The sequence below is a fragment of the Ruegeria sp. F5 genome, assembly GCF_056533845.1.
This window is the reverse complement of record NZ_JBQFOU010000003.1, coordinates 57,672-112,320: the sequence shown is the minus strand read 5'-3', so window position 1 is coordinate 112,320 and position 54,649 is coordinate 57,672. Positions and strand designations below refer to the sequence as shown.

Genomic DNA, 54,649 nt, shown 5'->3' with positions numbered 1-54,649 from the left:
GATCACGGTGCTGAACAAGGTCGATGCGCTGGATGACGAGGAGCGCGACCTCGCCAAAGCTGAGCTGGAACAGGCTAGCGGCGGCCCCGTCATGACCATGTCCGGCGTCGCTCATCTGGGCGTGACCGAGGTACTGCGCGCCCTGCGGGCTCAGATCGACGAAAACCGTCTAAGGCAAAAGCCCACCGAGGAGGCGCAGTCTTGGCAACCCTGACCTCCGCGAAACGTCTGGTTGTCAAGATCGGGTCCGCCCTTTTGGTGGACCGCGACGCCGGTTTTTTGCGGTCGGATTGGTTGCATTCTCTGGCGCAGGACGTAGCCTGGCTGAGGGGGCAGGGAACGGATGTCATTCTGGTCTCGTCCGGTTCAATTGCGCTGGGGCGCGGGGTTCTGGACCTTCCAATGGCGAACCTGCCCTTGGAACAGTCGCAGGCCGCCGCCGCCGTGGGCCAAATCCGTCTGGCCCGCGCCTACGAAGAGGCGCTGACCCCGCACGAGATCAAGACGGCTCAGGTGCTGGTAACGCTCGAAGACAGCGCGGATCGCCGCCGCTATCTGAACTCGCGGTCAACGCTTGAGACGTTGCTGAGTCTGGGCGTTGTGCCCATCGTGAATGAGAACGATACCGTCGCAACGGACGAGATTCGCTATGGCGACAATGACCGTCTGGCTGCTCAGATCGCGGTTACGGTCGGCGCGGATCAACTCATTCTGCTGTCAGACGTGGACGGGTTCTATTCCGGCAATCCCAACGAGGATGCCAACGCCACGCGGTATGAGGTGATCGACGAAATCACGCCCGAGATTGAGGCGATGGCCGGCGATGCCGGGTCGGGCCTGTCCAAAGGCGGCATGAAAACCAAGCTGCTGGCTGCCAAGATGGCAACTGCTGCAGGATGCACTATGGCGATTACTGAAGGGTCGCCCTTGAACCCGCTGAAAATGCTTGAAAATGGCGCGAACTGTACGTGGTTCACGGCAAAGCTTGACCCGCACGCAGCCCGCAAGCGCTGGATTTCCGCCATGAAGCCGCGCGGTGAGATTACCGTCGATGATGGCGCGGCACGGGCCCTTGCCAATGGCAAAAGCCTGTTGCCTGCCGGAATCACCGAAGTGACCGGGGATTTCGGGCGCGGCGATCCCGTTTCCGTCGTCGACTTAAGTGCCCGCCGGCTGGCACAAGGGCTAAGCCGCTATACTGCGCAAGAGGCGGACGCGATCAAAGGGCGCAAGTCGTCCGAGATTGAGGCGACGCTGGGCTATCCCGGTCGCGCCGCGCTGATACACCGGGATGATCTGGCCCTGTAACCTGAAATTTGGACTGTACCGACCTGAAAGGCTTGTAAAATGAAGGATATCGACAACATCCCCGCCCTGATGGCCGATATTGGACAGCGCGCCAAACAGGCCTCGGCCGATCTAGCCTTTGCCTCGGCAGAACGCAAACACGCCGCCGTGATTGCGGCGGCCGAGGCGGTCTGGAAGAACCGGGCTCAGATCATCGAAGCCAACCAGAAGGATCTGGAGTTTGGCCGCAAAAAGGGTCTGAGCCCTGCCATGATGGATCGCCTGATGCTGAACGAGGACCGTGTGCAAGGCATGGTTGACGGGCTGCGCACCGTCGCCGATCAGGCCGATCCTGTGGGTGAGGTTCTGACCGAATGGGATATGGCCTCGGGCCTGAACATCCAGCGAGTTCGCACGCCTTTGGGCGTGATCGGCGTGATCTATGAAAGCCGCCCGAACGTGACAGCGGATGCCGGGGCCCTGTGCCTGAAATCCGGCAATGCGGTGATCCTGCGGGGCGGGTCCGAGAGTTTTCATTCCTCGACCGCCATTCACGCCTGTCTGGTCGAAGGCCTGAAAGCCGCGAACCTGCCCGAGGATGCGATCCAGTTGATCCCGACCCGCGACCGCGCGGCGGTTCAGGAACTGCTGACGATGACAGATTACGTCGATGTGATCGTCCCGCGCGGCGGCAAAGGATTGGTTGGTCTGGTCCAGCGCGAGGCGCGAGTGCCGGTCTTTGCCCATCTCGAAGGCATCGTTCACATCTATATCGACAAAGCCGCCGACCCGCAGAAAACGCTGGATGTGGTGCTGAACGCCAAGACCCGCCGTACGGGGATTTGCGGCGCAGCCGAGTGCCTGCTGATCCATAAGGACGTGGCTGAAACACTTGGGCGCGATGTCGTTGCGGCGTTGCTTGCTGCAGGTGTCGAAGTGCATGCCGAGGGTTCGGTGGCTGTGGATGGAACGGTCGCGGCAACGGCTGACGATTGGGGCAAAGAATTTCTCGACAGCATCATCGCGGCTAAACCCGTTGCCGATATCGACGCCGCCATCGCGCATATCCGGCAGCACGGGTCCAACCACACCGATTGCATCATGACCGAGGATGCCGCCGCCGCCGCCCGGTTCTTTGAACGGCTCGACAGCGCCATCCTGATGCACAACGCCTCGACCCAGTTTGCCGATGGCGGAGAGTTTGGCATGGGCGCCGAGATTGGTATCGCCACCGGCAAGATGCATGCGCGCGGGCCGGTTGGGGCTGCTCAGCTGACCAGCTTCAAATACCTGGTGCGCGGGAACGGAACGACCCGCGCCTAGAACCGTAAAGCCACGCGGGTTGAGGCTGTTTCGACCGCAACCCGCCGCCCCATGGCCGAGGCGGTTTCGGGCAAAAGGGCAAATTGCACCTGCGCGGGCGTGACCTTGTTTGCAAAGCGCCCGGTTGGGATGCTTTTCCAAAGGTCCGGATCGATATTCAGCTTGTCGGCGGTGCCCGTCACAAGCCAGTTCTCGCCCTGTGACGCAATCTCGACCTCACCCCCAAAGGGCATGGCGCTATCGCAGCACATCAGCGCCAGAAAGGCCAGCTTCACCTGATTGCGCGGCACCGGCCCGGTCAGGTTCCAGTTGACCCGAACGCGACCTGACTGCGCGACGTCCCTGAGCAATTCGGCCACATCGGCCCGGCCCAATGGCTGATCGCTGGCCGACCCGAATGCCACGCGGAAAAACCGTATCCGTGCGCCTGCGCTGCCGACGCTGCCCGAGATTAACTCCATCTCGGGGCCCTGAACGGCACCGACCATGTCCAGCAACTCCAACCCGTTGGTGATCGCCCCGATCGGGCTGATCAGATCGTGGCAGATCCGAGAGCCGATCAACTCGGCCAGGTTGACGTCTGATGTGCCCATGCATACCTCCTGAGCGTACCTGCCACCGGACCGGAGCCCCGCATGACAGACCTGAATGCCATTCTTGCACCGGGCATGTTTGTCCGCCACCCGGATTTCCCCGATTGGGGTGTCGGACAGGTTCAGTCCAACATCGCAGGCAAGATCACCGTGAATTTCCGTGAGCAGGGGAAAGTGGTGATCGACGGAACGCGCATCGCCCTGATGCCGGTCTTTGATCCGTGAAACTGGTTTAGGAAAGGTTAACTGAGATCACCAGAGGTCATCCTGTTGCCTTTGGCCGAATATGTGCGATATCAGCCGCGTGTGACTTAAAGGACTGATATGCCTGACGCTGGCCCTTCATTTACCATCCGCCTTGCCGAAACCGAGGACGACCTGCTTGCCGCACAGCGCCTACGCTATGACGTGTTCGTGCGCGAACTGGGCGGCGGGGGTGAGATGGTTGATCATGAAGCGGGGCTGGAACGCGACCGGTTCGATCCGTTCTTTGACCACATGCTTGCGATTGACGACGCGACTGGCGAAGTTGTGGGCGTTTACAGGCTGTTGCCGGGCGAACGTGCCGCAGAACTGGGGCAGTTTTATTCCGAAGACGAATACGATCTGTCCGTGCTGAAAGAAAGCCGGCGAAAGCTGCTGGAACTTGGCCGGTCCTGCCTGCATCCCGACTATCGCGGCGGCACGGCAATGTACCATCTTTGGAACGGTCTGGCCGCCTATGTGACCGAACGGGAGATCGAGGTTCTGTTCGGCGTCGCCAGCTTTCACGGCATCGATGTGCAGGCTCTGGCGCAGCCGCTTTCGATGCTGCACCACAATCACCTCGCGCCGCCGGATCTGAGGGTTCGGGCACAGCCCGAGGTCTTTCAGTCGATGGATCTGGTCGCGCCCGATGCGCTGGACCGGCGCGCGGCGATGGTGCAGGTGCCAGCGCTGATCAAAGCCTATCTGCGACTGGGCGGTTTCGTGGGCGAGGGAGCCTTTATCGACCACGCGTTCAACACCACCGATGTCTGCCTGATCCTCGATACGGCGCGCATTAATGACCGGCAGCGGCGTATTTATGGCGGAGCATAGATCTGTGAGTGACGCCTCGTGGCACAGCGATGACGCACCCGACCCGATTGAGCTGGGCCTTGTCGGCTGGCTGCTGGTCTTACTCCGGGGTCTGCCATTGGCGATTTTGGTGTTCGGCGGGCTGTTCATCCTTCTGGCCCTGCGCCTGATCGAGCGTCCGATTTACGGGGTGCGCCGCCCGATCACGCCTTACGTCGCCCAGTTTGTCTGCCGCAACGCATTCCGGATTCTCGGGATGGGGTTCCGCACGTCAGGCGAATTGATGAACGAGCGCGGCGCGGTGGTGGCGAACCATTCCTCGTGGCTGGACATCTTCGCACTGAATTCCCGTAAACGGGTGTTTTTCGTGTCCAAGGTCGAGGTTGCCAAATGGCCCGGCATCGGCTGGCTGGCGCGCGCGACCGGCACCGTTTTCATCGAACGGAACCCGAAAAAGGCGCGAGAGCAGACACTTCTGTTTCAGGAGCGTCTGACCGCGGGGCACAAGCTGCTGTTTTTCCCCGAAGGCACATCGACCGACGGACTGCGCATTTTACCATTTAAAACAACGCTTTTCGCGGCATTCTTCACCGAGGAACTGCGAGACTTCATGTATGTGCAGCCCGTCTCGGTCATCTATCACGCGCCGAAAGGGGAACCGGACCGGTTCTATGGCTGGTGGGGAGATATGGATTTCGCGCCGCATCTGCTCAAGTCTCTGGGTGCGCGCAGGCAGGGCTCGGTCGAGTTGATCTATCACAGCCCCGCCAAGGTCAGCGATTTCGCAAACCGCAAGGCGCTGGCCGCGCATTGCGAAGAGGCCGTGCGTCACGCGCATGCGCTGGCACGGCTAGAGTAATCCGACTGGAAATTCACTTTTCAGGTGATTTTTCACTTGTCGGGTGAACTCAGCTACCGTATACGCGCGCCATTCAAACCCGCAGGCGGGGTTTGGGCTTTGTAGGGGAGACATCCTTATCTGGCCCGCCGGTTGGAGCATCCGCTTCTTTCACCCCCGCCGAGGCGTAAACCGGAAAAGGAAAGTAAAGCATGGCTCTTCCCGAGTTCACCATGCGTCAGCTGCTGGAAGCTGGCGTTCACTTTGGTCACCAGACACAGCGTTGGAATCCCCGCATGGGCCCGTTCATCTACGGCTCGCGCAATGGCATCCACATCATGGACCTGACCCAGACCGTTCCGATGCTGGACCAGGCTCTGCAGGCCGTTCGTGACACCGTCGCAAAAGGCGGCCGCGTTCTGTTCGTTGGTACCAAGCGTCAGGCTGCTGGCCCGATCGCTGAAGCCGCCGAAAAATCGGCTCAGTACTACATGAACCATCGCTGGCTGGGCGGCACCCTGACCAACTGGAAAACCGTTTCCCAGTCGATCAACCGTCTGAACCAGATCGACGAAGCGATGGAATCGGGCGCCGAAGGCCTGACCAAGAAAGAGCGTCTGGGCATGGAGCGTGACCAGGCCAAGCTGCAGGCTTCGCTGGGCGGTATCCGCGAGATGGGCGGCGTTCCGGATCTGCTGTTCGTCATCGACGTCAAGAAGGAAGCACTGGCCATTGCCGAAGCCAACAAGCTGGGTATCCCGGTTGTGGCTGTTGTCGATACCAACTGTTCGCCCGACGGCGTTGACTACATCATCCCCGGCAACGACGACGCAGCGCGCGCAATCGCTCTGTATTGCGACCTGGCCGCACGTGCCGCTCTGGACGGTATGACCGCTCAGATGGGTGCAGCCGGCGTTGACCTGGGTGCGTTCGAAGAAGCTCCGGTTGAAGAAGCCGTTGCAGAAGAAGCCCCCGCCGAAGCAGAAACACCTGCCGAAGCGTAAGCTGCCCGTCACGTAAATGACATATGGGGCAGGGTATGACCTGCCCCAAATCCGTTTGAATTGAGGAGAGCCAAGAGATGGCAATCACAGCAGCAATGGTGAAAGAACTGCGCGACCAGACCGGCGCAGGCATGATGGACGCAAAAAAAGCGCTGACCGAAACCGGCGGCAACATGGACGAGGCCGTTGACTGGCTGCGCACCAAAGGTCTGGCCAAAGCGGCCAAGAAATCGGGCCGTACCGCAGCCGAAGGTCTGGTTGCTGTTCACGTCAACGGCGGCAACGGTGTTGCTGTCGAAGTGAACTCAGAAACCGACTTCGTTGCGAAAAACGCCGAGTTCCAGGAAATGGTCGGCAAGATCGCATACGCAGCCGAAGGCGTCGACAGTGTCGAGGCTCTGCTGGCGGCCGATCTGGGCGGAAAGAACGTTGCTGACACCCTGACCGACAAGATCGCCACCATTGGCGAGAACATGTCGGTGCGCCGCATGGCGAAACTGTCGGGCGACACTGTTGTATCCTACGTCCACAACGCGGCCACCAACGGCATGGGCAAAATTGGCGTTCTGGTTGCTCTATCGGGCGGTGACGAAGCCATTGGCAAGCAGGTTGCGATGCACATCGCGGCTGTGAACCCGGCGGCTCTGTCCGAGGCCGACATGGACCCGGCGGTTGTCGAGAAGGAAAAGCAGGTTCAGATGGACATCGCCCGCGAATCCGGTAAGCCGGAGCAGGTGATCGAGAAGATGATCGTCGGCCGTATGAAGAAATTCGTCGCGGAATCGACCCTGCTGAACCAGCAGTTCGTTGTAAACCCTGACCTGACCGTTGAAGCAGCGGCCAAGGAAGCAGGTGCAACCATCACCGGCTTCATCCGTCTGGAAGTTGGCGAAGGCATCGTGGTCGAAAAAGAAGACTTCGCCGCCGAAGTTGCCAAGGCCGCACAGGGCTAAGTGATTTCCCCGGACCTTGGGAACAGGGTCCGGGAATACGCAAAGATCGGTCACGCATTGCGTGGCCGAATTTTTTGTTTGGGCACAAAAAAAGACGCCGAAGCGCCCGCAAATCCTCAGGTTGGTGAATGAGGGGCCCCGCATGATGGGGATGGTCGAGGCCCCTCAAAAATTCCGACAAAGGTACGCGGACGAATAGACGCCCCTGTGCCAGACCGACCGGAGAGCTTTGGTATTGCAAAGATCCGACCAAATGTTCCCTGGCTAAAGCCACCACTCACGGAACATTAACAGTCTGCAACTTTGCTGTCAGAACGAAAAGTCATGATTTCCTTACCCTAGGTAAAGTAAGGTCATATGACGCTAGAAGAGGCTAAGCCTCCATCACGAACATTTGATTCTGCAAGGACGCCTTCAACACGGCCTGCGCGGTGGTTTCGACCGACAAAGCCTCGCGCGCCAGCCTCAGGTGCTTTTCCACGGTCGCCGAGGTTAGCCCCATCAGCAGCGCAATGTCCTGCGTGGTCTTGCCGTCACCCACCCATTGCAACGCCTCGCGCTGACGCTTCGTCAGGGCACGGTTCGGCGCGTTGTAGGGCAGGGTCAGGATTTTCAGGTGCGCCATGTTGTTCATCAACAGGATGTCGTCGCCATGCTCGTCCCAGACCGCATCCAGCTGGTCCTGCGTCATGTCGCCGTAATGTGCCATCGAGATCGCACCCTTGGACCGCATCGACACCGAGGTGAAGCTGATCGTGAAGCCCACGGTCGCGCCCTTTGCCCGGTTGAACTCATAGACTCGCCGTTCCTCGGCAGTCATGGTTCCGCTGGACATTGCCTCGTTGATCAGGCGCCAGCTTGCAGCACCTTCATTCTGCAGCGCCCATTTCAACATCGGCGCGTTGAAATACAGGCCCGACCGCAGAAACCCGTCCAGATATTCCTGACAATGGTTGGTCAGGATCACGAAATCCTCGGGGTCGCCAAGCGAGGTTTCGGTGCGGTATTGCGTATAGCCATAAAGCAAACGGTCAAACCCGTATTGCGCCATCTGGCGGCAATGCGCATCCCAAAGCTCTTCCAGAGTCTTTGTGTAGCTTAGAAAATTGAGATACTCGGACAGGTTCATCCCGCACTCTCCGTTCCCAAATGCGCCGCCAGCGCATCGAGCGCCAAAACGTAACTTTGCGCGCCGAAGCCGCAAATCTGACCCAACGCGACCGAGGCGATGTAGGATTTGTGCCGAAACGCCTCCCGCGCGTGGATGTTGGACAAATGAACTTCAACCATCGGAAGCGCGACCGAGGCAATCGCATCCATCAGCGCGATGGAGGTGTGGGTGTATGCCCCGGCGTTCAGAACCAGCCCGTCCTGCACACCACGTGCGCCGTGGATCGCATCGATCAGCGCCCCTTCGTGATTGGACTGGAAATGCGAAACCTCCAGCCCGACGGACGCGCCGTGGTTGGTGCATAAATCCTCGACCATCTGCAAGGTGGTACTGCCGTAAACCTCGGGCTGTCGCGTACCCAACAGATTGAGGTTCGGACCGTTCAAAACCAGTATTTTATGCATTATTCCATTGTCCCCATGTGGAATTCCTGACACGAACGGTTGGGGATGTCCACCGGGGTTTGCCCTTATGAGGCGAGTTCGCAACACCCCCCGGAGAGGCCGGGATACGCGCGGGGCTGACCCATTCAGCCCTCGTCAATGGCCACCACAACTTTGCCGAGAACGGACCGCCCGGACAAAAGCGCCAAAGCCTCGGCTGCGCGGCTAAGGGGGAACCGCTCGCTGATGCGCGGTCTGATACGGCCCGTTCCGTATAAGTCAAACAATTCGCTGATGTTTTCCGCATGGCCCTTGGGATCACGGAACACTGACGCGCCCCAGAAAACACCCACGATCTGGCAGCCTTTCAACAGCGCGAGATTGAGTGGGATGCTCGGAATCCCAGCCGGAAAGCCGACCACCAGATAGCGCCCTTTCCAAGCCATGCTGCGCAACGCCGGTTCAGCATACGCACCGCCCACCGCATCATACACGACATCAACGCCATCCCCTTTGGCCAGCGTCTTGATTTCCTTGGAAAAAGCTTTTTGGGCGTCCTTGGTCATTTCCTTGGAATAAACAATGGTCTCATCCGCTCCGATCTGGCGGCAGAATTCCGCCTTTTCCGCGGATGACACCGCCGCAATCACCCTTGCGCCCATCGCTTTGCCCAGTTCGATGGCAGCGCTTCCAACCCCGCCCGCAGCGCCCAGAATCAGCAGGGTCTCACCCGGTTGGATCGCGGCCCGGTCCTTCAGGGCGTGGTAGGACGTGCCGTAGGTGAAAATGAAACACGCGGCATCGTCATAGGGCATGGTTTCGGGCACCTTGATCGCTGACGCCGCTTTGAAGTTCAGATGCGTGGCGAACCCGCCAAAAGCGGTCAGGGCAAGGACCCTGTCGCCGACCGCAAAGCCGGTGACACCTTCGCCGATTGCCAGAACCTGGCCCGCAATCTCGCCACCCGGCGCAAAGGGGCGGGGTGGTTTCATCTGATACAGGTCCTGAATGATCAGGGTATCCGGAAAGTTCACGCCCGCTGCCTTGACGCCGACCAACAACTCCCCTTTGCCCGGCTGTGGATCAGGCAGGGTGGTGAGTTCCAGTGTCTCGGGCCCGCCCGGTGCGACGCTGAGTAATGCTTGCATGTTGATCCTGTTGCCCCTGTTATTCCCTGAAAGGGAAATTTCGGGGCAAGATCGCGCTGAGTCAACACAGGGACCCGCCGCCGCGTCGAACCCAACAGAGGAGCAGACAATGACGCCAGAAACGCTGTTTTCGCTGCACGGCAAGACCGCTTTGGTCACCGGCGGGGCCACGGGAATCGGACGCATGGCGGCAGAAGCGCTGGTTATGGCTGGTGCGCGCGTTCTGATCGCGTCGCGCAAGGGGGATGCCTGCGCCGCCGTTGCCGCCGAGTTGAATGCGATGGATGCCCCCGGCAATGCCGAGGGATTTGCCGGGGATTTGAGCAGCGAGGCGGGTATCGAGGCGCTGGCCTTGGAAATCAACACGCGCACGGACCGCCTTGATATTCTTATGAATAACGCCGGTGTCTCATGGGGCGCGCCGATCGGTCAGTTTCCGTATGACGCGTGGGATAAGGTCATGTCCGTCAACGTCGCGGGCATTTTTGAGCTGACACAGCGGCTGCTTCCCCTTTTGATGGCCTCGGCGACCGAGGATGACCCGGCCCGCGTGGTCAATGTCGGCTCGGTCATGGGCGAGGTGCCGATGGGGGACGGGGCCTACAGCTATTCGGCCTCGAAAGCCGCTGTACTGCATCTGACCAAGATCATGGCGAAAGAGCTTTCCCCGTATCACGTCACCGTCAACGCGCTGGCACCCGGCCCGTTTGTTTCGCGCATGACGGCGTTTGCCACGGAAGACGAAGGCACGCGCGCCAAGGTCGGAAAGTCGGTTCCGTTGGGACGCGTTGGCCGGGATGAGGACATCGCCGGGTGCATGCTGTTCCTGTGCGGCCGCGGCGGCAGTTACGTGACCGGCGCGGTGATACCGGTTTCCGGTGGCATCAATGTCGTGACGGCGGGCAATATCTTTGCCGAAGCTTTATGAGCGCCGTGATGAGCGACACCCCCGCCTTGGACCTAACCGCAGTCGATGCCTATCTGAGCGCCCATCTGGACGGCTACAAGGGCCCTTTGCAGGCCACCAAATTCGCAATCGGCCAGTCCAATCCGACCTTCGAACTTCGCACGCCCGATAAATCCTACGTCCTGCGCCGCAAGCCGCCGGGCGTTCTGCTGAAATCAGCCCACGCGGTCGAGCGGGAATTCCGGGTACAGCGCGCGTTGGCGGGCAGCCCCGTGCCGGTGCCCGAGATGCTGGTCCTGTGCGAGGACGAAACCGTCATCGGTTCGGCCTTTTACGTGATGGAACGTCTGGAGGGCCGGGTTTTTCTGGAACCGACCATGCAAGGCGAAAGCAATGAGACCCGAACTGCCGTCTTTGACGAGATGAACCGGGTTCTGGCCGCGTTGCATATGGTGGATATCGACGCGGTCGGGCTGGCAGATTACGGCCCGACGGGCAGCTATTTCGAACGCCAGATCTCGCGCTGGACCAAACAGTATCGTGCGTCGGAAACCTCAGTGATCGAGGATATGGATGCGCTGATCTCTGCGCTGGAAAGCTCGATCCCCGCTGATGACGGGCAGAGAACTCTGGTTCACGGAGATTATCGGATCGACAACCTGATGTTCGCCCCGGACGGAACCAATTGCATCGGCGTGCTGGATTGGGAATTGTCCACCATCGGCCACCCCTACGCCGATCTGGCCGCCGTCATCATGCAGTGGCAGCTACCGCCGGGGAAAGAGGGGCGGGGCCTTGCCGGAATTGATCGCAACGCTCTGGGGCTGCCCTGCGATCAGGCCTTTGTCGCCCAGTATTGCCAGCGGCGCGGCCTGTCCGGGATCGATAATTTCGGCTTCTATCTGGCCTTCAACTTCTTCCGCATGGCCGGGATTCTGCAGGGCGTCTACAAACGGGCATTGGACGGAAACGCATCCGACCCGAAACGGGCGCAGGCCTTTGGGGCCTATGTTCCGGTGTTTGCCCGGCACGGTCTGGCTGCGTTGAGCAGTTGATGATCACGCCTTAGCCGGGGTGGACAGTTCAAGTTCCAGATTTGCCAGGCTGTTTTTGCCAAAGAACATCTCGGACCCCAGGAACATGCTGGGCACGCCAAACACACCGCGTTTAACGGCGGCTTTGGATTGCTCTTTCAATTTCGGTTTGGTGTCCGCGCTGGCAATAGCCTCGCGTATTTTGCGAACCGGAAGGCCGTGCTCGTGCAGGATATCTGTCAACACGCCAATTTCCTCGACCTTCTGACCATGCACCCAGATCGCATCAAAGATCGCGTCTATATAATTGGTTTCCCATGATTTCCCGATTGCAAACAACGCACCCCGCATTGCGAATTTCGTGTTCATCGGAAAATGAGGACTCATGTGAAAGCTGATCCCGCGCCGCCGGGCAAACCGGTGCAGATCATGCGTCAGGTACGAGGTCTTTTTGCGGTTTTCTGAAAACGCCTCGAACGGGTTTTGGTTGTGGGTCGCTTTGAAAACGATGGGCAGAAGGACCGGAACGTAGTTGATTTCGACCTTGTGCCGCGCGGCCAAATCGGGCAGCGCCTTATACGCAAGAAACGCATTGGGGCTGCAAAAATCGTAAACAAAATCTATGCTTTGCGCCATGTTGTTCCTCCGCGCCGGGTGTCAGGTTATGTTTGGGAACTGGAAAACTGCGAATCTGTACCACAGGCAGTCTAACAGTCCGAAGACAGTTTCAGCGATAACAATGATTTTCTTGAGAAATATCTGCAAATGCGGTCAGATCGCGTGGGCAAGCGACTAAGATCGGGACAGGGGCAGTAAATGTCGGGCAATGACGTAAAACTCGATCCGGCGCGGCTGGATCGCATCCGCCCGTGGATGGAGCGCTATGTCGAGCAGCGCAAATACGCAGGCAGTTCCTTTTTGCTGAAACAACACGGGTCCGAGGTGTTTTTTCACGCTCGCGGTCAGCGCGGCATTGAAAACGATCTGCCGTTCGAGCGGGATACATTGGCGCGCATCTACTCGATGACCAAACCCGTAACCGCCGTGGCCCTGATGATGCTGGTCGAGCGCGGGCTTTTTACGCTGGACGCTCCGGTCTCGGACTTCATCCCTGAATTCAAAGGCGTGCATGCGCTGATCCCCGGTGCCGAAACGCTGGACCAGACCGAGGATGCAACCCCGCCAACCCTGCACCAGATGCTGACCCATACCAGTGGCCTCAGCTATCCGTTCAACCCCGGCATTCTGCCGGCCGCGATGGATGAACAGGACCTGTTATTCAAGCCGGATCAAGGGCTTCTGGGCGACAGAGTACGCGACCTAGCGAAGCTACCGCTGGCCTTTCAGCCGGGCCGCCGCTGGGAATACTCGGTCAGCATGGACGTTCTGGGCTACGTCATCGAGCTCACCTCGGGCCAGACGCTGGATCAGTATTTCCGCGAACACATCTTTGACCCGCTGGGGATGCACGACACTGCCTTCCGGGTGCCAAACGGGGCAGGGGACCAGTTTGCGTCGCTCTACACCCCGCTGTCCGGCGACGCGATGGCGTTGAGTTCCGCCAATCTGGGCTCGGAAACCCTGCGTCTGGTGGATCAACCCGGCGATTCACCCTTTGAACGCACCACGACATTCTCCGGTGGCGGGGGATTGATCAGCACGATCGGCGATTTTACCAAATTTGCGGAAATGCTGCGGAACCGGGGCATGGGCAACGGTCATCGGCTGCTTGGCCCGAAGATCGTGGACTTCATGATGCGCAACCACTTGCCGGGCGACATTGCCTCCATGGGACCAAGCAGTTTTGCTGAACAGCCGATGGAGGGTGTGGGCTTTGGCATCGGCGGCTCGGTGCTGCTGGACCCGGGCAGGGCTCGGGTCCCCGGCTCGGTCGGGGATTTCAGCTGGGGTGGCATGGCCTCGACCTTTTTCTGGATCGACTGGGAAAACGATCTGACGGCGGTGTTTTTCACCCAGTTGTCACCCTCAAGCTCATACCCGTCGCGGGCCGAGCTAAAGGCGCTGGTTCAGGCTGCATTGGTTGAATGATCCGACAAAGGCAGTTACCCGTTTGAAAACCCCATCGGAGACCGAACCATGACCGAAGCCGAGCGCATTCTGCTTGATCTTTTGAACGTCGAACGGCTGGAGGTCGACCTGTTTCGCGGCACCGGTTCCGGCGGTGAAACACCGATGCGGATTTTCGGCGGTCACGTAATCGCACAGGCGCTGGCCGCGGCCTACAGAACGGTGGATGACCGGCTGTGCCATTCGCTGCACGCCTATTTCATTCGGCCCGGAGACCCGAGTATTCCTGTTGTTTATCAGGTGGATAGGGCGCGGGATGGAGGTTCTTTCACCACACGGCGCGTGGTCGCGATCCAGCACGGCAAGCAGATCCTGAACATGTCGGCCTCGTTCCATATTCAGGACGAAGGATGGTCCCATCAGCATCCGATGCCCGACCTGAACCCGCCGGAAACCTATCCGTCCATAACCGAGTTGCGGAACCGCTACCTGGAACGGGTTCCCGAGCAAATGCGCGAGGAATTGATGCGTGAGCGCCCGATAGAGGTGCGAGAGGTCGATCATCTGGACCTTTACCATCCCGCGGTCTCCGATGATCGGAACCAGATCTGGTTCCGCATGGGTGCAGCGGCCTCGGCAGATGCCAAAACGCAACATCTGCTTCTGGCCTATGCCTCTGACAAGAGTCTGATGAGTTCGGGCATGCGCCCTCATGGGCTAAGCTGGTATACGGGCGAGGTGAACGGCGTCAGTCTCGACCACGCCATGTGGTTTCATTCACCCGTGCAATTCGACCAGTGGCATCTATACGCGATGGATTCGCCATGGGCGGGGCAGGGACGGAACTTTAACCGAGGGTCGATCTATTCGGAAAACGGTGATCTGGTTGCGTCGGTCGCTCAGGAAGGATTGATGCGACGGGCTCAGAAGCGGTCTTAGGTTTTTCCTGTAAACTGCTGATTTAGTTTCTGCATTCCTGCGATCCAGCGGTCATAATCCCCGGTTTTCAGCCTCATGTAGTTCAGAACCTCCGGGTGCGGCAGCACCAGAAATTGCTCGGCGCGGATGGCCTCAACGCAAGCTTCCGCGACGTCCTCAGGCTCCAGCATCCCGTCGATTGCCGCCACCGAATTCTCATGCCCGCGCGTCATTTCGGACCGCACAGCTTGCGGGCACAGAACCGAAACGCGCAGGCCCTGAGGGCCATATGTCAAAGCCAGCCACTCAGCCAATCCAACGGCGGCATGTTTGGTCACGGCATACGGTGCCGCACCGGGCTGGTTCAGCAATCCGGCCGCCGAGGCCGTCGTCAGAAGATACCCACCGCCGCGCGCGACCATCCGGGGCACCAGATGCCGCGCGGTCCAAATGTGGGACATAACGTTGATGTTCCAGATACGAGCCCAGTCGTCGTCGGGAACTTCCAGACCGCCCAAGGTCAGGATTCCGGCATTTGCGCAGAACAGATCAATCGGGGCGATGCGTTCTTCGACCTGATCGATCAAAGCTAAGATGTCGGCCTCGGACGACACATCACAGCGAATGGCGTGTCCGCCGATGGCCTTGGCGGTTAGCCGGGCACCGTCGTCTTCAATATCGGAGCAAACCACCACGCCACCTTCGCGCGCAAACCCCTGCGCAAGGCCTTTTCCGATTCCTCGGGCAGCGCCGGTGACGACAACGGTCTTTCCATGCAATTCCATTTTTTCTTCCGACAACAGGCTTTTTGGGGCATGGTACGGTGTTGGATGCGGGATTACAGAGTTATTATTTTAACATAATTACTATTATACGATTATTGGACCGCCTAAGGGGCACATTCTAAACTGGGTTGCAATTTACCCTCTATCCAACTGCCAACAAACACAAACCACGTGATTTCAACCCCTGCCCGCAGTTCTCACCCCAGCGCGTAGCCTGCGCCGCGTACCGTGCGCACCGGATCCTCGCCGCCATGTTGCGTCAGCGCTTTGCGCAGCCGACCGATATGGACATCCACGGTTCGCGTATCCACATAGATGTCGCGGCCCCAGACGCGGTCCAGCAGTTGCTCACGGCTCCAGACGCGCCCCGGCTTTTCCATGAAGGTACTCAGCAGCCGAAATTCCGTGGGTCCGAGTTTCAGCGGTTTGCTGTCGCGGCTGACCTTGTGGGTCTCGGAATCCAGAACGATATCGGCAAACTCCAGCCGCAGCCCGACTGTCGCCGGGCGAACGCGGCGCAATTGAGTGCGGACGCGCGCCATCAGTTCGATGACCGAATACGGTTTGACCACATAATCGTCAGCGCCGGTCTCAAGCCCCCGCACCTTGTCGACCTCTTCCGACCGCGCGGACAGCATGATGATCGGGATCGACCGCGTGTCCGGGCGGGTTTTCAGCCGGCGACACACTTCGATGCCACTGAGGTTGGGCATCATCCAGTCAAGCACGATGATGTCCGGGCTGTCTTCGTCCACCAGCAGCAGCGCTTCGTCGCCGTTGGCGGCTTTGGACACGCGGAAGCCTTCAGCTTCCAGGTTATAGGCCAACACCTCGCGCTGCGCGTGCTCATCCTCGACAACCAAGACAGTCGGCTGATCTGCGGACATGGTCTGCGTCTCCTAGACAGTTTGCGACGTGTTGTCGGCTTTGGGTCTGGCCTCGGTCGGACGCTCGCCGGTGACCAGATAGACCACCTGCTCGGCAATTGCGGTCACGTGATCGCCCATGCGTTCGATGTTCTTGGCGATGAAATGCAGGTGCATGCAGGCCGAAATATTGCGCGGATCTTCGGCCATGAAGGTCAGGAACTCGCGGAACAGACCGTTATACATCTGATCGACTTCCAGATCGCGCTCGATCACGTCGGCTGCCAGTTCGGCATCGCGTTGGATGTAGGCATCCAGGGCGTCGCGCAGCATCACCTCGACCTCGCGGGCCATTCGGCGCAAGGCGGCGGCGCTGCCGTTGATTTCGCCTGCATTGATCAAAACGGCCGTGCGCTTGGCGATATTCTTAGAATAATCACCGATCCGTTCCAGATTGGCCGCCACTTTCATGACCGAAAGAACCAGGCGCAAGTCGCCGGCCGTGGGCGCACGGAGCGCGATCAGGCGTGCGGTTTCCTCGTTGATCAACTCTTCCAGCGCGTCAATCGCCTTGTCCTTCCTGCGGACTTCCTGTGCGAGCTCTTCGTCACGGGATTCCAGCGAGCGCGCCGCCTCCATGATCGAGGCTTCGACAAGCCCGCCCATTTTCATGATATGCGCCTGAATAGCTTCGAGATCGCGGTCGAAGGCGGATGCAATATGCTGTTCGGTTGTGTCGGTCATGTCTGAATACCTGTGCTCAGCCGATACGGCCTGTAATGTAGCTTTCGGTGCGCGGGTCTACCGGGTTGGTGAAGATCTGACCGGTTTCCCCGAACTCGACCAGATTGCCCAGATGGAAGAACGCGGTTTTCTGGCTGACACGCGCCGCCTGCTGCATCGAGTGTGTCACGATGACAACCGAATACCGCTTGCGAAGGTCATCAATCAGCTCTTCAACCTGCGCCGTCGCAATCGGGTCCAGCGCCGAGCAAGGTTCGTCCATCAGCAGAACCTCGGGCTCGGTCGCTACGGCGCGGGCAATACACAGGCGCTGCTGTTGGCCACCCGACAGACCGGTGCCCGGAGCATCCAGACGATCCTTGACCTCATCCCAGATCGCACCGCGGCGCAAGGATTTTTCAACGATCTCATCCAGTTCCGCCTTGTTCTTGGCAAGACCGTGGATGCGCGGGCCATAGGCAACGTTGTCATAGATCGACTTGGGGAACGGGTTCGGTTTCTGGAACACCATACCCACCTTGGCGCGCAGTTGCACCGGATCGACGCGCTTGTCGTAGATATCTTCGCCGTCCAGTTTGAACGAGCCCTGAACCCGGGCCACGTCAATGGTGTCGTTCATCCGGTTCAGGCAGCGCAAAAAGGTAGACTTGCCGCAGCCCGAAGGGCCGATGAAGGCCGTTACGGTTTTGTCTTCGATGTCGACGTTGACGTCTTTGATGGCGTGGGTGTCACCGTAGTAAACTTGGCAGTCACGGCACTCCAGCTTGATTTCCTTGGTGTCCACGTCTCTCTCCACTCGTGACATGTCGTTCATTTTCGTGCCCCTCTTTACCAGCGGCGTTCAAAGCGGCGGCGCAGGATGATTGCGATAATGTTCATGGTCAGCAGGAATACCAGAAGGATGATGATCCCGCCCCAGGCTTTTTCGTAAAAGCCCACATCCGCCCGTGCGGCCCATGTGTAAATCTGGGCGGGCATGGCCGAGTTCGGCTCGGTGAAACCGGCCAGAAACCCGTCCGGGTATCCGCGCGCGACAAAGCCGACCATGCCGATCAGCAACAGCGGCGCGGTTTCCCCCAGCGCCTGCGCCAGACCGATGATTGTGCCGGTCAGGATACCGGGCGCGGCCAGCGGCAGAACATGGTGGAACACGGCCTGCATTTTCGAGGCCCCTACCCCAAGCGCCGCATCCCGGATCGACGGCGGAACCGCCTTGAGCGATGCGCGGGTCGAGATGATGATCGTCGGCAGTGTCATCAGGGTCAGCACCAGCCCGCCAACCAGCGGTGCCGATTGCGGCAGGTGCATGAACTGGATGAACACGGCCAGACCAAGGATACCGAACACGATGGAGGGCACTGCGGCGAGGTTCGAGATATTCACCTCGATCAGGTCGGTGAACCGGTTCTGCGGCGCGAATTCCTCAAGATAGATCGAAGCGGCGACACCGATCGGCAGCGACAGGCCAAGGACCACCAGCATCATGAAGAACGACCCGATGACCGAGGCGCCAATCCCCGCGCCGCCGGGGTTGTCCACGCCCGAATCCGCGCCAGTGATGAACGGCCAGTTGAACACCTGTTTGATGATACCTGCCTCTTTCAGCGCATCCACCAGATCAAGGTCGCTCTTCTGCAGGAAACGGCTGTCCTGAATGGTGTCTCGTGACACCCTGCCCTTGTAATATCCGTCAACCCGGCTGGAAGCTGCGAGGTCAAACTCCACAGATTCACCCAGCTTGTCCGGGTTTGCGCTGTAGAACTCGCGGATCGTGCCGCCGACCTTGCCCAGCAGCCGTTCAATCGCGGCATCGTCAAAATCGACGTTCAGGCCGCTTTCGGCCAGTTCTTTGTTCAATTCGGCAATGAACAAGTCCGAATAGGCTTTCGTTTTGAACAATGTCCCTTCGGCTTCTTCGCGCTGCGGTTCCGTCAGCGTGAACTCAACACTCACGACCGTGCGGGTGAAGGCCGGGATGCCCTGCGACAGGATCGATGCGAACAGGACCACCAGAAAGAACAGGCCGGTTGCGATTGCAGTGATGCCATAGGCCCGGAACCGCTTTTCCGCATTGGCACGTCTGCGCGTGCGTTCGTCTGAGGCGGTCAGCGATACCGAGCGGCGACCCGACTCGGGGGTTTGCAGGCTTGCGTCGGTCATTCGTACTGCTCCCGGTACTTACGCACGATGTAGAGGGCAAAGATGTTCAGACCCAGCGTGACGACGAACAGCGTCATGCCAAGCGCGAAGGCGACCAGCGCCTCGGGCGAGGCGAAATCGGCGTCGCCGGTCAACTGGCTGACGATTTTCGCGGTAACGGTCGTCATGGCTTCGAACGGGTTCAGGCTGAGCCGGGCCGCAGCCCCTGCCCCCAAAACCACGATCATGGTTTCCCCGATGGCGCGGGACGCCGCCAGAAGGATCGCACCGACAATGCCCGGCAAGGCCGCCGGCAGGACAACCTGACGAATGGTCTCGGACTGCGTGGCGCCCAGCCCGTAGGACCCGTCGCGCATGGCCTGCGGGACCGCGTTGATGATGTCATCGGACAGCGAGGATACGAACGGGATCAGCATGATGCCCATCACCAGACCGGCGGTCATCACAGCTGTGCCTGCCTTCATCCAGCCCAGCCCGTCATCGCCGAACACGCCCAGCAGCAGCGGGCCGACGGTCAGCAGGGCGAACAGGCCGTATACGATGGTCGGAATACCGGCCAGAACCTCGAGCAGCGGTTTGGCGACAGAGCGCACCCGCGGCGAGGCATACTCGCTCAGGTAAATTGCGGCCAACAGGCCGATAGGAACGGCCACCAGAAGGGCGACCAAAGAGATATAGAACGTCCCCCACAGCAACGGGATGATCCCCAGCGCGGACGAGCCACCCCGGCCAGAAAAGCTGGGGGCCCAGGTCGTTCCGAAAAAGAAGTCGGTCGCGGGGTAAAGCTTGAAGAACTCCCACGTGTTGAAGACCAGCGACAACACGATGCCCACCGTGGTCAGGACCGCAACCGATGCCGCTGCCAGCAACAGGACGCGCACGCCCTGCTCGACCACGTTGCGGGCGCGGTATTCCGAATGGGTCTGCCACCAGCTGAACGCCGCGCCGATCAAAGCGACCAGCAGAATAACCGCTGACATGAATGCATACCCGGTCGCGTTCATGACCCGGTAGCTCTGCGCCGCGTGCAGCACGGGTTGAGTGATGTCCGAGGTCACGACCTGCCCTGCGTCTTTCAGCAATTGGGTCACCTCGGCGATATCGGCATTTGGATCGCCTGCCGCACTCGCGCTCAGCAGATCTTGAGCGACGGCGTTGTCCAGCCCACTGGCCGTCCGGCGCACCTCGGCCATGACAAGGCTAAGGGATGACCCTTCCGCCACCGCTGTTTCGGGGATCATCGCTGATATCCGGGAATTCACGAAGAGCGGCTGCACCAGCAACCACACAATCAACAAACCCAAGGCAGGGACAAGGGTCTTCAAGGCGACGTTTGCACCATAAAAGACAGGCAGTGAATGCAGATCGCGGCTGTCGCCTCCGGCGCTTTGCAAAGCGCGCGCGCGTCCCAGCACATATCCGACAGCAGAGATCGCGATGACGATCAGGAAAAGCCAAATTATCGGCATGACACCCCCACGTGTCCTGGTTTGGATTTGGAAAAGATGCTTGGGGGCGACACCCGTGGCCGCCCCCAAAAACGTCAGACCGGCGTAAGGCTTAGCTGCCCGAGCCCATTGTCTCTTCGTTGGCAATGGCGTCCTGAGTTTTGGCCAGTTCAGGATCAGCAACCAGGCCGTAGTTGGCCAGAGGGCCGGAACCGCCTGCGATTTCGTCAGCAGTGAAGAACTGAGCGTATTCTTTCAGGCCGGGGATCACGCCGATATGTGCTTTCTTGACGTAGAAGAACAGCGGGCGCGACACGGGGTATTCACCCGACGCGATGGTCTCGGTCGACGGTGCAACGCCGCCCATGGTGGCCACTTTCAGCTTGTCGGTGTTGTTCTCGTAGAACGCCAGACCAAACACGCCGATGCCGTTCGGGTTGGTGTCGATACGGGCCAGCGTTTCGGTGTAGTCACCGTCAATGTCGACCGACTTGCCGTCTGCGCGCACGTCCAGGCATGCGTCTTCGGCGTCATCTTCGCTCATGCCGCCAGCGATCATGGCTTCCATTGCGCCGGTGGATTCACAACCGGCCAGCAGAACCTTGTCTTCGAACACTTCACGGGTACCGTGCTTGGTGCCCGGGATGAACATGGCGATTTCAACGTCCGGCAGGTCGCCGTTGAACTCGGCCCAGTTGTTGAAGCTGTTGTCGACCAGCGCGCCGTCTTTCATGACTTTTGCGCCGATGGCGTTGTAGATGTCAGCAGGCTGGAACGCAGTGAAGGCAGGGCCCGACTGCTGGCTTGCAAAGACGATGCCGTCATAACCGATGCGGACTTCCATGATGTCGGTCACGCCGTTTTCGGCACAGGCTTTGATCTCTTTTTCGCGGATCGCGCGCGACGCGTTTGCAACGTCGATGGTGTTTTCGCCAACGCCTTCGCAGAAACGCTTCAGACCAGCGGACGAGCCACCCGATTCTACAACCGGTGTCGGGAAGTCGGTGTTTTCACCAAACAGTTCTGCGACGATCGAAGCGTATGGCAGCACAGTCGACGAGCCTGCAACCTGAACGTTGTCACGAGCAGCAGCTGTGGTGGCCGATACGGCAGCGATGGCAAGTGCCGAAGCCGACAGTTTTACAAAGGACATTTCAGTCTCCCTGAAAAAGGTACATTCTGATCACCCCCATGATGATCCTGGGCGAACCCCTAGGGGTCGTGCGTAAGCCTTTTGTGACAAGTGTGTAACGCTTTTATGACAAGACCGAATTTACTTTCGTTTTCCTGTCGTCAACTGACGGTCACCATTCTTCGAACTGGAGGCGCCAGAAAAGATAGCCGCATTCACAGGGGCAAAATGACTGTAAAAACCGAACCTTCGCCCAACTCGCTCTCAACACGCAGACGCCCGCGGTGCCTATTGACGATATGCTTGACGATGGCCAGCCCAAGCCCGGTTCCGCCCAGTTCACGTGAACGGTGGCTGTCGGCGCGATAGAATCGCTCGGTGAGTCGCGGCAGATGCACGGGATCGATTCCCGGACCTTTGTCGATGATCTGAACCCGCACGGCCGGACCGCGCATGGCGGTGTCCCGTTCCGAGTACATAACGTTCATTGCGACGCTGCCCCCGCCGCCGCCGTACTTGATCGCGTTTTCGACCAGATTGGTGAACACCTGCCGCAACTGATCGCTGTCACCGGTTATTGAAACCGGCCCCTCATGCGCGCTGAGCGACAAGGCCACCCCCGCATCCTCGGCCAGGGGTTTCAGTGAATTCAGGGTCGATTGCAGAAGACCCGTCAGTTCAAGTTGTTCTTTGGGGCGGACGCGTTCCTTGCTTTCCACCCGGCTGAGGGACAGAAGATCGCCCACCAGCCGGTTCATCCGGTTGGCCTCCTCGGCCATGATCCCCAGAAAGCGCTCTTGCGCGGCGACATCATCGCGTGCCGGGCCGCGCAGGGTTTCGATGAACCCCATCAGCGCGGTCAGCGGTGTGCGCAGTTCATGGCTGACATTGGCTACAAAATCGCGGCGCATCTGGCTGGCCTGCTCAAGATGCGTGACATCCTGAAAGATCGCCAGCGACGCACCGCCTGACACCGCCCCGACCCCGTCCATGTACCGAAACTGAACGTCGAAGGTCGTGTCCTGCGCGCCGTCGTTTGACAAATGCCGGGTCTCGGACGGGCCCTTTGTGCGCAGGCTTTGCTCCATCGCTTCGATGACCTGAGGCTGCCTGAGGATTGTGGCGAAATGCCTGCCTTCAATGTTCTGCCCCAGCAGGGTCCTGGCATCGATATTGGCGGCAATGATCCGCTCGGTCTGATCGACCATCAGCGCGGGCATCGGAATGGCCGAGACAAATTCGGCAAGCAGGTCGTCAGACATTTTCGTTACTCAAAGATGAATACCTGCGCCCTATCCCACGGGTTTCATAGTTTCGCGAAACATGCGCATGTTTTCCTGATAATGCAGCGCGCTGAGCATCAGGTTTTGCGCCATCGCAGCGTCCACGCTGCGAACGACCTTGCCGGGCGATCCCATGACCAGCGAGTTGTCGGGGATTTCCTTACCCTCGGTGATCAAAGCCCCGGCGCCGATCAGGCAGTTCCTGCCGATCCTGGCCCCGTTCAGAACGATGGCCCCCATTCCAATCAGAGTGTTTTCGCCAATCGTGCAGCCGTGCAGCATGACCTTGTGGCCGATGGTGCAGTTCGGTCCAATGGTCAGCGGATAGCCTGCATCGATATGCATGACGCAGTTTTCCTGCACATTGCTGCCCTGCCCCACGCGGATTTCCTCGTGATCGGCGCGGATGGTGCAGCCAAACCAGACGGACGCGCCCTGTTCCAGAACCACCTTGCCGATCAGATTGGCATCCGGCGCGACCCAGGTGTCCTCGTGAATCTGCGGTGTGTGCTCACCCAGCGCGTAAATTGTCATGACAGTCCCTCGAATTGGTTTTGCAGTTGCCGAACGTGGTTTTGCAAGGACGGTTGCTGAATGCGGCGCATGCGTTCGGCGCTGACAATGGTTTTCAGCTTGTCCTCGGTGGAATCCAGATCGTCATTGACCAGAACGTAATCGTAATAGCCCCAGTGGCTGATCTCATCCCAGCTTTTCAGCATGCGCTTGGCGATCACGTCTTCGCTGTCCTGCCCGCGCGTCTCCAACCGGCGGCGCAGCTCGGGGATCGAGGGCGGCAGGATGAAGATCGACAGCGCGTGTTTGCCCAGATCAGAATTGCGGATCTGCACCTCGCCCTGCCAGTCCACGTCAAACAGAACATCGCGCCCCGAGTTGATCGAGTCGCGCACCGGACCGGCAGGCGAGCCGTAGAAGTTGCCGAAGACGTGGGCATGTTCCAACATTTGCCCATCGCGGACCTGCTGTTTGAACGCGTCTTCCGTCAGGAAGAAGTATTCGCGGCCATGTTCCTCGCCCGGACGCGGCGCGCGGGTTGTGGCAGAAACCGAGAACTCCAGATCGGTGTCCCAGGCCATCAAGCGGCGGGCCAGAGTGGATTTGCCCGCACCGGACGGCGATGACAGGATGATAAGTAGGCCGCGACGATCCGCCATGTCACTGGTTCCCTTGTTCATTCAACGTTTTGTACCTGCTCGCGCATCTGGTCGATCACGGCCTTCAGTTCCAGCCCAACCGAGGTCAGCTCGGCGCTTTGCGCTTTCGAGCACAGCGTGTTGGCCTCGCGATTGAACTCCTGCATCAGGAAATCCAGTTTGCGGCCAACCGCGCCGTTCTGGGTCAGCAGGTCGCTGGCAGCTGCCACGTGGGCGGTCAGGCGGTCGATTTCTTCGGTGATATCGGCCTTGACCGCGATCAGCGCCAGTTCCTGCGCCACCCGGTCCGGGTCGGCCCCCTGCGCGTTGTCCATCACGCGGGCGAGGTTTTCGCGCAGCGCGTCGGCCATCTTGTCCTTGCGTTTCTCGGCCAGATCAGCCGCCTGCGCGGTAAGCGCCGCAACCTGATCCAACTGGGTCGTAAGAACGCCGGCCAAGGCCTCACCCTCCGTCCCGCGCATCTCGATGAAGGCGGCCAGCAGCGGGGCAAATTCCCTGGTCAGATGCGCGACCAGCGGGGCCGGGTCGTCGGCCTCATTCCCCGCCTCCATCATGCCTTTCATCGCTAGTAGATCAGCCGCACACGACGGCGCAAGCGTAATTCCGCGCGCGGCGGCCATGTCCTGCGTTTGCGCCAGAGCATCCAGTGCAGCGGTCATCACGGTTTCGTTCAGCGCCAGATCGGGCGTGGATTCATCGCGGCTGATCCGCATGGACAGGGTGACGTTTCCCCGGCTCAGCGATTTCGACAGGGTCGCGCGCAAGACGGCCTCGAGCCCGGTCAGCCAGTCCGGAACGCGAATGCGCATGTCCAGACCTTTGCCGTTCACGCTGCGCAATTCCCACGTCCAGCTATGCGGCCCGAATTCACCCTTCCCCGAGGCGAACCCGGTCATGGATTTGATCATGACTGCCCTTCCTTATTCTGCCGTATTGCTGCCCGCTTGCTGCACCTAATGCTATTGGGCCATGCAGGGCAAGACTCTGCTGAGACTGCGATTGTTCGGCAGTGGTTAACCATTCGTTAAGGAATTGCTCCAAAATAGACTTAACCCGTGTCAATCTGGCGACAGGACATGCAGTTGCGCCATGGATGCACCCGATGTGTTGCATTGTATTAAAATGGCAATCGGTTGATGCTAGGGTTATGAAAATGAAAACCTTTTTCGGGATTGGTTCCGGGTCATAATTTGGAAAGATCGTTGCTATGGATCGCTTTGACAGTGGGCGCAGCCTCTCGCCGATCCGACAGGCCGAGGCTTATTGGTCCGCCCTGTTAACAGGTGACGGTGTGCCGATGCGGTCGCAGATCGACCCGCGTGGATTAGAGAATGTACTGGAATACACATTCATACTGGAACGCATCGCGCCCGGTCTGGCGCGGTTCCGATTGGCCGGAAGCCACATGAACAAACTGGCCGGGATGGAGGTGCGGGGGATGCCGTTGACCTCATTCTTTGAACCCGAAGGCCGTGCGGCAATCAAGGACACGCTGGAACAGGTTTTCGCGGCCCCGGCAATTGCCGAGCTTGGGCTGGTGTCCGGCGGCGCGATGGGGCGCCCGCGTCTGCAGGCACGCATGATCCTGTTGCCGCTGAAAAGCGATCTTGGGGATGTCAGCCGGGTGTTGGGCGTTATGGTCAGCGACGGCACCATCGGCCCCACGCCGCGCCGCTTTTCCGTCGCGGATACGCGGATCAAGGCCGTGTCCGAGGTTCAGGCCCCCACAAAACCGACCGTTCAAGAGGCTGAAGGCTTCGCCGAAGATCAGGCTGAATTCAAAAACCCCGCCAGCCACCTGCGGCTGGTCTTTTCCCGAGACGAATAAAAAACGGCGAGCCATCGGCCCGCCGTTTCCTTTTCATCTGCAAAAGCGATCAGCCTGCGGCGCGTTTTGAACCGTTCCGGCGCAGGTTGGTCAGTTCCTCTGCCACCAGGAATGCCAGTTCCAGCGATTGCGACGCGTTCAGGCGCGGATCGCAGGCCGTGTGGTACCGGTCCGACAGGTCCTCTTCGGTCACGGCGCGTACACCACCTGTGCACTCGGTGACGTCCAGACCGGTCATCTCGAAATGCACACCGCCGGGGACGGTACCCTCGGCCTGATGCACACCGAAGAAGTCGCGCACTTCGCGCAGCACCGAGTCGAACGGACGGGTTTTATACCCCGTGGCCGACTTAATGGTGTTGCCGTGCATCGGGTCACAGACCCAGGTGACCTTGGCCCCCTCTTCCTTGACGGCCTTGACCAGACGCGGCAGATGCTCGCCCGCTTTGCCCGCCCCGAACCGAGCGATCAGGGTCAGGCGACCCTCTTCGTTTTCGGGGTTCAGTTTGGACATCAGAACCTTCAGGTCCTCGGCGGTTGTTGTCGGGCCGCATTTCAGACCGATAGGGTTCTGCACGCCGCGGCAGAATTCCACATGCGCGCCGTCGGGCTGACGCGTGCGGTCGCCGATCCAGATCATGTGGCCCGAGCCCGCCAGCCAGTTGCCCGATGTGGAATCGAGACGGGTCAGCGCCTCTTCATATTCCAGCAGCAGGCCTTCGTGGCTGGTGTAGAACTCGACAGTCGAGAACTCGTGCGTGGTGTCCGCCGTGATCCCTGCCGCTTCCATGAAGTCGATGGTGTCCTGAATGCGGTCGGCGATTTCCGAGTATTTCTGCACGTCCTGCTCATCCGTGAACCCGAGGGTCCAGGAATGCACGCGGCTCATATCGGCGAATCCACCGGTCGAAAAGGCACGCAGCAGGTTCAGCGTGGCCGCTGCCTGTGTGTAAGCCTGCAGCATCTTGCCGGGATTCGGAATCCGCGCTTCCGGCGTGAAGGCCAGTTCGTTGATGATGTCACCCCGGTAGCTGGGCAGTTCCACGCCATTCACCACTTCGGTCGGCGCGCTGCGCGGCTTGGCAAACTGGCCCGCCATACGGCCCACTTTCACCACCGGCACCTTGGCACCATAAGTCAGCACCATCGCCATCTGCAGCATCACCTTGAACGTATCCCGGATCGCGTCCGCGCTGAATTGTTCAAAGCTTTCAGCGCAATCCCCACCCTGCAACAGGAACGCTTCGCCGCGACCGGCGGCCCCCAGATGTTGCTTGAGACGCCGCGCCTCGCCCGCAAAGACCAGCGGGGGATACTGCGAAAGCTGGGCCTCGACTTTGGCAAGCGCGGCCGCGTCGGTATAGTCTGGCATCTGAACCCGGGGCTTGTTGCGCCAGTTCGATTTTTGCCATTCGGTCATAGCTTTGATCTCCGCTGAAGTATTCAGGTGGTCTCTATACAAAATGCTTTGATGAGTGACCATATCCCATTTGCGCCTCTTGACGGCGCAAACAAGCTTTGATCATGGTGGCTGCCAAATATGGCGCTGGACGCAATGCCACAGGGCGCCGAATCAGGGACAAATAGCCATGCAAGAGCAACGCCAAGTTGTCACAGTGGACGGAAGCACCGACAAGCCCGTCAACTTCGTTTTTGTGTTGCTGGACAAGTTCTCGCTTTTGTCCTTCGCCTCGGCCTTGGACAGCCTGCGGATCGCCAACCGTATGGCGGACCGCAAGATATACACGTGGACGCTGGCCGGTGAGGGCGGCGAGCTTGTTTCCTGCTCGGCCGGGACGACCTTCAAACTAGATGCAGATCTGGGCGAATTGCAGCGCGATCAGGTCATCCTGGTTTGCGGCGGGGTCGACGTTCAGGCCGCCACAACCAAGCGTGTTCTGAACTGGCTGCGCCGCGAAGCGCGCAAGGGCGTCAAAATCGGCGGGCTGTGCACTGCGGCCTATACGCTGGCCAAAGCCGGGTTGCTGGACGGCAAGAAAGCGACGATCCACTGGGAAAACGCCGACAGTTTCGCCGAAGAGTTCGACAGCGTCGAACTTACGAAATCGGTGTTTCTTATCGATGGAAACCGGATGACGACGGCAGGCGGAACATCCTCGATCGACCTGATGCTGAAGCTGATCGCCGACGATTATGGCGAGGATCTTGCCAACGCCGTTGCGGATCAGATGATCTATTCCTCGATCCGGACGGATCAGGACACCCAGCGCCTGTCCACACCCACGCGGATCGGCGTGCGCCACCCCAAGCTGAGCCAGGTCATCCTGATGATGGAAAAGAACATCGAAGAGCCGATCTCGCCCTCGATTCTGGCCAAGGATGTCGGCATGTCCACCCGTCAGCTGGAACGTCTGTTCCGCCGCTACCTGAGCCGGTCGCCCAAGCGGTATTACATGGAGTTGCGGCTGCACAAGGCGCGCAACCTGCTGATGCAGACCGACATGAGCGTGATCAACGTGGCGCTCGCCTGCGGGTTTGCCTCGCCCAGCCATTTCTCGAAATGCTACCGAGCGCATTACAACACCACGCCGTACCGGGAACGCGGGGCGCAAAGCGGTCGGCTTTCGGTTTAGCCCTCTGGCGTCATGCGGTAAACCGCGCCCTGACCAACCGAAATAAACCATATCGATCCGTCCGGGGCCTCGACGATATCCCGAACACGCTCAGTCTCGGGGCCTTTGATCTGTTCAACCTCGCGCAGCGGCGAGCCGGCAAGGCGCGCGATATAGTCGAATTTCAGCGATCCAACGAATATGTCGCCTTTCCATTGCGGCCATAGCTTGCCCGAGTAAACCAGCAGCCCAGACGGCGCGATGGACGGGTCCCAGTAGAATTCGGGCTGTTCCATGCCTTGTTTCGACGTGCCTTCGCCGATCTTCTGGCCGGAGTAATGAGTGCCGTATGAGATCACGGGCCAGCCATAGTTCGCGCCTTTTTGCACAAGGTTGACCTCATCCCCGCCTCGCGCGCCGTGTTCCGAAACCCACAGCCTGCTTCGTGCATCCAGCCCTGCGCCCTGCGGGTTTCTGTGGCCGTAAGACCAGATTTCGGGCCGAATACCAGACTGGCCCACGAACGGGTTATCTGTTGGAACCGAACCGTCCCGCGCAACGCGGATCACCGACCCCATCGCCGTCGATCTGTCCTGCGCCGAGGGCCGGTCGCCGCGGTCCCCAACCGTCAGGTAAAGCGTGCCGTCATTCGCCTCGACCACACGCGAGCCAAAGTGCCGGCCGCCCGACCCGCCCGGCACGGCCTCGAAAATCACGCGCAGATTTGTCAGCCGCTTGCCGTTTTCAGAAAGACGCGCCACGGCAAGAGCCGTTCCGGCACCGCCGCGTTGAGGTTTGGAGAAGGTCAGAAACAGCTCGCGACTGCGATCAAAATCCCGCGCTATGGTGACGTCCAGCAAACCGCCCTGCCCCGAAGCGGCAACTTTCGGAACACCCGACACGCGCTGAGCCTCACCGTCTTTGATATAGAGAATATCGCCGTCCCGTTCCGTGACCAGAAAGCTGCTATCCGGCAGGATGCCGACGGCCCAAGGGGTGTCCAAACCGCTGACCATTTTCGTAACGCGCACCGGTCCGTCGGCGGTTTGCAATGTTTCAGCCATCGCCACATTGGCCCAAGTCAGCACGATTATTGCGATTGCCCGGATCATCTCAGCCCTCCGTCAGATAGCGCGTCTTCGCCATAAAAACCTATCTGAACAAATAGCTTGCATGGGCGCAAAAACACTTTTCCGTTAGGACTTTTCTTTTCCGAACAGCTTGCCTAGGGTTCTGCCCAGAACGAATACGTTCACAACAGGGAGTAACCATATGAAAAAGCTGCTTACTGCAACTGCAGCAACCGCTCTGCTTTCGGGCACCGCAATGGCCGAGGATGTCACGCTGGGCGTTCTGTTCGGCTTCACCGGCCCGATTGAATCGCTGGCCCCCGCAATGGGTTCAGGCGCCGAGATGGCAATGGCCGAGGTCACAGAGTCCGGCAAACTGCTGGACGGCACCACCGTGACCGCCTCGCGCGCTGACACCGGCTGTATCGACAACGGTCTGGCCACGTCGAACGGGGAACGCATGATCGCGGATGGCGTTGCCGGCATCATTGGCGGCGACTGCTCGGGTGTAACCGGTGCGATCCTGCAAAACGTCGCGATTCCGAATGGCATGGTCATGATTTCGCCTTCGGCCACGTCGCCCGGTCTATCGACCATGGAAGACAACGGCCTGTTCTTCCGCACCGCACCGTCGGATGCGCGCGAAGGTCAGGTGATGGCGGATATTCTGAACGATCGCGGCATCAGCTCGATCGCTCTGACCTACACCAACAACGACTATGGCAAGGGTCTGGCAGACGCGATCCAATCGTCGTTCGAGGCTGCGGGCGGTGAAGTGACCATTGTCGCGGCACATGAAGACGGCAAGGCCGACTATTCGGCCGAAGTCGGCGCGCTGGCCTCGGCCGGTGGCGACATTCTGGTTGTCGCGGGCTATCTGGACCAAGGCGGCCTGGGTATCATCCAGTCGGCTCTGGACAGCGGTGCGTTCGACACGTTCGGTCTGCCGGGCGGCATGATCGGTGACTCGCTGCCGGCCAACGTTGGCCCCGACCTGAACGGCTCGTTCGGTCAGATCGCGGGTTCGGGTGGTGAAGGTGCTGAAAAGTACTTTGCCATGGCGGAAGCCGCAGGTTTCGACGGCTCGTCGCCCTATTCGCCGGAAAGCTATGACGCAGCCGCGCTGTTCATGTTGGCAATGCAGGCCGCCGGGTCCACCAACCCTGCGGACTATGGCGCCAAGATCATGGACGTCGCCAACGCTCCGGGTGAGAAAATCTATCCCGGTGAACTGGCCAAAGGTCTGGAACTGCTGGCCGCAGGTCAGGACATCGACTATGTCGGCGCGTCCGGCGTTGAGCTGATCGGCCCCGGCGAAAGCGCAGGTTCCTACCGTGAGATCGAGGTGACCGACGGCGAGAACAAGACCGTCAACTTCCGTTGATCACGCACTAAAGGTCATAAAAACAAGCAGCCCGGGCCTTGTGTCCGGGCTGTTTCAATGACAAAAACCCGCACCTCTGACATGGGGATGGGAAACAACGCCGGTAAACGGCGGCTAGGGGAAAAGATGATCGTCGTCGAAGACGTGCACAAGCATTTCGGCGGGTTTCATGCGGTGGACGGGGCATCGCTGGAAATCCAAAAGGGCTCGATCACCGGTCTGATCGGGCCGAACGGGGCCGGAAAAACCACTCTGTTCAACGTGATCGCAGGTGTCCTGCCGCCGACCAGCGGCAAGGTCTACATGGATGGTGAGGATATCACCGGCCTGCCCCCGCATGAGCTGTTTCACAAGGGCCTGTTGCGCACCTTCCAGATCGCGCATGAGTTTTCCTCGATGTCGTGCCGCGAGAACCTAATGATGGTGCCGGGCGCGCAGTCCGGGGAATCGCTGTGGAACACGTGGTTCGGGCGGAAACGCATCGCCAATGAGGAACGCGCGCTGAAGGCCAAGGCCGATGAGGTGCTGGAGTTTCTGACCATCGAACATCTGGCCGATCACAAGGCGGGTCAGGTCTCGGGCGGGCAGAAGAAGCTGCTGGAGCTTGGCCGCACCATGATGGTCGACGCCAAGATCGTGTTTCTGGACGAGGTCGGCGCGGGCGTGAACCGCACCCTGCTGATGACCATCGCCGACACGATCCTGCGTCTGAACAAGGAACGCGGCTATACCTTTGTGGTCATCGAGCACGACATGGATTTCATCGGCAAAATCTGCGACCCGGTCATTTGCATGGCCGAAGGCAAGGTTCTGGCCGAGGGCACTCTGGACGAGATCAAGGCCAATGAGCATGTGATCGAAGCCTATCTGGGCACCGGCCTGAAGAACAAAGACAAGCTGGAGGCGGGCGCATGAGCGGCAACCCCTACCAGGACGACAAGGGCAACAAGGACGCCTCGATCACCAACACGCATGGCGTCGGCACCATGACCCCCGCCCACCGCAAAAGCGGTGAGACGCATAAGGTCGAGGGCGGACCCTTCCTGATCGGCGACACCATGACCGGTGGCTATGGCAAAGGACCGGACATCCTGCACGACTGCACCATCGCCGTCGACGAAGGTGAGATCGCGGTGATCGTCGGCCCCAACGGCGCGGGTAAATCCACCGCGATGAAGGCCGTGTTCGGGATGCTGGATGTACGCTCGGGTGCTGTGCGGCTGGATGGTGAGGATATCACCACGCTCACCCCGCAGGATCGCGTGATGCGCGGGATGGGGTTTGTGCCGCAGACCTCGAACATCTTCACCTCGATGACGGTGGAAGAAAACCTTGAGATGGGCGCATTCATCCGCCGCGACGACATCAGCCAGACGATGGAGCAGGTCTATGACCTGTTCCCCATCCTGCGCGACAAACGCAATCAGGCCGCCGGAGAGCTGTCAGGTGGCCAGCGTCAACAGGTCGCCGTCGGCCGCGCGCTGATGACCCAGCCGAAGGTGCTGATGCTGGACGAACCCACAGCCGGCGTGTCGCCCATCGTGATGGATGAACTGTTCGATCGGATCATCGAGGTCTCCCGCACCGGGTTGCCGATCCTGATGGTCGAACAGAACGCACGTCAAGCCTTGGAGATCGCGGACAAGGGGTATGTGCTGGTTCAGGGGCGGAACGCCTATACCGGTACGGGCAAGGAACTGTTGGGTGATCCTGAAGTGCGTAAGAGTTTCTTGGGGGGGTGACGGGTGTTTAGATTCGCATGTCTCTTTTTGATGGCACTGATAACACCTTCGGCAAGCTATGCAGTTACTGCGGCTGGACCTCATCCATATTACTGCTTTGTTTCGGCAATTTGCGATGGTGAAGGTAACTGCTTGTCTCCTGTAGGGGTTCCAACAAAATTTCTTGCCGTTCAAGTACCTAGCTTTCACGGAGACACCTATCTTTTTGAAGGCTTTGGGGGGCAAACGACAAAGGCTTTGCTATTTGACGACGTCAACAAGGCAAAGTCTTTCATGGCAGCAACCAGCTCCAACGTAAAATTTGATGCTGTCGCAATTCCTCGTAAGGACATTGCTGACGGTGTCGGTTTCATCGTTCACGAAATTTCTTTTCGCGCTAACAAAAGTGAAATCTCTAGCAACGCAACAATGGTTCGTTGCAGTTCATTATCCGACGGGATGTACTAATGGACTTCCTCAACGCCCTCGTGGCGCTCTCCAACTTCGTTCTTGTTCCCGCAATCGCCTATGGCAGCCAGTTGGCGCTGGGCGCTTTGGGGGTGACGCTGATCTATGGCATCCTGCGGTTCTCGAATTTTGCACATGGCGACACGATGGCCTTTGGCGCGATGATCGCCGTTCTGGTCACGTGGGGTCTGCAGGCCGCCGGGGTCGGTCTTGGGCCGTTGCCGACCGCTCTGCTTGCGCTGCCGTTTGCCATTCTGGGCTGTATTGTCCTGCTGCTGATCACCGACCGGCTGGTCTACCGCTTCTACCGCGAACAAAAGGCCAAACCGGTCATTCTGGTGATCGTATCGATGGGCGTGATGTTCATCATGAACGGCCTTGTGCGCTTCATCATCGGGCCGGATGATCAACGCTTCTCGGATGGCGCGCGGTTCATCGTCTCGGCGCGGGATTTCAAAGCGATGACCGGCCTGCGCGAGGGGCTGGCGATCAAGACCTCTCAGGGCATCACCGTCATCGTGGCCGTTCTGGCCGTGGCACTGCTATTCTGGTTCCTGAACAAGACGCGCACCGGCAAGTCGATGCGGGCCTATTCGGATAACGAGGATCTGGCGCTGCTGTCCGGCATCAACCCCGAGCGTGTGGTGATGATCACTTGGATTATCGTGGCCGCGCTGGCGACCACGGCGGGGGTGCTGTACGGCCTCGACAAAAGCTTCAAGCCCTTCGTCTATTTCCAGCTTCTGCTGCCGATCTTCGCCTCGGCCATCGTGGGCGGTCTCGGCAACCCTCTGGGCGCAATCGCAGGCGGGTTTATCATCGCGTTTTCCGAGGTGACGATCACCTACGCGTGGAAAAAGGTGCTGACCTATCTAGCACCGGAAAGTCTGGAGCCGTCCGGATTGGTGCAATTCCTGTCCACCGACTACAAGTTCGCCGTCAGCTTCGTGATCCTGCTGATCGTGCTGCTGTTCAAGCCCACGGGTCTGTTCAAAGGGAAAGTGATATGAGCGAGCCCGTCAAGAATACGCTGCTTTTCGTTGTCGTTGGCTGCCTGATCCTGCTGACCGGATTTACCCAAAGCTGGAACGCGGCCATTCTGATCCTGAACATGGGCCTGATCTCGGCCATCATGTCGATCGGGGTGAACCTGCAATGGGGCTTCGCGGGCCTTTTCAACGTCGGCGTCATGGGCTTTGTCGCGCTGGGCGGGCTGGCGGTTGTGCTGGTCTCGACCCCGCCAACACCCGGAGCGTGGACCGGCGGCGGCTTTGGCGTTGTACTTGCGCTATTGCTGGGGGCCGCGACCGTGGTTGCGGCAGTAATGGTTGCGCAGAAGATGCCACGGGGCCGTGCGCAGACGCTGACAATCATCGGTATTCTGATCGTCGGTTTCTTTATCTATCGCGCGATCTTTGATCCCAACGTGGCCTCGATTGAGGCGATTGACCCCGCCGTTGCAGGCAATATCGGCGGCCTGAACCTGCCCGTTCTGCTGGCCTGGCCCGCCGGTGGACTGCTGGCCGCCGGTGCCGCGTGGCTGATCGGCAAGACGGCGCTCGGACTGCGCTCGGACTATCTGGCGATTGCCACGCTGGGCATCGCCGAGATCATCATCGCCATCATGAAAAACGAGGATTGGCTGGCCCGCGGTGTCAAGAACGTCTACGGCCTGCCCCGCCCTGCCCCGGTGGTCGGTTACGAGGTCGAGCTGCAGCAGGACCCCGGATTTCTGGCCCGCGCCGAATGGCTGGGGCTGGACCCTGTGACCGCCTCGACCCTGTCAGTCAAACTCGGCTATTCCCTGCTGTTCATGATTGTGTTGTTGGCGCTGCTGTGGATGGCGCAGATGGCGCTGAAAAGCCCGTGGGGCCGGATGATGCGCGCCATTCGCGACAACGAGGTCGCGGCCGAGGCGATGGGCAAGGATGTCACCCGCCGTCACCTGCAGATCTTCGTTCTGGGCTCGGCCATCTGTGGCATCGCGGGCGCGATGATGACCACGCTGGACGGTCAGCTGACGCCGGGCACCTACAACCCGCTACGCTTTACCTTTCTGGTTTGGGTGATGGTGATCGTCGGCGGGTCCGGCAACAACTTTGGGGCCGTCCTGGGCGCGTTCCTGATCTGGTTCCTCTGGGTGCAGGTCGAACCCATCGGGCTTTGGCTGATGAACCTGATCACCGCAGGCCTGCCCGATGGCAGCGCACTGAAATCACATCTGATCGACAGCGCCGCCCATATGCGGCTGTTCACGATGGGGGTGATCCTGCTGATTGTCCTCAGATTCAGTCCAAGGGGGCTGATTCCCGAAAAATAGGCCAAAATCCTCCGAAAATTGCGAACCGCGCCCGACCAAGGGCGCGGTTTCTTGATTCGGGAAGGAATTTTGCATAAACGGGTACACCGCACCGTTGTTTTGGTGCGGTCTGTCCGGCGCTCGCTCACACGAAACTGGCCGATCCGTAACGATCATGAACGCTCATTTATAAGAGTAGATGTTAACACAATGAAAAAACCACTCATCACCGCCATCCTTTTGCCGGTCGCCGTCGCCCTGACGGGCTGTGTTCCTTCGCCCGAAGATCTGGAAACCCCGCCGGTACAGGTGCCGACCGCCAAGGGCGTTGTCACCTGTCAGCTTTATCGACCCGACCGCGTGATCTGGGACCGGGCAATCGATTATCCCGCGACCAAAATGTCAGTGGCCGAGGCGGATGCCGTTTGTCAGGAAGAGGGTCGGCGCCAGTTGAACCGGTGACTGCGCCCCAAGCGGGCGGCATTCACCGGTTGCGAAACAACCCACCCAGAATGCCGCGCACGATCCGGCGACCGGTTGTGCCTTTCAGTTCTTTGATAACCGCCTCTCCCACCGCCGAAGCGAACGTATCCTTCCTGCGCACGCGCCGGGCCGAGGACCGCCCGACACGGCTGCCCGAATATCTGCGGGCCGAGGCATATTCACGCTCCATTGGTGTCTGCAGATCCAGCACCTCTTCGGCTTCGGCGGCCTCAGCCTGTTTTGCGGCAGCTTCGGCACGGGCCTGCAGGATTTCGAACGCTGACTTCCGATCAACGGTCTTGTCGTATTTCGCAGCCATGGGCGAGGTTTGCAGAATGGCTTTCCGCTCGGCATCCGAAATCGGCCCCAACTGAGACCCCGGTGGCCGAATCAAAGTGCGCTCGACCACGCCCGGAACGCCCTTTTTCTGCAGCATCGACGTAACCGCCTCACCGACACCAACCTCGCGAATGGCGGCTTCGGTGTCAAAGGCAGGGTTCTCGCGATAGGTTTCCGCCGCCAGACGCAGGTTCTTTCGGTCGCGGGCCGTGAACGCCCGCAGCGCGTGTTGGACGCGGTTGCCCAACTGGCCCAGAATATCCTCGGGGATGTCCGCCGGATTCTGGGTGATGAAATACACGCCAACGCCTTTGGACCGGATCAGGCGCGCGACCTGTTCGACCTTATCGACAAGCACCTTGGGCGCGTCGTCGAACAGCAGATGCGCCTCGTCAAAGAAGAACACCAGCTTGGGTTTGTCCGGGTCGCCGACCTCGGGCAGTTCCTCGAACAACTCGCTCAGAAGCCACAGCAGGAAAGTCGCATAAAGGCGCGGCGCACCCATCAGCTTGTCCGAGGCAAGGATGTTCACCATTCCCCGCCCGTTTTCATCCGTACGCATCAGATCGGCCAGATCCAGCGCCGGTTCACCGAACAGTTTTGTCCCGCCCTGATTTTCCAGCACCAGCAAACGCCGCTGAATCGCGCCAATCGACGCGGTTGAGACATTGCCGTATCTCAGCGACAACTGCGCCCGGTTCTCGCCGATCCAGACCAACAAGGCCTGCAGGTCTTTGAGGTCCAGTAGCGGCATCCCCTCTTCATCGGCCACGCGAAACGCAATGTTCAGAATGCCTTCCTGCGCCTCGCTGAGCTCCATCAGGCGTGACAGCAGCAAGGGGCCCATCTCGGTCACGGTAGTGCGCACCGGATGCCCCTGTTCGCCGAACAGGTCCCAGAACGTGACCGGACAGGCCGCATAAGCGAAATCCGCAAAGCCAATGCGTGCGGCCCGGTCCTTAAACGCCTGATGCAGCTTATGGGTTTCGCTGCCCGGCAAAGCCAGACCGGACAGGTCGCCTTTGATGTCAGACAGAAAGACCGGAACGCCCGCTGCGGAAAAGCCCTCGGCAAGGATCTGCAGCGTGACCGTCTTGCCCGTTCCTGTCGCCCCCGCAATCAGGCCGTGACGGTTGGCATATTTCAGCGCAAGACCCTGCGGCTCAGCATAGTCCTGACCCGCGCCACCTACAAAAACCTTATCGCTCATATGTCCGCCTTAATGTCCACCGATCCGGCACCAGCATACAAACTTAACCATTGACTGCCATAGTCCATTCGCTGCCTTCGCGGTGTAAGCCGTGGGGGCAGACTTCCTCCCTGTCGACTGGCCGTGCCTTCGGGCACGGCTTTTTTTGTTCAACTCTTACGTAAACCTGATGGTGTCATTAAAATTTCAGGTTTGTTGTTGACCCCCGTGCGCCCCTTCCGTAGGGTTTGCGCATAACTAAGTCGGCCAGTCCGACGGGGAGAACCAATTTGAAAGGGAGCTGCTCCACCAGCTCCCTTTTTTCGTGGCCGGACAAAACGGTGTGGCAAGAATCCGTTCACTTTCAGAATCGCGCATCGCTTAGTGACTGACAGCGGGCCTGAAGGGTGTTAGAGGAAACAAAAAGCTCAATCACTACACCCGAGGCAAGCATGATCAAGAAATTCCTCTCGTTCAATATTGTGGCGGCGGCCCTCATCGGCGGCGCGGTCAGCGCGCAGGAGGCGGGAACGTCCAACGAAACTCCAGCAGCGGAAAGCGACACCCAGCTCGATCTGGGTGAAACCGGCCCGCGTCTTGGCGAGCAATATGTGAAGGAAGAGACCGGCGACTGGCAAATCTCGTGCATCAAGACCGAGGCCGATGTTGATCCCTGTGCAATGCGGCAGTTGCTGAACGGCCAGCAAGGGCAGCCCATCGCTGAAATCACCATCCAGAAACTGCCGGAAGGCAACGCCGCCGTTGCTGGCGCGACTGTCATCGTTCCGCTGGAAACGCTGCTGCAGGCGCAACTGGCGCTGTCGATCGATGGCGCGCCGCGCAAGCTGTACGATTACCACCACTGCAACCCTGTGGGCTGTTTGGCCCAACTGGGCTTCACCCAGGGCGACATAGACGCGATGAAAGCCGGAAGCACCGCCGTGATTTCGCTGGTTCCGGTCGTCGCACCGAACCAGGTGCTTGAGATGGATGTTTCGCTGTCCGGCTTTACTGCCGGGTTTGACGGTCTTGCTGTCAACACGAACTAAGAAACTGGCTTTGATTTCGCCGCCACGGCCCTGTGGCGGCGGAAACGCTTAAATCCGCTTCAGCGCCAGAACCGCGTTCAACCCGCCAAAGGCGAACGCGTTGCTCAGGGCCACATCCACCTTGGCCTCGCGTGCTTCGTTTGGCACCACGTCCAGCGCACATTCCGGGTCGGGCTCTTCGTAGCCAATGGTCGGGGCAATGACCCCGTCCCGCAGTGCCATAATGCAGGCCAGCAGTTCCACTGCACCGGTGCCGCCGATCAGGTGCCCATGCATGGATTTCGTGGATGAGATCATCAGATCATCCGCGTGCGGCCCGAACACATCCGCCACCGCCGCACATTCGGTCTTGTCGTTGGCGGCAGTACCGGTTCCGTGCGCGTTGATATAGCCGACATCGCCCGCGTTCAGCTTCGCATCCGCCAGCGCGCCCGACATCGCGCGCGATGCGCCCTGCTTGCTGGGCATCACGATGTCCGAGGCATCCGACGACATCGCAAACCCGACGAGCTCGCACAGAATCTCAGCGCCGCGCGCACGGGCGTGTTCATATTCCTCGAACACAAAGATCCCGGCCCCTTCGCCCTGCACCATACCGTTGCGGTTGGCGCTGAAGGGGCGGCAGGCATCCTTGGACATCACGCGCAGCCCTTCCCACGCCTTGACGCCGCCGAAGCACAGCATGGATTCGGACCCGCCGGTGATCATCGCAGGGGCTGCGCCGCTGCGGACCATCTGAAATGCCTGCGCCATTGCGTGGTTGGATGAGGCACAGGCGGTCGAGACCGTGAAGCTCGGACCCTTGAGGTTGTGTTCCATCGACACATGGCTGGCCGCGGCGTTGTTCATAAGCTTGGGAACGACAAAGGGGTGAACGCGGTTTTTGCCGTCTTCGTAGACCGACCTGTAATTGTCGTCCCAGGTCGACACACCCCCGCCCGCAGTGCCCAGCACTACGCCGGACCGCGCGGCCAGTTCGCCGTGGAATTCGATGCCGGACTGTTCGATCGCTTCCTTGGCGGCGGTCAGGGTGAACTGAGTGAACCGGTCGTACAGCGACATTTGCTGGCGGTTGAACCGCCCCTCAGCCTCGAACCCGCGCACCTGTCCGCCAATTTTGATGGCCAGCCTGTCAACGTCGCGAAATTCGAGTTCCGAGATACCGCAACGACCTTCGCGCATCGCTTCAAGGGTGTCGGGGACCGAGTGGCCCAGCGAGTTGATGGTGCCAGCACCGGTAATGACAACACGTTTCATAACCGTTTGTCAGACCTTTTCCGACACAAGCTTTTCGATCCCGGCAATGATCGCGGCCACGTTCGAGATGTCGAAATCGTTGGCCTCGGGTTCGTTGGCGTTGAACGGGACCGAGATGTCGAACTCTTCCTCAATGGCGAAAATGCTTTCGACCAGACCCAGGCTGTCGATACCCAGATCCTCCAAGGTGCTTTCGGGCGTCACATCCGATGGCTCCAGCACGGCCTGCTCTGCAATGATCGCGATGACGCGGTCGCTGATGCTCATATCGATCCCCTGATTATCAATCTGAGGATGATTTAATCGCTCGGCGACTGTTTGAAAACAGCCTTTTTCAGTGCCTCAACGTCGCGGGCCATGCGCGGCAGGCGGCGTTGCGCTTTATACACATCCGTATGAGTTTCCATCTTGATGCCGGGATAGCCCATAATCACCCGTCCTGCCGGGACGTTAGACAGAATCTTGGTGCCACCGCCCGAGATCACGCCATCGCCGATGAAGATATTGTCGACCACGCCGGTCTGGCCGCCCAAAACCACGTTATTGCCGATCTCGACCGAGCCGGACACGCCGGTCTGCCCGCACAGCAGGCAATCCCGCCCGACCCGCGTGTTGTGCCCCACATGGACAAGGTTATCCAGTTTCGAGCCGTCACCAATGCGCGTGTTGCGGATTGTACCGTTGTCGATGGTGCAGTTCGATCCGACCTCAACATCGTCACCGATTTCGACCGCGCCCAGCGAATGGATGCGCAGCCAGCTTTGCGCCTTGGCATCGCCCTGATCGCCCAAAGTCTTGCGCGCGTTTTCCGCGCCCGACACTTCCGGCGTGACATAGCTGAACCCGTCGCCGCCAATCCGCGCGCCAGGCTGGGCAATAAAGCGATCGCCAATCTGCGCTCGCGCGCCAATGCTGACCATCTCACGCAGCACCGCCTGTTCACCCAGAACCGCATCAATACCGATCACGCAATGCGCTCCGACAACCGCGCCTGCGCCAATCCGCGCGCGCGCGCCAATAGCGGTCAGCGGTCCGATTGAGGCATCCGCGCCAATCTCAGCAGTGGGATCAATCACAGCCGAGGGGTGAATGCCCGGCTCAACCCCCTGCCCCCGGTCCAGCATCGCGGTGATCCCCGCCATCGCCATCCGCGGACGCCCAACAAATATCGCCGCGCGCAGACCCAGCGCCTGCCAGTCCGCGCCTTCCCACAAGACCGCCGCACGCGCATTGCTGCCCGACAGCGCTTCGGCATATTTCGGGGACATCGCCATTGCCAGATCGGTTGGTCCCGCATCACCGGGCTCAGCCGCCCGCATGATGGTCAGGCCGGTGTCGCCCTGACACGCGGCCCCCAGACTGTCGGCGATTTGCTGAACGGTAAACTGCATGACGGGCTTCCTTTTGGCAGGATTTGCCCCGTGCTTACCCCTGAACGTCCGGCAGGGCCACCCCCGCCTTTTGCAGGGCCTCCCAAATCTTGCGATCCCGGTCATAAACATCCCGGCGATACTGGATTTCGCCTTTCGGGCCTATGTAAGCCGTGCGGTAGATCAGATGCACCGGCACCGACTGTTCAAGATTCACCTTGGTCTCTTTCCCCGTGTTCAGGACGCGATGGAAAAACGCTTTTGGGTTCTCCTCCTGCTTCGCCAGCAGCGCGTAAGCGAACCCAAACGGGTCCGACAGGCGGATGCAGCCATGCGAGAACGCCCGAACCTCGCGCGCGAACAGGTTTTTATGAGGCGTATCATGCAGATAGATGTTGTGCTTGTTAGGGAACATGAACTTCACCAGACCCAGCGCGTTGCTCTTGCTGGGCGGCTGGCGCATCGCAAACGGGAAGTTGCTGCGGGTGAACTGGGTAAAGTCCACCGCGCCCCGGTCCACCTGACGGCCGCTGCGGTCGGTGATCTGGATGTGGCCGACCGCGTTGGGGTCAGACTGCAGTTTCGGCAGATATTCCTTGGTGATGATCGAGCGTGGAACATACCAGCTTGGATTGATCACCATATGCTCCATCTCATCCGAAAACTCGGGGCTGCGGCGGTCGTGAACGTTCTTGCCGATCACCGCGCGGGTTTCGAATGTCACCAGACCATCATCGACAATCTTGGCCGAGAAATCGGCCTGATTGACAAGGATATGCCGTTGGCCGCGCTCGCGGGGCAACCAGCGTTCCCGTTCCAGCGCGACATAGACGGCCTTGAGCCGGTCCGAGACCGAGCGATTGAGTTCCGTGATCGTCCCCTGACCCGCCACGCCGTCAGGTTCCAGCCCGTGCGCAGTCTGAAAGGCGCGGACGGCGGCTAGAAGGGTGTCATCGAAAGACGGGCTGGCGGTGGGCTTCAGGTAGCCCATCGTCACCAGACGGTTGCGCAGTTTGATCACGTTGGGCCCGGTGTCGCCATATTCCAGCTTGGCCACCGGAACGGCTGGCCCCCATCCGCCCTGTTCGATCAAAGCTTCCAGCGCCATCTTCTGCTTCATCAGCGCGCGATACTGGCGCGTTTGCGGGGCCAGTGACTGAAAATAGCCCGCACCCTGCGCATTCAGCCCCTGCAAATGATCCGCCGCACTGCGCCGCTTGACCGTACGCACCAGACCATCGTCAACCTGCGCCGGGCGCAGCGTGCCCGAGAACACATCGCTGGCATATGTCACGAAAACCCGGCTCAGTTCGGCCTCGATCGCGCCCATATCCCGGACCGAGCGCGCCTGCTCCAACTGATCCATCAACGCTTTCACGTCATACCGCGCGGCGGGCAGCCCATGCATTTGAACGTCAGACAGGGCCTTGATCAGGGCGGCGCGCCGTTGCGCATGTTCTTGCGTCTCACCAACCCAGATCGGCGAAAATCCGTTCGTCCGGTAGAACTCGCCAATCCCCGATGACGCTGGTGTTGCCTCGGCGACGGCCATCTGAAAGGCCGTACCGGTTTTGACCTCGGTTGAGGTGTTGGCCACGGCGGCGGTCACCGCAAAGAATGAGGTGAGCAGGATACTGGTACTGGTCCGAAGAACTGAGAACATGGGATGACCTTGGTTATTCAATATGTTGCGCATATGGGAAATACGCCAAATTAATATGGTTTTTCACCGGTGCAAATGTCTATTCACAATCTCCTTACTCAAACGCTTCTTTCCACGCATGATGCGCGTTTGCATCGGACCGGTTGCACAAAAGACTCAGTCGCTCAGAAATGTGCAATATTACGTCACGTGCGCAAAAAACTGCCGAAATTCCCCCTTGATAAGGTGCAAATGAAACACTTCTTGGCCGCAGAATCCGATTGTGCCATAAAACTGCCATCTGGGATGGGAAAAAATTAAGACAGCGCGCGTAACATCGTGTGCAGGCAGGAACAGTACGGGACGACAAGAAATGACCAAGAGCAGTGCATCGGGCTTGACCCGGCGTGCCCTATTGGGCGCATTCGCGGCCACGACGGTTGCCGCAGCACCTACTTTCTCCAATGCAGCAGGTTTCCTTCGCGGCGGTGGCGATATCCGCCGTATCCGCATGTATTCCGGTCGCACCGGCGAACGGATTGACATGATCTATTGGGTGGATGGCAAGTACATCAAGGATGCCGTCAAAGAGGTGAACCACTTCATGCGCGACTGGCGGACCGATCAGGTCAAGTCCATGGATCTGCGCACGATCGACATCATGGCAGCCTCGCACAACCTTCTGGACGTGAACGAGCCATATATGCTGCTGTCGGGCTACCGCTCACCCCAGACGAACGCGATGTTGCGGTCGAAATCCCGCCGCGTGGCACGCAATTCATTGCATATGCAGGGCCAGGCCGCTGATCTGCGCCTCGCGTCCCGCTCGGTTTCCCAGATGGCCAAAGCAGCCATGTCTTGCCGTGCAGGTGGCGTGGGCCAGTACTACCGTTCGAATTTCGTCCACATGGATTGCGGCGTCATCCGCACCTGGCGCGGCTAAGTTAGAAACCACTTTTCACCGAAGACCGCGCCGTCGGCGTCGTCATCCATTGTGATGTCGGCGCCTTTGTTATTTGAGACGATGCACCCAAGACCAAATTGGCCGCGGGCAACGCAGAAAAAGCGCGCTCTGGAACCGAGATGATCAAGAAGTGGCGCACCTGAGAGGATTCGAACCTCTGGCCTCTGCCTTCGGAGGGCAGCGCTCTATCCAGCTGAGCTACAGGTGCCTTGGCCGTTAGCTAACCCTGATCCGATCCGGGTGCAACTGGAAATCTGTCCGCAGCGCAAAGGTTTTGGCGGTCGGCCGACCCTCGTTCAGGCGAACAGATCATGGGCCAGTTCAAGCGCCTCGACCAGGGTATCGACCTCATCCGTAGTGTTATACAGGCCAAAGCTCGCACGACAGGTTGCAGTCACGCCAAGGTGATCCATCAAGGGCCCGGCACAGTGGTGACCGGCGCGGACGGCGACACCCTTCTTATCCAGAATGGTCGATACGTCATGCGCGTGCCCTGCCCCGTCCAGCGTGAAGCTGAAGATCGCAGCCTTGTCCGGTCGGGTGCCCTGAACCTGCAGCCAGTTGAGCCCCGTCAGCCGCTGCATCGCATAGTCGCGCAGACCAGCCTCGTGCGCGGCGATTTTGTCCATGCCCAGACCCATCATGTAGTCCAGCGCGACACCCAGACCGATGGTTTGCACAATGCCCGGAGTGCCGGCCTCGAATTTCATCGGCGGGTCGTTATAGATGACCTGATCCTTGCTGACCTCTTTGATCATGTCGCCGCCGCCGATAAAGGGGCGCATCTCGGCCATGCGTTCGGATTTGATGTAAATCGCGCCTGAGCCAGAGGGGCCGTACAGCTTGTGCCCGGTGATCGCGTAGAAATCGCAGCCGATGTCCTGCACGTCGACCGGCATATGAACGGCCCCCTGGCTGCCATCCACCAGAACCGGTACGCCCTTTGCATGCGCGCCCTGGGTGATCGCCTTGACGTCCACCACCGTGCCCAGCACGTTCGAACATTGGGTGACGGCAACCAGCCTGGTTTTCGGGCCAATCGCATCGATAACCGCCTGCGGGTCCAGCCCGCCATCGGCACCCACATCGACCCATTTCAGAACAACACCCTGACGTTCGCGCAGGAAGTGCCAGGGCACGATGTTGGCGTGATGTTCCATGACACTCAGAACGATTTCATCCCCGGCCTCGAGCCGTGGCATGGCCCAGCCATAGGCGACCAGATTGATGCCCTCGGTCGTGCCGGAATTCAGGACGATCTCATCCTCATCCGCCGCGCCAAGGAACCGCGCGATCGTGCCGCGCACGGCCTCGTATTTCTCGGTCGCGAGGTTTGACAGGTAGTGCAACCCGCGATGGACGTTCGAATATTCCTCGGCATAGGCGCGGGTCACGGCGTCGACCACCACCTGCGGTTTCTGCGCCGAGGCGCCGTTGTCCAGATAGGTCAGCGGTTTGCCGTTGACCTGCCGCGACAGGATCGGAAAATCGGAGCGAATTTTCTGCACATCGTACATTGGCGTTTTTCCTAGACGGGCCCGCTTGGGGTCAACATGAGGACAAATGGAACCGCGACGAGGGCCGACAGCAGGATCACGCCAAAGGACTTTAGCAGCGACCCGAACTGATGCGCCTCGTTGAGGAAATGCAGCGTGATGTAAAGGCTCAGCAGCGCGGTTGCCAAAACCAGCATCACCATCATGACCGGCAACGCAATGCTGACAACAAGCGAGATCAGCAGCGCCGCAATCTGCATGTATTGCAGCCAGATCGTCAGCACCATGACGCCATCAAACGTACCTGAACCGCCCAGAAACCGCCCGACATAGAGAAAGGCAAAGATGCTCAGCATCATTGCCCCGGCGGATTTCACCAGCACCAGAGGAATAGGCTCTGGTGCGGTCAGTTGTTCAGCATTCGGCAGGGCCGCAGTCTCTGCCAGCCGTTCGGCGCTGGGTATCGTTACAAAAAAGTCAATGCCCAGTTGAACAAGCCCGTTGAGCACAACGGCCAGAAAGAAGGCCAGCCACAAAACCTCGCGCCCCGGGTGCAAGGCCAGCAGGCGGCGCGCGGCCTCGGCGGGGGTTGTAACGGTCAGCACTGCCAGATTGACCAGAAAAGCCATGTTCATTCCGCAGACCTCTGCACTTGTCTGAGACCGGATAACCAGAACCAGACAAAAACGGCAACCCATACGGCACCAACCAGCGTCAGGGCGGGCCCCGGACCAATGAAACCGGCGACCAGACCGTTCAGCAACACCAGCGGTGCCGAGGACAGCAAAGCCCAGAACAGGGCAAGCCTTGCGCCATAGGCGGTCCCGTGACCACCCACCAGACGTGCGGCCCAATGTGACAGCAACGCCAGAAAGTAGAACAACAGCGGCAGGATAAAGACAGAGCCCAGCAAGGCCCCGCCCAGCAGCATGTTCAGCTCCACACCTTCCAAATGCGCGCGGCGCGCAAGGCTGGGCATCTGCGCAACAAAAGCCACCACGCAGAACGCCATCACAAAGGCCAGCGCCCGGTCTTCGCGCGGGCCCATATCAAGAAGCCGGCGCACAACGCGCCCCGGCCCCCGATAGGTCGCCACGATATCTGTTGTGACAGGCATTAGCTGTGACGCGCCAACCAGCCTTCCAGACGGGTCACGATCTCTTCGGCCAGTTCGCTGTCTTCGATCTCGTCCACCGCCTCGGCCAGAAAGGCCAGCGTCAGCAGGTTGGTGGCATCCTTCGCAGGCACACCGCGCGACCGCAGATAGAACAGCGCGGTTTCGTCAATCGCCCCCGAGGTCGACCCGTGCGAGCAGGCAACGTCATCGGCATAGATCTCAAGCTCGGGCTTAGCCAGGAACTGGCTGTCGTCATCCAGCAGCAGTGATTGGCTGATCTGGTACCCGTCGGTCTTTTGCGCGCCTTCTTTCACAAGAATCTTGCCCTGAAACACGCCCGTCGCGCCGTTGCGCAGAACCTTCTTGAAGACCTGACGGCTTTCGCAATTCACCGCGTCATGGGTGACGAAAACGGTATCGTCGTGGTGGAAATCACCATCGCCAACGCAGGCACCAGCCACATGGGCCACCGCGTCATCTCCGGTCAGTTCAACGACCTGTTCGTTGCGTGTCAGAACACCGTTCGCCGTCAGGGTGAAGGATTTATAGGTCGATTCCTTGCCCAGACGCGTAAACATATGCGTCACCGCGCGCCGCTCGTGATCGCGACCCTGTGCCCTAACGTGGTGCAGCGTGCCATTGTCGGCAATGTCGATTTCCATGCATTTGTTGAACCGCGACGCCGCCGGACCGGTCTCGAGGATGGTCACCTCGGCGTCGCTTTCCACGCGCACCACATGGTGCAGGATCGCATCCGAGCTTTCGGATTCGTGGCGATAAATAAAGTTGATCGGCTTGGACGGTTTGCCCGTCACATGGATCGCCGCCCCGTCCGTCGCATAGGCCGTGTTCAATGCAGCCAGCGGGCGCTGCACCGGGGTCTGGCCCCGCTCTTCCAGCTTGCCATACAGGTCTTTCGCCCAATGGATATCCTTGCAGCAGATATCCTCAAGCCGGTCGATCTTTACACCTTCAAGGCTCAGATCGTCAGATTGCTCGGGGCTGAACACACCGTCAACGAACACGATTTTCAGGCGGTCGACGTCGCTGAACACCATCGGCTCGCCTGCGTTGAACAAGGCCGCATTCGGCGCATCGGGCGAGATCAGCGTGTCGGGCTGGGTGTATTTCCAGTATTCGTCACGGCGACCGGGCAATCCCATCTCGCGCACGCGGGCCAAAGCGCCCTCGCGCGCCGCTTTGGTGCAGCCCGGATCGGGCATGGTCAAGGACGCCAGCCGCGCCTCGGTTGCGGTCTGTTTTGTTTGCGGCAAAGCCATCAGTTCACCTCGGCCAGAATGTCGGCGTAACCGTTATGTTCAACTTCCAGCGCCAGTTCGGGACCGCCGGATTTGACGATACGGCCGTCTGCCATGATGTGCACGACGTCGGGTTTGATGTGATCCAGCAGACGCTGATAGTGCGTGATCACCAGGAACCCGCGCCCTTCGTCGCGCAGAGCGTTCACACCTTCGGCCACCAGCTTCATCGCATCCACGTCGAGGCCCGAGTCGGTCTCGTCCATGATGCACATCTTTGGCTCCAGCATGGCCATCTGCAGGATTTCGTTGCGCTTTTTCTCACCGCCCGAAAAGCCCACATTAACCGGACGCTTCAGCATATCGGCATCGATCTTCAGCGTCTTGGCCTTGGCGCGAACCTCTTTCAGGAAGTCTGCCGCCGAAAGTTCCTCTTCTCCGCGTGCCTTGCGCTGGGCGTTCACGGCGGTGCGCAGGAAGGTCATGTTGCCGACGCCCGGAATTTCAACCGGATACTGGAAGGCAAGGAAAACACCAGCCGCCGCGCGCTCTTCCGGCTCCATCTCAAGCAGGTCTTCGCCGTCCAGCGTGGCCGAGCCTTCGGTGACTTCATAGCCGTCGCGGCCCGACAGCACATAGCTGAGGGTCGACTTGCCCGAGCCGTTCGGCCCCATGATCGCATGCACCTTGCCGGCCTCAACCGTCAGGTCCACACCTTTCAGGATCTGCTTGTCTTCTTCTTCAAGCTGAACGTGCAGGTTCTTGATTTCCAGCATTTTTACCTCGTCTATACCAATGCCATCACGCAGATGGCTGTGTCCTTGTCGCGTCAGAATTCCCAGCGCCCCACACGTCGAAAGGACATGAGGCCGCGCAGTTGAGCACCCGTTGATTTGGCTGATTGCCATGCGTCCGCGCACCACATTTGGGTGCCCGTCCGGCTGTATCGATGAGTTGTCGTTCGGTCAGTCGAACTCGATCACGTTGTTGAAGAACCGAATGCTTGATGCAGGCGTGTGATCCTGCACCGCGTCCACCCAATCCGGCCCGTAGACCCGCTCGAAGAGATCCGGATAGGCCCATACGGCGTTGTGAAACGTGAATGTTGTTAACAGCATCGCCAACGTGCTGGTGCTGGCAAACTCTTTCTGCCCGCCTTTCAGCATGTTTGAAATAAGGAAGACCGCGCCGCCAGCCAAAGCCAGCCCGACAACATCCTGCGTGCTTCCCTTGGCATCGCCGGGAACGCCGACCATCTGCAACTGAACATAGCGCAACAGGAATATCGCCCCCACGCCCAGAAGAAACGCTGCGACGAAGCCCGCCGGATAGGCCAGACGCCGCCACAGGCTTGGCCCGCGCGCCTTGTTTGGCCGGTGTTTCGCGGCCTCTTCGGCCCGGGCATTGATGCGCTCGACACGCGCCTGAAAACCCGACTTCTGCTCTTCCATCATCGACGCTGTTACCGCTCGTTCTGATTTGCTGCTCTGGCCTGCTTAGCAAGCGAGAGTGGGACGAGCAATTCACAATCTCAGGATGATACCAGCCTACATGTCGCACCCCGATCCAATGCAGAACCGACAGGCATACACCCGCGGAACGCAACGCCACAAACGGCGCAACCTGGGGATTGGTCCAAAGCTGCAACATGGCGTGTTAACCCACTGATCCTTCTAGGCTAATCGCTACCAATTGCTGCGCTTCCATGGCAAATTCCATCGGCAGGGCCTGCAGCACGTCCTTGCAGAATCCGTTGACAACCAGCGCCACGGCCTCTTCCTCATCCATGCCCCGCTGGCGGCAGTAGAACAGTTGATCGTCGTCTACTTTCGAGGTCGTCGCCTCATGCTCAACACGGGACGAGTTGTTCTTGACCTCGATATACGGAACCGTGTGCGCGCCGCATTTGTCACCGATCAGCAAGCTGTCGCATTGGGTGTAGTTGCGGCTGTCCTTGGCCTTGGGGTGCATCGAGACCAGACCGCGATAGGTGTTCTGCGCCTTGCCCGCGCTGATGCCCTTGGAGACGATGCGCGACTTGGTGTTCTTGCCCAGATGAACCATCTTGGTGCCGGTGTCGGCTTGCTGCATGTTGTTGGTGATCGCAATCGAGTAAAACTCGCCCTGGCTTTCATTGCCGCGCAAGATGCAGGACGGGTATTTCCACGTCACGGCTGAACCGGTTTCGACCTGCGTCCACATCACCTTGGACCGGTCGCCCCGGCAATCGGCGCGCTTGGTCACGAAGTTATAGATGCCACCTTTGCCGTTCTCATCCCCAGGGAACCAGTTCTGGACGGTCGAGTATTTCACCTCGGCGTCTTCTTCGACGATGATCTCAACAATGGCGGCGTGCAACTGCGCCGTATCCCGCTGGGGTGCGGTGCAACCCTCAAGGTAGGACACGTACGAGCCTTTGTCGGCAATGATCAGAGTACGCTCGAACTGACCCGTGTTTTCCGCGTTGATACGGAAATAAGTGCTCAGTTCCATCGGGCAACGGACGCCCGGCGGGATGTAGACGAAAGACCCGTCCGAGAAGACAGCCGAGTTCAGCGTGGCATAGAAATTGTCCGAGACCGGAACAACGGTGCCGAGGTATTTCTTTACCAACTCAGGATGCTCTTTGATCGCTTCGGAGATCGAACAGAAGATGACACCGTGCTTTGCCAGCTCATCCTGAAAGGTCGTGCCTACGGATACCGAGTCGAACACCGCGTCCACAGCGACCTTGCGGCCTTCGGCGGGCATATTCTCAGCCCCTTCGACACCAGCCAGAATCATCTGTTCTTTCAGGGGGATACCCAGCTTTTCGTATGTGGCCAGCAGCTTGGGATCGACCTCATCCAGCGATTTGGGCTTTTCCTCCATCGACTTGGGGCGCGCATAATAATACTGGTCCTGAAAGTCGATTGGCGGATAGTGAACCATCGCCCATTTCGGCTCGTCCATCTTGGTCCAGCGCTCGAAGGCCGACAGACGCCATTCGGTCATCCACTCGGGCTCTTCGTTTTTCTCGGAAATCAACCGCACGATATCGGGGTTCACGCCCTTGGGCGCGTATTCCATCTCGATATCCGTGTCCCAGCCGTATTTATAAGTCCCGACCTCGCGCACCGCATCCACGGTTTCCTGATCGACACCCTCTTTCACCTGGGTCTGGTCCAAAGCGGCCATCTTTTACCCTCCGTCAGATCACGCGGCCCGCGCGCGATGCTTTTTCTCTTTCTCAAGCCACGTTTCGGCGAAACGCAGCACATCTTCTTTCGTTGTCCGAGGGCCCAGCGACACGCGGATTGCGCTGGCTGCTGTCACCTCATCATATCCCATTGCAGTCAATACCGCGCTGGCGCGAACCTTGCCGCTGGAACAGGCAGAGCCCGCACTGACCGCAAAACCCGACAAATCCATCTGCATCACCTGCGTTTCACCCTTCCAGCCGGGCGAGGCAAAGCAGAGCGTGTTCGGTAGGCACTCCTGACCTTTTCCGACAAAAATAGGTGATTTTATCGCAGCCTCAAGAGCGTTTTCTAGAATATTTCTAAATTCTTCAACCTGCGCCCAGACACCGTTCGCCAGATCGCGTGCCGCCGCTTCAGCTGCAGCACCGAAACCCGCTATTCCAAACACATTTTCCGTGCCGGACCTGCGCCCCATCTCTTGCCCGCCACCCTTGATCTGGGCGGCAAGATCGGTGCCTCGCTTCATCACAACAGCACCGACCCCCTTGGGACCACCCAGCTTGTGGGCCGAAATCAGCGCCATCTGCGTATCCAGCCAGTTGAACGCAACGGGCAGCTTTCCGAACGCCTGCGTTGCATCCGTCACCGCCAGACCCGACGGCAGGGATTGCACGATACCCGTTTCCGAATTTGCCAGTTGCAGCGTGGATCGCGCGGGATTTTGAACCGCGACCATACCCGCATTGGAAACGGGCAAGTCCTCATTTATCCAAGCCCTTACCGCATCATGTTCAATTGCAGCGCCATGTAGATCACGCCCGCCCAACGTCAGCGCAGCGCCTTCTGTCGATCCGGATGTGAAAACGATATCCGCCCCATCTGCACCAAAGGCCGCCGCCACCTGCGCCCGCGCGCGTTCCACCAACGCCTTGGCCGCACGCCCTTCGGCATGGACCGAGGATGGGTTTCCACACACATCCATCGCCGCGATCATCGCGTCGCGCGCCTCGGGCCGCAGGGGCGTTGTTGCGTTATGATCCAGATAAACACGTTTCATGGATGCATCTTTTTCTCGCTGCGATTCATCGCGGATCGGACCCTCATCTCAGTCATCAACGATTGAAAACAGGCTGGGCACAGCCGGGCACGGAGCCAGGTCATTCTTGATCACGTCAGAAAGTCTTGTCTGGTGCAGGAACACGTAGACATGGGCGCTCAGGCCTTCCCACAACCTGTTTGTCAGCGATTGCGCCCGGCTGCCCGAGGACGCCCCCGAAGCCCCCGCGCCCTTTTGCAGCGCATCAACGGTTTCATCGACCGCAGCCAACACCTCGACCACGCGAATCTCTGACGCCGGACGCGCAAGCCGGTAGCCCCCGCCCGGACCGCGCACCGAGGACACAAGCTCGGCCCGGCGCAGTTTGACGAACAACTGTTCCAGGTAGGGCAGCGAAATATCCTGACGTTCCGAGATTTCACCCAGCGTCACCAGCCGGTCCGACGGCTGCAGCGCAATATCGGCCAAGGCAACCATGGCGTAACGACCCTTGGTCGAAAGCTTCATATTCCCGTCCTCTTAGCCAGATCCGCGTGAAATCATTGACGCCGCCGCCGCCAGTGCGTATCTCCGACGGGCAGCGATATAGCGCTGAGCAAGATAATTAGAACCGTTCTAAGGTGTCCGACGATTATCGTCAAGTATATCCGGGCACCCGCACGAAAAAGACAGGACCAAAGCACACATGCCCGAGGTGATTTTTCCCGGACCCGAAGGCCGCCTAGAAGGCCGCTACCACCCGCAAAAGGAAAAAGACGCACCGATCGCCATCGTGCTGCACCCGCATCCCCAGTTCGGCGGGACCATGAACAACAAGGTGGTCTATAACCTGCACTACGCGTTCTACAACATGGGTTTCACCGTGTTGCGCTTCAACTTCCGCGGTGTGGGCCGCAGCCAGGGCGAATACGATCAAGGCGTCGGTGAGCTGAGCGATGCGGCATCGGCGCTGGATTACCTGCAGTCGATGAACAACAACTCGAAACACTGCTGGGTCGCAGGGTTTTCGTTCGGCGCGTGGATCGGCATGCAGTTGCTGATGCGCCGCCCGGAAATCACCGGCTTCATCAGCGTGTCGCCACCCGCCAATATGTACGACTTTTCGTTTCTGGCCCCGTGCCCCTCGTCCGGTCTGATCATCAACGGGTCGTCGGACCGCGTAGCGCCGCCCGCCGACACCACCTCGCTGGTCAACAAACTGCACGAGCAGAAGGGCATCACCATCACTCATAATGAGGTCGAGGGTGCCGATCACTTCTTCCAGGACCGCCACATGGACACGCTGATCACCGATGTCAGCGATTATGTGAAGCGCCGCCTGACCGAGACAACGCGCTGATGTCCGACACGATCACGAACCTTGCGGCCAAGCTGGCCGAGGACACGATGAAGGTCATGGATGAGACCGGTGAAGACCGGTTCTTTGTCGAGGTCGGCGAGGTTCTGGGCGCGGCGTCGCAATCGCTGGAAGAGGCGTTTCTGACCGAAATCCGCGTGCGTCTGGCGGAACGCAAGGCCCGCCAGTTCGTCATCAAACGGCTGTCCGCACATCGCGAGCGGCTGAAGGCGATCGAAAAGCAATGACCGACCGGCTGTCGGCGCAAATCGCTTTCCTGAAACGGGCCGATGCATTGAAAACGGTTGAGCGGGCAAATGTCCTGCTCGACCAGTCGCGCCCTGAAAACTCCGCCGAACACAGCTGGCATCTGGCGTTATGGGCGCTGGTTCTGGCGCCGCTGGCCGGCCCGGACGTATTAATCGACCGCGTGATCCGGATGCTGCTGCTGCATGATCTGGTCGAGATTATCGTCGGCGATCACCCAATCCACGAAAAAACCGACTGGCAGGCCCTCGCAAAGGCGGAACACTCCGCTGCGCATGAACTATTCGGCCTGCTGCCACAGGATCAGGCCGCCGAGTTTCTGGCCCTGTGGACCGAGTTCGAAGCCGACCAGACACCCGACGCCCGCTTCGCCAAAATTCTCGACCGTTGCCAGCCGATGTTTCAGGTTCTCTGCGCATCGCAGCCCCGGCCAGACCATGTGGACGTGGTCCGCGCCAATCTGGCCGGTGGGCGCGCGGCCTATTTGGTCGATGCATTCCCCTTGGCGCATCAACATGCGCTGGACCTTCTGTCGGGCCATACGCCTGTGAACAATGCATTCACGCAAAGGCTGCCTCTGCTGACCGAGGCCGATCAGTTGAAATCTGTTCTGCGCGGCTCTCGCAATATAGCCAGTGACCGGTTCGAGAACTCGGCCGAGCATTCCTGGCACATCATGCTCTATGCCTGGGTTCTGGGCGAGCATGCCGACGACAACGTCCGGATCGACCGCGTTCTGCAGATGCTCCTGCTGCACGACATTGTCGAAATCGACGCCGGAGATCACCCGATCCACGGGCAGGTGGACCACGCCGCGCAGGCCGCCAAGGAAGAGGCCGCCGCCGCGCGCCTGTTCGGATTGCTCCCCTTGCCCCAAGGCGCGGCCTTCGCCGATCTTTGGCGCGAGTTCGAAGCAGCCGAGAGCCATGACGCCCGATTTGCCAAGGCGGTAGACCGGTTCCAAACCCCAATCGCCAATCTGGAAAACGGCGGCGGGTCCTGGGTGGATTACAACGTCACCTATGCGCAGATCGAATCCCGGGTCAGGCCAGCCATCGAGAAA

General features: G+C 59.7%; 58 protein-coding genes and 1 tRNA gene (2 of these 59 only partly in view). 26 read left to right on the top strand and 33 right to left on the bottom strand.

What is annotated here, in order from left to right:
- The 3 genes in view from obgE to ACR0K1_RS05420 are tightly spaced (at most 39 nt apart) and all read left to right on the top strand, a layout consistent with a single transcriptional unit that may run on beyond the window.
- On the top strand, positions 1-214 hold the 3' portion of the coding sequence (obgE, locus tag ACR0K1_RS05430) for a GTPase ObgE (protein WP_480610880.1). 821 nt of this gene lie to the left of the window's left edge; the window shows 214 of its 1,035 coding nt (coding positions 822-1,035); the start codon falls outside the window, past its left edge; its stop codon occupies positions 212-214.
- Complete coding sequence (gene proB / locus ACR0K1_RS05425) at positions 202-1,308, top strand: glutamate 5-kinase (RefSeq protein ID WP_480610882.1); 1,107 nt, start codon at positions 202-204, stop codon at positions 1,306-1,308. Before obgE ends, proB begins: the two co-directional genes overlap by 13 nt.
- 39 nt (positions 1,309-1,347) lie before the next feature.
- Positions 1,348-2,610, top strand: coding sequence for a glutamate-5-semialdehyde dehydrogenase (locus ACR0K1_RS05420; protein WP_480849138.1), 1,263 nt, complete (start codon positions 1,348-1,350; stop codon positions 2,608-2,610).
- Here ACR0K1_RS05420 and ACR0K1_RS05415 read toward each other — a convergent pair.
- A complete protein-coding gene (locus tag ACR0K1_RS05415) occupies positions 2,607-3,203 on the bottom strand; it encodes a histidine phosphotransferase family protein (RefSeq protein WP_480610888.1) in 597 nt (198 codons plus the stop codon). The two genes, ACR0K1_RS05420 and ACR0K1_RS05415, sit on opposite strands and share 4 nt — an antisense overlap.
- A 42-nt stretch (positions 3,204-3,245) precedes the next feature.
- On the opposite strand from ACR0K1_RS05415, the gene ACR0K1_RS05410 reads away from it, so the two are divergent.
- The 5 genes from ACR0K1_RS05410 (at position 3,246) to tsf (ending at position 7,057) form a co-directional block, all read left to right on the top strand.
- The gene (locus ACR0K1_RS05410; protein WP_170430504.1) at positions 3,246-3,428 is read left to right on the top strand and encodes a DUF3553 domain-containing protein; all 183 of its coding nucleotides are present in this window, start codon (positions 3,246-3,248) and stop codon (positions 3,426-3,428) included.
- A gap of 99 nt (positions 3,429-3,527) precedes the next feature.
- Positions 3,528-4,283 carry an L-ornithine N(alpha)-acyltransferase gene (gene olsB, locus ACR0K1_RS05405; RefSeq protein ID WP_480610891.1) on the top strand — a complete coding sequence of 252 codons (756 nt, stop codon included), beginning with the start codon at positions 3,528-3,530 and terminating at the stop codon, positions 4,281-4,283.
- Positions 4,270-5,121, top strand: coding sequence for a lyso-ornithine lipid O-acyltransferase (gene olsA, locus ACR0K1_RS05400; RefSeq protein WP_480610894.1), 852 nt, complete (start codon positions 4,270-4,272; stop codon positions 5,119-5,121). The genes olsB and olsA overlap by 14 nt, the downstream gene beginning before the upstream one ends.
- A 191-nt stretch (positions 5,122-5,312) precedes the next feature.
- A complete protein-coding gene (gene rpsB / locus ACR0K1_RS05395) occupies positions 5,313-6,104 on the top strand; it encodes a 30S ribosomal protein S2 (protein ID WP_480610897.1) in 792 nt (263 codons plus the stop codon).
- A gap of 77 nt (positions 6,105-6,181) precedes the next feature.
- Positions 6,182-7,057, top strand: coding sequence for a translation elongation factor Ts (gene tsf, locus ACR0K1_RS05390; protein ID WP_480610900.1), 876 nt, complete (start codon positions 6,182-6,184; stop codon positions 7,055-7,057).
- Between the two features lie 373 nt (positions 7,058-7,430).
- Here the strand turns inward: tsf and ACR0K1_RS05385 are convergent, their stop codons facing one another.
- The 3 genes from ACR0K1_RS05385 to ACR0K1_RS05375 form a co-directional block, all read right to left on the bottom strand.
- Positions 7,431-8,186 carry an autoinducer binding domain-containing protein gene (locus tag ACR0K1_RS05385; RefSeq protein WP_480610903.1) on the bottom strand — a complete coding sequence of 252 codons (756 nt, stop codon included), beginning with the start codon at positions 8,184-8,186 and terminating at the stop codon, positions 7,431-7,433.
- The gene (gene aroQ, locus ACR0K1_RS05380) at positions 8,183-8,632 is read right to left on the bottom strand and encodes a type II 3-dehydroquinate dehydratase (protein WP_480849134.1); all 450 of its coding nucleotides are present in this window, start codon (positions 8,630-8,632) and stop codon (positions 8,183-8,185) included. The genes ACR0K1_RS05385 and aroQ overlap by 4 nt, the downstream gene beginning before the upstream one ends.
- 125 nt (positions 8,633-8,757) lie before the next feature.
- On the bottom strand, positions 8,758-9,759 hold the full coding sequence (locus tag ACR0K1_RS05375) for an NADPH:quinone oxidoreductase family protein (RefSeq protein WP_480849131.1): 1,002 nt from the start codon (positions 9,757-9,759) through the stop codon (positions 8,758-8,760).
- Positions 9,760-9,868: 109 nt separating this feature from the next.
- Between ACR0K1_RS05375 and ACR0K1_RS05370 the strand changes: the two genes are divergently transcribed.
- Positions 9,869-10,687 carry an SDR family NAD(P)-dependent oxidoreductase gene (locus ACR0K1_RS05370; RefSeq protein WP_480610911.1) on the top strand — a complete coding sequence of 273 codons (819 nt, stop codon included), beginning with the start codon at positions 9,869-9,871 and terminating at the stop codon, positions 10,685-10,687.
- A gap of 5 nt (positions 10,688-10,692) precedes the next feature.
- Complete coding sequence (locus ACR0K1_RS05365; protein ID WP_480849484.1) at positions 10,693-11,721, top strand: phosphotransferase family protein; 1,029 nt, start codon at positions 10,693-10,695, stop codon at positions 11,719-11,721.
- 3 nt (positions 11,722-11,724) lie between these two features.
- Here ACR0K1_RS05365 and ACR0K1_RS05360 read toward each other — a convergent pair whose 3' ends face one another.
- Positions 11,725-12,336 (bottom strand): DsbA family protein, encoded by a 612-nt coding sequence (locus ACR0K1_RS05360; RefSeq protein ID WP_480849129.1) that lies wholly within the window; start codon positions 12,334-12,336, stop codon positions 11,725-11,727.
- Between the two features lie 180 nt (positions 12,337-12,516).
- Here ACR0K1_RS05360 and ACR0K1_RS05355 point away from each other — a divergent pair, with 180 nt between their 5' ends.
- Positions 12,517-13,749, top strand: a complete 1,233-nt coding sequence (locus ACR0K1_RS05355) for a serine hydrolase domain-containing protein (protein WP_480610916.1) — start codon at positions 12,517-12,519, stop codon at positions 13,747-13,749.
- A 48-nt stretch (positions 13,750-13,797) separates the two neighbouring features.
- Positions 13,798-14,667 (top strand): acyl-CoA thioesterase, encoded by an 870-nt coding sequence (locus tag ACR0K1_RS05350; protein WP_480849126.1) that lies wholly within the window; start codon positions 13,798-13,800, stop codon positions 14,665-14,667.
- On the opposite strand, the gene ACR0K1_RS05345 is transcribed toward ACR0K1_RS05350, so the two are convergent.
- The 11 genes from ACR0K1_RS05345 to ACR0K1_RS05295 all read right to left on the bottom strand — a co-directional run bounded on the left by ACR0K1_RS05345 (position 14,664) and on the right by ACR0K1_RS05295 (position 25,144).
- Positions 14,664-15,431, bottom strand: a complete 768-nt coding sequence (locus tag ACR0K1_RS05345) for an SDR family oxidoreductase (protein WP_480610922.1) — start codon at positions 15,429-15,431, stop codon at positions 14,664-14,666. The two genes, ACR0K1_RS05350 and ACR0K1_RS05345, sit on opposite strands and share 4 nt — an antisense overlap.
- 197 nt (positions 15,432-15,628) lie before the next feature.
- Positions 15,629-16,318: a phosphate regulon transcriptional regulator PhoB gene (gene phoB, locus ACR0K1_RS05340; RefSeq protein WP_480610925.1), complete on the bottom strand. Its 690-nt coding sequence runs from the start codon at positions 16,316-16,318 to the stop codon at positions 15,629-15,631.
- A gap of 12 nt (positions 16,319-16,330) precedes the next feature.
- Positions 16,331-17,041: a phosphate signaling complex protein PhoU gene (phoU, locus tag ACR0K1_RS05335; protein ID WP_480849123.1), complete on the bottom strand. Its 711-nt coding sequence runs from the start codon at positions 17,039-17,041 to the stop codon at positions 16,331-16,333.
- 16 nt (positions 17,042-17,057) lie between these two features.
- Positions 17,058-17,855, bottom strand: a complete 798-nt coding sequence (pstB, locus tag ACR0K1_RS05330) for a phosphate ABC transporter ATP-binding protein PstB (protein WP_480610930.1) — start codon at positions 17,853-17,855, stop codon at positions 17,058-17,060.
- 14 nt (positions 17,856-17,869) lie between these two features.
- Positions 17,870-19,201: a phosphate ABC transporter permease PstA gene (pstA, locus tag ACR0K1_RS05325; RefSeq protein ID WP_480849119.1), complete on the bottom strand. Its 1,332-nt coding sequence runs from the start codon at positions 19,199-19,201 to the stop codon at positions 17,870-17,872.
- The gene (gene pstC / locus ACR0K1_RS05320) at positions 19,198-20,670 is read right to left on the bottom strand and encodes a phosphate ABC transporter permease subunit PstC (protein ID WP_480610934.1); all 1,473 of its coding nucleotides are present in this window, start codon (positions 20,668-20,670) and stop codon (positions 19,198-19,200) included. The genes pstA and pstC overlap by 4 nt, the downstream gene beginning before the upstream one ends.
- 91 nt (positions 20,671-20,761) lie before the next feature.
- Positions 20,762-21,802 (bottom strand): substrate-binding domain-containing protein, encoded by a 1,041-nt coding sequence (locus ACR0K1_RS05315; protein ID WP_480610936.1) that lies wholly within the window; start codon positions 21,800-21,802, stop codon positions 20,762-20,764.
- 194 nt (positions 21,803-21,996) lie between these two features.
- On the bottom strand, positions 21,997-23,043 hold the full coding sequence (locus ACR0K1_RS05310) for an ATP-binding protein (protein WP_480610938.1): 1,047 nt from the start codon (positions 23,041-23,043) through the stop codon (positions 21,997-21,999).
- 30 nt (positions 23,044-23,073) lie between these two features.
- A complete protein-coding gene (locus ACR0K1_RS05305; protein WP_480849116.1) occupies positions 23,074-23,598 on the bottom strand; it encodes a gamma carbonic anhydrase family protein in 525 nt (174 codons plus the stop codon).
- Complete coding sequence (gmk, locus tag ACR0K1_RS05300) at positions 23,595-24,236, bottom strand: guanylate kinase (RefSeq protein ID WP_480849113.1); 642 nt, start codon at positions 24,234-24,236, stop codon at positions 23,595-23,597. The genes ACR0K1_RS05305 and gmk overlap by 4 nt, the downstream gene beginning before the upstream one ends.
- Before the next feature lie 17 nt (positions 24,237-24,253).
- Positions 24,254-25,144, bottom strand: coding sequence for a YicC/YloC family endoribonuclease (locus ACR0K1_RS05295; RefSeq protein WP_480849111.1), 891 nt, complete (start codon positions 25,142-25,144; stop codon positions 24,254-24,256).
- A 299-nt stretch (positions 25,145-25,443) separates the two neighbouring features.
- Here ACR0K1_RS05295 and ACR0K1_RS05290 point away from each other — a divergent pair, with 299 nt between their 5' ends.
- Positions 25,444-26,064 (top strand): PAS domain-containing protein, encoded by a 621-nt coding sequence (locus ACR0K1_RS05290; RefSeq protein ID WP_480610948.1) that lies wholly within the window; start codon positions 25,444-25,446, stop codon positions 26,062-26,064.
- A gap of 49 nt (positions 26,065-26,113) precedes the next feature.
- Here ACR0K1_RS05290 and ACR0K1_RS05285 read toward each other — a convergent pair whose 3' ends face one another.
- The gene (locus ACR0K1_RS05285; RefSeq protein WP_480610951.1) at positions 26,114-27,484 is read right to left on the bottom strand and encodes a class II 3-deoxy-7-phosphoheptulonate synthase; all 1,371 of its coding nucleotides are present in this window, start codon (positions 27,482-27,484) and stop codon (positions 26,114-26,116) included.
- A gap of 169 nt (positions 27,485-27,653) precedes the next feature.
- Between ACR0K1_RS05285 and ACR0K1_RS05280 the strand changes: the two genes are divergently transcribed.
- Positions 27,654-28,658, top strand: a complete 1,005-nt coding sequence (locus ACR0K1_RS05280) for a GlxA family transcriptional regulator (protein WP_480610954.1) — start codon at positions 27,654-27,656, stop codon at positions 28,656-28,658.
- On the opposite strand, the gene ACR0K1_RS05275 is transcribed toward ACR0K1_RS05280, so the two are convergent.
- Positions 28,655-29,749 (bottom strand): PQQ-dependent sugar dehydrogenase, encoded by a 1,095-nt coding sequence (locus tag ACR0K1_RS05275; protein WP_480610956.1) that lies wholly within the window; start codon positions 29,747-29,749, stop codon positions 28,655-28,657. The two genes, ACR0K1_RS05280 and ACR0K1_RS05275, sit on opposite strands and share 4 nt — an antisense overlap.
- Before the next feature lie 160 nt (positions 29,750-29,909).
- Between ACR0K1_RS05275 and ACR0K1_RS05270 the strand changes: the two genes are divergently transcribed.
- The 7 genes from ACR0K1_RS05270 to ACR0K1_RS05240 all read left to right on the top strand — a co-directional run bounded on the left by ACR0K1_RS05270 (position 29,910) and on the right by ACR0K1_RS05240 (position 36,041).
- Positions 29,910-31,091: an ABC transporter substrate-binding protein gene (locus ACR0K1_RS05270; RefSeq protein ID WP_480610959.1), complete on the top strand. Its 1,182-nt coding sequence runs from the start codon at positions 29,910-29,912 to the stop codon at positions 31,089-31,091.
- Positions 31,092-31,217: 126 nt separating this feature from the next.
- Positions 31,218-32,006 (top strand): ABC transporter ATP-binding protein, encoded by a 789-nt coding sequence (locus ACR0K1_RS05265; RefSeq protein ID WP_480849482.1) that lies wholly within the window; start codon positions 31,218-31,220, stop codon positions 32,004-32,006.
- The gene (locus tag ACR0K1_RS05260; protein ID WP_480849107.1) at positions 32,003-32,833 is read left to right on the top strand and encodes an ABC transporter ATP-binding protein; all 831 of its coding nucleotides are present in this window, start codon (positions 32,003-32,005) and stop codon (positions 32,831-32,833) included. Before ACR0K1_RS05265 ends, ACR0K1_RS05260 begins: the two co-directional genes overlap by 4 nt.
- A gap of 30 nt (positions 32,834-32,863) precedes the next feature.
- Positions 32,864-33,280: a hypothetical protein gene (locus ACR0K1_RS05255; protein WP_480849105.1), complete on the top strand. Its 417-nt coding sequence runs from the start codon at positions 32,864-32,866 to the stop codon at positions 33,278-33,280.
- Positions 33,280-34,290, top strand: coding sequence for a branched-chain amino acid ABC transporter permease (locus ACR0K1_RS05250; protein WP_480849103.1), 1,011 nt, complete (start codon positions 33,280-33,282; stop codon positions 34,288-34,290). Before ACR0K1_RS05255 ends, ACR0K1_RS05250 begins: the two co-directional genes overlap by 1 nt.
- Positions 34,287-35,600 carry a branched-chain amino acid ABC transporter permease gene (locus ACR0K1_RS05245; protein WP_480849100.1) on the top strand — a complete coding sequence of 438 codons (1,314 nt, stop codon included), beginning with the start codon at positions 34,287-34,289 and terminating at the stop codon, positions 35,598-35,600. The genes ACR0K1_RS05250 and ACR0K1_RS05245 overlap by 4 nt, the downstream gene beginning before the upstream one ends.
- 189 nt (positions 35,601-35,789) lie before the next feature.
- The gene (locus ACR0K1_RS05240) at positions 35,790-36,041 is read left to right on the top strand and encodes a hypothetical protein (protein ID WP_480610974.1); all 252 of its coding nucleotides are present in this window, start codon (positions 35,790-35,792) and stop codon (positions 36,039-36,041) included.
- Positions 36,042-36,063: 22 nt separating this feature from the next.
- On the opposite strand, the gene ACR0K1_RS05235 is transcribed toward ACR0K1_RS05240, so the two are convergent.
- Positions 36,064-37,611 (bottom strand): helicase HerA-like domain-containing protein, encoded by a 1,548-nt coding sequence (locus tag ACR0K1_RS05235; RefSeq protein ID WP_480610977.1) that lies wholly within the window; start codon positions 37,609-37,611, stop codon positions 36,064-36,066.
- Between the two features lie 431 nt (positions 37,612-38,042).
- Between ACR0K1_RS05235 and ACR0K1_RS05230 the strand changes: the two genes are divergently transcribed.
- The gene (locus ACR0K1_RS05230) at positions 38,043-38,639 is read left to right on the top strand and encodes an invasion associated locus B family protein (protein WP_480610979.1); all 597 of its coding nucleotides are present in this window, start codon (positions 38,043-38,045) and stop codon (positions 38,637-38,639) included.
- A gap of 48 nt (positions 38,640-38,687) precedes the next feature.
- Here the strand turns inward: ACR0K1_RS05230 and ACR0K1_RS05225 are convergent, their stop codons facing one another.
- From ACR0K1_RS05225 to ACR0K1_RS05210, 4 genes are read right to left on the bottom strand one after another with little or no spacing between them, the layout of a single operon-like run.
- Positions 38,688-39,896, bottom strand: a complete 1,209-nt coding sequence (locus ACR0K1_RS05225) for a beta-ketoacyl-[acyl-carrier-protein] synthase family protein (protein ID WP_480610982.1) — start codon at positions 39,894-39,896, stop codon at positions 38,688-38,690.
- A 9-nt stretch (positions 39,897-39,905) separates the two neighbouring features.
- Positions 39,906-40,163 (bottom strand): acyl carrier protein, encoded by a 258-nt coding sequence (locus tag ACR0K1_RS05220; RefSeq protein ID WP_170748843.1) that lies wholly within the window; start codon positions 40,161-40,163, stop codon positions 39,906-39,908.
- A gap of 32 nt (positions 40,164-40,195) precedes the next feature.
- Entirely contained in the window at positions 40,196-41,287 is a 1,092-nt protein-coding gene (gene lpxD, locus ACR0K1_RS05215) for a UDP-3-O-(3-hydroxymyristoyl)glucosamine N-acyltransferase (protein ID WP_480849097.1), read from the bottom strand.
- 34 nt (positions 41,288-41,321) lie between these two features.
- A complete protein-coding gene (locus tag ACR0K1_RS05210) occupies positions 41,322-42,929 on the bottom strand; it encodes a L,D-transpeptidase family protein (RefSeq protein ID WP_480610988.1) in 1,608 nt (535 codons plus the stop codon).
- Positions 42,930-43,281: 352 nt separating this feature from the next.
- Between ACR0K1_RS05210 and mepK the strand changes: the two genes are divergently transcribed.
- A complete protein-coding gene (gene mepK / locus ACR0K1_RS05205; RefSeq protein ID WP_480610991.1) occupies positions 43,282-43,851 on the top strand; it encodes a peptidoglycan L,D-endopeptidase MepK in 570 nt (189 codons plus the stop codon).
- Between the two features lie 152 nt (positions 43,852-44,003).
- Here mepK and ACR0K1_RS05200 read toward each other — a convergent pair.
- The 10 genes from ACR0K1_RS05200 to iscR all read right to left on the bottom strand — a co-directional run bounded on the left by ACR0K1_RS05200 (position 44,004) and on the right by iscR (position 52,490).
- Positions 44,004-44,080 (bottom strand) — tRNA-Arg (locus tag ACR0K1_RS05200).
- Positions 44,081-44,168: 88 nt separating this feature from the next.
- Positions 44,169-45,389, bottom strand: coding sequence for a cysteine desulfurase (locus ACR0K1_RS05195; RefSeq protein WP_480849094.1), 1,221 nt, complete (start codon positions 45,387-45,389; stop codon positions 44,169-44,171).
- Positions 45,390-45,400: 11 nt separating this feature from the next.
- The gene (locus ACR0K1_RS05190; RefSeq protein ID WP_480610997.1) at positions 45,401-46,003 is read right to left on the bottom strand and encodes a YIP1 family protein; all 603 of its coding nucleotides are present in this window, start codon (positions 46,001-46,003) and stop codon (positions 45,401-45,403) included.
- A complete protein-coding gene (locus tag ACR0K1_RS05185; RefSeq protein WP_480611000.1) occupies positions 46,000-46,485 on the bottom strand; it encodes a YIP1 family protein in 486 nt (161 codons plus the stop codon). The genes ACR0K1_RS05190 and ACR0K1_RS05185 overlap by 4 nt, the downstream gene beginning before the upstream one ends.
- A complete protein-coding gene (gene sufD / locus ACR0K1_RS05180; protein ID WP_480611003.1) occupies positions 46,485-47,765 on the bottom strand; it encodes a Fe-S cluster assembly protein SufD in 1,281 nt (426 codons plus the stop codon). The genes ACR0K1_RS05185 and sufD overlap by 1 nt, the downstream gene beginning before the upstream one ends.
- Positions 47,765-48,520: a Fe-S cluster assembly ATPase SufC gene (gene sufC, locus ACR0K1_RS05175; protein ID WP_480611006.1), complete on the bottom strand. Its 756-nt coding sequence runs from the start codon at positions 48,518-48,520 to the stop codon at positions 47,765-47,767. Before sufC ends, sufD begins: the two co-directional genes overlap by 1 nt.
- 189 nt (positions 48,521-48,709) lie before the next feature.
- A complete protein-coding gene (locus ACR0K1_RS05170) occupies positions 48,710-49,195 on the bottom strand; it encodes a hypothetical protein (protein ID WP_480849092.1) in 486 nt (161 codons plus the stop codon).
- 205 nt (positions 49,196-49,400) lie between these two features.
- Positions 49,401-50,921 (bottom strand): Fe-S cluster assembly protein SufB, encoded by a 1,521-nt coding sequence (sufB, locus tag ACR0K1_RS05165; protein WP_480849090.1) that lies wholly within the window; start codon positions 50,919-50,921, stop codon positions 49,401-49,403.
- Between the two features lie 18 nt (positions 50,922-50,939).
- The gene (locus ACR0K1_RS05160) at positions 50,940-51,983 is read right to left on the bottom strand and encodes a cysteine desulfurase family protein (RefSeq protein ID WP_480611015.1); all 1,044 of its coding nucleotides are present in this window, start codon (positions 51,981-51,983) and stop codon (positions 50,940-50,942) included.
- A 48-nt stretch (positions 51,984-52,031) separates the two neighbouring features.
- Positions 52,032-52,490 carry a Fe-S cluster assembly transcriptional regulator IscR gene (iscR, locus tag ACR0K1_RS05155; RefSeq protein WP_480611017.1) on the bottom strand — a complete coding sequence of 153 codons (459 nt, stop codon included), beginning with the start codon at positions 52,488-52,490 and terminating at the stop codon, positions 52,032-52,034.
- 178 nt (positions 52,491-52,668) lie between these two features.
- Here iscR and ACR0K1_RS05150 point away from each other — a divergent pair, with 178 nt between their 5' ends.
- The 3 genes in view from ACR0K1_RS05150 to ACR0K1_RS05140 are tightly spaced (each overlapping or abutting the next) and all read left to right on the top strand, a layout consistent with a single transcriptional unit that may run on beyond the window.
- Complete coding sequence (locus ACR0K1_RS05150) at positions 52,669-53,322, top strand: alpha/beta hydrolase (RefSeq protein WP_480611019.1); 654 nt, start codon at positions 52,669-52,671, stop codon at positions 53,320-53,322.
- Complete coding sequence (locus ACR0K1_RS05145; protein WP_480611021.1) at positions 53,322-53,567, top strand: hypothetical protein; 246 nt, start codon at positions 53,322-53,324, stop codon at positions 53,565-53,567. Before ACR0K1_RS05150 ends, ACR0K1_RS05145 begins: the two co-directional genes overlap by 1 nt.
- Positions 53,564-54,649: the 5' portion of an HD domain-containing protein gene (locus ACR0K1_RS05140; protein ID WP_480849087.1), read on the top strand. It continues 78 nt past the right edge of the window; 1,086 of the gene's 1,164 nt are visible here — the first part of the coding sequence; the start codon lies at positions 53,564-53,566; its stop codon lies off the right edge, out of view. The genes ACR0K1_RS05145 and ACR0K1_RS05140 overlap by 4 nt, the downstream gene beginning before the upstream one ends.

What these genes read in the sequence shown, in the direction of transcription:
- ACR0K1_RS05265 (WP_480849482.1), top strand. Translation starts at nt 31,218, where the DNA reads ATGATCGTCGTCGAAGACGTGCACAAGCATTTCGGCGGGTTTCATGCG.
- pstB (WP_480610930.1), bottom strand. Translation starts at nt 17,855, where the DNA reads ATGAACGACATGTCACGAGTGGAGAGAGACGTGGACACCAAGGAAATC.
- ACR0K1_RS05355 (WP_480610916.1), top strand. Translation starts at nt 12,517, where the DNA reads ATGTCGGGCAATGACGTAAAACTCGATCCGGCGCGGCTGGATCGCATC.
- tsf (WP_480610900.1), top strand. Translation starts at nt 6,182, where the DNA reads ATGGCAATCACAGCAGCAATGGTGAAAGAACTGCGCGACCAGACCGGC.
- ACR0K1_RS05185 (WP_480611000.1), bottom strand. Translation starts at nt 46,485, where the DNA reads ATGCCTGTCACAACAGATATCGTGGCGACCTATCGGGGGCCGGGGCGC.
- pstC (WP_480610934.1), bottom strand. Translation starts at nt 20,670, where the DNA reads ATGCCGATAATTTGGCTTTTCCTGATCGTCATCGCGATCTCTGCTGTC.
- ACR0K1_RS05235 (WP_480610977.1), bottom strand. Translation starts at nt 37,611, where the DNA reads ATGAGCGATAAGGTTTTTGTAGGTGGCGCGGGTCAGGACTATGCTGAG.
- ACR0K1_RS05350 (WP_480849126.1), top strand. Translation starts at nt 13,798, where the DNA reads ATGACCGAAGCCGAGCGCATTCTGCTTGATCTTTTGAACGTCGAACGG.
- ACR0K1_RS05310 (WP_480610938.1), bottom strand. Translation starts at nt 23,043, where the DNA reads ATGTCTGACGACCTGCTTGCCGAATTTGTCTCGGCCATTCCGATGCCC.
- ACR0K1_RS05270 (WP_480610959.1), top strand. Translation starts at nt 29,910, where the DNA reads ATGAAAAAGCTGCTTACTGCAACTGCAGCAACCGCTCTGCTTTCGGGC.
- lpxD (WP_480849097.1), bottom strand. Translation starts at nt 41,287, where the DNA reads ATGCAGTTTACCGTTCAGCAAATCGCCGACAGTCTGGGGGCCGCGTGT.
- phoU (WP_480849123.1), bottom strand. Translation starts at nt 17,041, where the DNA reads ATGACCGACACAACCGAACAGCATATTGCATCCGCCTTCGACCGCGAT.
- iscR (WP_480611017.1), bottom strand. Translation starts at nt 52,490, where the DNA reads ATGAAGCTTTCGACCAAGGGTCGTTACGCCATGGTTGCCTTGGCCGAT.
- sufB (WP_480849090.1), bottom strand. Translation starts at nt 50,921, where the DNA reads ATGGCCGCTTTGGACCAGACCCAGGTGAAAGAGGGTGTCGATCAGGAA.
- olsA (WP_480610894.1), top strand. Translation starts at nt 4,270, where the DNA reads ATGGCGGAGCATAGATCTGTGAGTGACGCCTCGTGGCACAGCGATGAC.
- ACR0K1_RS05345 (WP_480610922.1), bottom strand. Translation starts at nt 15,431, where the DNA reads ATGGAATTGCATGGAAAGACCGTTGTCGTCACCGGCGCTGCCCGAGGA.
- phoB (WP_480610925.1), bottom strand. Translation starts at nt 16,318, where the DNA reads ATGTCCGCAGATCAGCCGACTGTCTTGGTTGTCGAGGATGAGCACGCG.
- ACR0K1_RS05305 (WP_480849116.1), bottom strand. Translation starts at nt 23,598, where the DNA reads ATGACAATTTACGCGCTGGGTGAGCACACACCGCAGATTCACGAGGAC.
- ACR0K1_RS05260 (WP_480849107.1), top strand. Translation starts at nt 32,003, where the DNA reads ATGAGCGGCAACCCCTACCAGGACGACAAGGGCAACAAGGACGCCTCG.
- ACR0K1_RS05285 (WP_480610951.1), bottom strand. Translation starts at nt 27,484, where the DNA reads ATGACCGAATGGCAAAAATCGAACTGGCGCAACAAGCCCCGGGTTCAG.
- mepK (WP_480610991.1), top strand. Translation starts at nt 43,282, where the DNA reads ATGACCAAGAGCAGTGCATCGGGCTTGACCCGGCGTGCCCTATTGGGC.
- ACR0K1_RS05225 (WP_480610982.1), bottom strand. Translation starts at nt 39,896, where the DNA reads ATGAAACGTGTTGTCATTACCGGTGCTGGCACCATCAACTCGCTGGGC.
- ACR0K1_RS05375 (WP_480849131.1), bottom strand. Translation starts at nt 9,759, where the DNA reads ATGCAAGCATTACTCAGCGTCGCACCGGGCGGGCCCGAGACACTGGAA.
- ACR0K1_RS05415 (WP_480610888.1), bottom strand. Translation starts at nt 3,203, where the DNA reads ATGGGCACATCAGACGTCAACCTGGCCGAGTTGATCGGCTCTCGGATC.
- ACR0K1_RS05240 (WP_480610974.1), top strand. Translation starts at nt 35,790, where the DNA reads ATGAAAAAACCACTCATCACCGCCATCCTTTTGCCGGTCGCCGTCGCC.
- ACR0K1_RS05250 (WP_480849103.1), top strand. Translation starts at nt 33,280, where the DNA reads ATGGACTTCCTCAACGCCCTCGTGGCGCTCTCCAACTTCGTTCTTGTT.
- ACR0K1_RS05360 (WP_480849129.1), bottom strand. Translation starts at nt 12,336, where the DNA reads ATGGCGCAAAGCATAGATTTTGTTTACGATTTTTGCAGCCCCAATGCG.
- ACR0K1_RS05190 (WP_480610997.1), bottom strand. Translation starts at nt 46,003, where the DNA reads ATGAACATGGCTTTTCTGGTCAATCTGGCAGTGCTGACCGTTACAACC.
- ACR0K1_RS05150 (WP_480611019.1), top strand. Translation starts at nt 52,669, where the DNA reads ATGCCCGAGGTGATTTTTCCCGGACCCGAAGGCCGCCTAGAAGGCCGC.
- ACR0K1_RS05255 (WP_480849105.1), top strand. Translation starts at nt 32,864, where the DNA reads ATGGCACTGATAACACCTTCGGCAAGCTATGCAGTTACTGCGGCTGGA.
- ACR0K1_RS05230 (WP_480610979.1), top strand. Translation starts at nt 38,043, where the DNA reads ATGATCAAGAAATTCCTCTCGTTCAATATTGTGGCGGCGGCCCTCATC.
- ACR0K1_RS05245 (WP_480849100.1), top strand. Translation starts at nt 34,287, where the DNA reads ATGAGCGAGCCCGTCAAGAATACGCTGCTTTTCGTTGTCGTTGGCTGC.
- ACR0K1_RS05295 (WP_480849111.1), bottom strand. Translation starts at nt 25,144, where the DNA reads ATGATCAAATCCATGACCGGGTTCGCCTCGGGGAAGGGTGAATTCGGG.
- olsB (WP_480610891.1), top strand. Translation starts at nt 3,528, where the DNA reads ATGCCTGACGCTGGCCCTTCATTTACCATCCGCCTTGCCGAAACCGAG.
- ACR0K1_RS05410 (WP_170430504.1), top strand. Translation starts at nt 3,246, where the DNA reads ATGACAGACCTGAATGCCATTCTTGCACCGGGCATGTTTGTCCGCCAC.
- sufC (WP_480611006.1), bottom strand. Translation starts at nt 48,520, where the DNA reads ATGCTGGAAATCAAGAACCTGCACGTTCAGCTTGAAGAAGAAGACAAG.
- ACR0K1_RS05145 (WP_480611021.1), top strand. Translation starts at nt 53,322, where the DNA reads ATGTCCGACACGATCACGAACCTTGCGGCCAAGCTGGCCGAGGACACG.
- ACR0K1_RS05210 (WP_480610988.1), bottom strand. Translation starts at nt 42,929, where the DNA reads ATGTTCTCAGTTCTTCGGACCAGTACCAGTATCCTGCTCACCTCATTC.
- ACR0K1_RS05315 (WP_480610936.1), bottom strand. Translation starts at nt 21,802, where the DNA reads ATGTCCTTTGTAAAACTGTCGGCTTCGGCACTTGCCATCGCTGCCGTA.
- ACR0K1_RS05170 (WP_480849092.1), bottom strand. Translation starts at nt 49,195, where the DNA reads ATGGAAGAGCAGAAGTCGGGTTTTCAGGCGCGTGTCGAGCGCATCAAT.
- ACR0K1_RS05385 (WP_480610903.1), bottom strand. Translation starts at nt 8,186, where the DNA reads ATGAACCTGTCCGAGTATCTCAATTTTCTAAGCTACACAAAGACTCTG.
- ACR0K1_RS05420 (WP_480849138.1), top strand. Translation starts at nt 1,348, where the DNA reads ATGAAGGATATCGACAACATCCCCGCCCTGATGGCCGATATTGGACAG.
- sufD (WP_480611003.1), bottom strand. Translation starts at nt 47,765, where the DNA reads ATGGCTTTGCCGCAAACAAAACAGACCGCAACCGAGGCGCGGCTGGCG.
- pstA (WP_480849119.1), bottom strand. Translation starts at nt 19,201, where the DNA reads ATGACCGACGCAAGCCTGCAAACCCCCGAGTCGGGTCGCCGCTCGGTA.
- ACR0K1_RS05160 (WP_480611015.1), bottom strand. Translation starts at nt 51,983, where the DNA reads ATGAAACGTGTTTATCTGGATCATAACGCAACAACGCCCCTGCGGCCC.
- aroQ (WP_480849134.1), bottom strand. Translation starts at nt 8,632, where the DNA reads ATGCATAAAATACTGGTTTTGAACGGTCCGAACCTCAATCTGTTGGGT.
- ACR0K1_RS05280 (WP_480610954.1), top strand. Translation starts at nt 27,654, where the DNA reads ATGCAAGAGCAACGCCAAGTTGTCACAGTGGACGGAAGCACCGACAAG.
- ACR0K1_RS05275 (WP_480610956.1), bottom strand. Translation starts at nt 29,749, where the DNA reads ATGATCCGGGCAATCGCAATAATCGTGCTGACTTGGGCCAATGTGGCG.
- gmk (WP_480849113.1), bottom strand. Translation starts at nt 24,236, where the DNA reads ATGGCGGATCGTCGCGGCCTACTTATCATCCTGTCATCGCCGTCCGGT.
- ACR0K1_RS05290 (WP_480610948.1), top strand. Translation starts at nt 25,444, where the DNA reads ATGGATCGCTTTGACAGTGGGCGCAGCCTCTCGCCGATCCGACAGGCC.
- ACR0K1_RS05195 (WP_480849094.1), bottom strand. Translation starts at nt 45,389, where the DNA reads ATGTACGATGTGCAGAAAATTCGCTCCGATTTTCCGATCCTGTCGCGG.
- ACR0K1_RS05370 (WP_480610911.1), top strand. Translation starts at nt 9,869, where the DNA reads ATGACGCCAGAAACGCTGTTTTCGCTGCACGGCAAGACCGCTTTGGTC.
- ACR0K1_RS05220 (WP_170748843.1), bottom strand. Translation starts at nt 40,163, where the DNA reads ATGAGCATCAGCGACCGCGTCATCGCGATCATTGCAGAGCAGGCCGTG.
- rpsB (WP_480610897.1), top strand. Translation starts at nt 5,313, where the DNA reads ATGGCTCTTCCCGAGTTCACCATGCGTCAGCTGCTGGAAGCTGGCGTT.